Origin of the sequence: Acinetobacter sp. YH12102 (genome assembly GCF_013419125.1) — a bacterium.
In the GTDB taxonomy this organism is placed as follows: Bacteria; Pseudomonadota; Gammaproteobacteria; order Pseudomonadales; family Moraxellaceae; genus Acinetobacter; species Acinetobacter pseudolwoffii.
This window is the reverse complement of record NZ_VPAS01000007.1, coordinates 1-57,671: the sequence shown is the minus strand read 5'-3', so window position 1 is coordinate 57,671 and position 57,671 is coordinate 1. Positions and strand designations below refer to the sequence as shown.

Annotated in this window: 52 protein-coding genes and 1 pseudogene (1 of these 53 running past the window's edge); 39 read left to right on the top strand and 14 right to left on the bottom strand. The window is 42.5% G+C overall.

All coding sequences use genetic code 11. The features are described 5' to 3' along the window. The 3 genes in view from murF to FTU42_RS08370 are tightly spaced (at most 54 nt apart) and all read left to right on the top strand, a layout consistent with a single transcriptional unit that may run on beyond the window. A protein-coding gene (murF, locus tag FTU42_RS08380) for a UDP-N-acetylmuramoyl-tripeptide--D-alanyl-D-alanine ligase (protein ID WP_180083253.1) crosses the window boundary here: on the top strand, positions 1–935 show its 3' portion. The gene continues 469 nt to the left of window position 1, outside the view; 935 of the gene's 1,404 nt are visible here — the last part of the coding sequence; its start codon lies beyond the left edge, outside the window; the stop codon is at positions 933–935. Beyond that, complete coding sequence (gene mraY, locus FTU42_RS08375) at positions 936–2,054, top strand: phospho-N-acetylmuramoyl-pentapeptide-transferase (RefSeq protein WP_180083252.1); 1,119 nt, start codon at positions 936–938, stop codon at positions 2,052–2,054. It abuts the gene before it with no gap. A gap of 54 nt (positions 2,055–2,108) precedes the next feature. Then, positions 2,109–2,912 carry a putative RNA methyltransferase gene (locus tag FTU42_RS08370; RefSeq protein WP_100329404.1) on the top strand — a complete coding sequence of 268 codons (804 nt, stop codon included), beginning with the start codon at positions 2,109–2,111 and terminating at the stop codon, positions 2,910–2,912. A gap of 63 nt (positions 2,913–2,975) precedes the next feature. Here FTU42_RS08370 and ponA read toward each other — a convergent pair whose 3' ends face one another. After that, positions 2,976–5,504 (bottom strand): penicillin-binding protein PBP1a, encoded by a 2,529-nt coding sequence (ponA, locus tag FTU42_RS08365; protein WP_180083251.1) that lies wholly within the window; start codon positions 5,502–5,504, stop codon positions 2,976–2,978. A gap of 165 nt (positions 5,505–5,669) precedes the next feature. On the opposite strand from ponA, the gene FTU42_RS08360 reads away from it, so the two are divergent. From FTU42_RS08360 to FTU42_RS08285, 16 genes are all read left to right on the top strand, one after another. Next, positions 5,670–6,728, top strand: coding sequence for a pilus assembly protein PilM (locus FTU42_RS08360; protein WP_005168888.1), 1,059 nt, complete (start codon positions 5,670–5,672; stop codon positions 6,726–6,728). Further along, entirely contained in the window at positions 6,728–7,366 is a 639-nt protein-coding gene (locus FTU42_RS08355) for a PilN domain-containing protein (RefSeq protein ID WP_005094324.1), read from the top strand. The genes FTU42_RS08360 and FTU42_RS08355 overlap by 1 nt, the downstream gene beginning before the upstream one ends. Further along, complete coding sequence (locus tag FTU42_RS08350; protein WP_180083250.1) at positions 7,363–8,076, top strand: type 4a pilus biogenesis protein PilO; 714 nt, start codon at positions 7,363–7,365, stop codon at positions 8,074–8,076. Before FTU42_RS08355 ends, FTU42_RS08350 begins: the two co-directional genes overlap by 4 nt. Beyond that, a complete protein-coding gene (locus FTU42_RS08345; RefSeq protein ID WP_005094322.1) occupies positions 8,076–8,603 on the top strand; it encodes a pilus assembly protein PilP in 528 nt (175 codons plus the stop codon). The genes FTU42_RS08350 and FTU42_RS08345 overlap by 1 nt, the downstream gene beginning before the upstream one ends. A 61-nt stretch (positions 8,604–8,664) precedes the next feature. Next, a complete protein-coding gene (pilQ, locus tag FTU42_RS08340) occupies positions 8,665–10,800 on the top strand; it encodes a type IV pilus secretin PilQ (protein ID WP_373686735.1) in 2,136 nt (711 codons plus the stop codon). A gap of 36 nt (positions 10,801–10,836) precedes the next feature. Beyond that, positions 10,837–11,373, top strand: a complete 537-nt coding sequence (aroK, locus tag FTU42_RS08335; protein WP_005094320.1) for a shikimate kinase AroK — start codon at positions 10,837–10,839, stop codon at positions 11,371–11,373. 28 nt (positions 11,374–11,401) lie between these two features. Continuing rightward, entirely contained in the window at positions 11,402–12,481 is a 1,080-nt protein-coding gene (gene aroB, locus FTU42_RS08330) for a 3-dehydroquinate synthase (RefSeq protein ID WP_005168879.1), read from the top strand. 12 nt (positions 12,482–12,493) lie between these two features. Beyond that, complete coding sequence (locus FTU42_RS08325) at positions 12,494–13,366, top strand: hypothetical protein (RefSeq protein WP_180041094.1); 873 nt, start codon at positions 12,494–12,496, stop codon at positions 13,364–13,366. 450 nt (positions 13,367–13,816) lie between these two features. Beyond that, positions 13,817–18,292, top strand: coding sequence for a glutamate synthase large subunit (gene gltB, locus FTU42_RS08320; RefSeq protein ID WP_180083249.1), 4,476 nt, complete (start codon positions 13,817–13,819; stop codon positions 18,290–18,292). A 73-nt stretch (positions 18,293–18,365) separates the two neighbouring features. Further along, on the top strand, positions 18,366–19,787 hold the full coding sequence (locus FTU42_RS08315) for an FAD-dependent oxidoreductase (RefSeq protein ID WP_180083248.1): 1,422 nt from the start codon (positions 18,366–18,368) through the stop codon (positions 19,785–19,787). Between the two features lie 185 nt (positions 19,788–19,972). Continuing rightward, positions 19,973–20,563 carry a LemA family protein gene (locus FTU42_RS08310; RefSeq protein ID WP_180083247.1) on the top strand — a complete coding sequence of 197 codons (591 nt, stop codon included), beginning with the start codon at positions 19,973–19,975 and terminating at the stop codon, positions 20,561–20,563. A 32-nt stretch (positions 20,564–20,595) separates the two neighbouring features. Beyond that, positions 20,596–21,645, top strand: coding sequence for a YgcG family protein (locus tag FTU42_RS08305; RefSeq protein WP_180083246.1), 1,050 nt, complete (start codon positions 20,596–20,598; stop codon positions 21,643–21,645). Further along, positions 21,639–22,199 (top strand): TPM domain-containing protein, encoded by a 561-nt coding sequence (locus FTU42_RS08300; protein WP_180083245.1) that lies wholly within the window; start codon positions 21,639–21,641, stop codon positions 22,197–22,199. The genes FTU42_RS08305 and FTU42_RS08300 overlap by 7 nt, the downstream gene beginning before the upstream one ends. Before the next feature lie 208 nt (positions 22,200–22,407). Next, the gene (locus tag FTU42_RS14975; RefSeq protein WP_373686736.1) at positions 22,408–22,773 is read left to right on the top strand and encodes a prepilin-type N-terminal cleavage/methylation domain-containing protein; all 366 of its coding nucleotides are present in this window, start codon (positions 22,408–22,410) and stop codon (positions 22,771–22,773) included. Positions 22,774–23,141: 368 nt separating this feature from the next. Beyond that, positions 23,142–24,152, top strand: coding sequence for an O-antigen ligase (locus FTU42_RS08290; protein ID WP_180083243.1), 1,011 nt, complete (start codon positions 23,142–23,144; stop codon positions 24,150–24,152). Between the two features lie 61 nt (positions 24,153–24,213). Further along, on the top strand, positions 24,214–25,845 hold the full coding sequence (locus FTU42_RS08285; RefSeq protein ID WP_180083242.1) for an O-antigen ligase family protein: 1,632 nt from the start codon (positions 24,214–24,216) through the stop codon (positions 25,843–25,845). A gap of 50 nt (positions 25,846–25,895) precedes the next feature. On the opposite strand, the gene bfr is transcribed toward FTU42_RS08285, so the two are convergent. The 6 genes from bfr to gmk all read right to left on the bottom strand — a co-directional run bounded on the left by bfr (position 25,896) and on the right by gmk (position 30,762). Continuing rightward, complete coding sequence (bfr, locus tag FTU42_RS08280; protein ID WP_004896252.1) at positions 25,896–26,360, bottom strand: bacterioferritin; 465 nt, start codon at positions 26,358–26,360, stop codon at positions 25,896–25,898. 224 nt (positions 26,361–26,584) lie between these two features. Continuing rightward, positions 26,585–26,779 (bottom strand): bacterioferritin-associated ferredoxin, encoded by a 195-nt coding sequence (locus FTU42_RS08275; RefSeq protein ID WP_100355163.1) that lies wholly within the window; start codon positions 26,777–26,779, stop codon positions 26,585–26,587. A 218-nt stretch (positions 26,780–26,997) separates the two neighbouring features. After that, entirely contained in the window at positions 26,998–27,381 is a 384-nt protein-coding gene (locus tag FTU42_RS08270; protein ID WP_005263848.1) for a RidA family protein, read from the bottom strand. A 75-nt stretch (positions 27,382–27,456) separates the two neighbouring features. Then, a complete protein-coding gene (locus FTU42_RS08265) occupies positions 27,457–29,562 on the bottom strand; it encodes a bifunctional (p)ppGpp synthetase/guanosine-3',5'-bis(diphosphate) 3'-pyrophosphohydrolase (protein ID WP_100355161.1) in 2,106 nt (701 codons plus the stop codon). A gap of 218 nt (positions 29,563–29,780) precedes the next feature. Beyond that, positions 29,781–30,062 carry a DNA-directed RNA polymerase subunit omega gene (rpoZ, locus tag FTU42_RS08260; protein WP_004650579.1) on the bottom strand — a complete coding sequence of 94 codons (282 nt, stop codon included), beginning with the start codon at positions 30,060–30,062 and terminating at the stop codon, positions 29,781–29,783. A gap of 76 nt (positions 30,063–30,138) precedes the next feature. Continuing rightward, a complete protein-coding gene (gene gmk / locus FTU42_RS08255; protein WP_005094292.1) occupies positions 30,139–30,762 on the bottom strand; it encodes a guanylate kinase in 624 nt (207 codons plus the stop codon). Between the two features lie 134 nt (positions 30,763–30,896). On the opposite strand from gmk, the gene ispH reads away from it, so the two are divergent. The 12 genes from ispH (at position 30,897) to rplS (ending at position 41,659) form a co-directional block, all read left to right on the top strand. Continuing rightward, complete coding sequence (gene ispH, locus FTU42_RS08250; RefSeq protein WP_180083241.1) at positions 30,897–31,847, top strand: 4-hydroxy-3-methylbut-2-enyl diphosphate reductase; 951 nt, start codon at positions 30,897–30,899, stop codon at positions 31,845–31,847. A 162-nt stretch (positions 31,848–32,009) separates the two neighbouring features. Further along, a complete protein-coding gene (locus tag FTU42_RS08245; RefSeq protein WP_180083240.1) occupies positions 32,010–32,495 on the top strand; it encodes a prepilin-type N-terminal cleavage/methylation domain-containing protein in 486 nt (161 codons plus the stop codon). Then, positions 32,492–33,037 carry a type IV pilus modification protein PilV gene (gene pilV, locus FTU42_RS08240; RefSeq protein WP_180083239.1) on the top strand — a complete coding sequence of 182 codons (546 nt, stop codon included), beginning with the start codon at positions 32,492–32,494 and terminating at the stop codon, positions 33,035–33,037. The genes FTU42_RS08245 and pilV overlap by 4 nt, the downstream gene beginning before the upstream one ends. Beyond that, positions 33,037–33,996, top strand: a complete 960-nt coding sequence (locus FTU42_RS08235) for a PilW family protein (RefSeq protein ID WP_180083238.1) — start codon at positions 33,037–33,039, stop codon at positions 33,994–33,996. Before pilV ends, FTU42_RS08235 begins: the two co-directional genes overlap by 1 nt. After that, positions 33,993–34,778, top strand: a complete 786-nt coding sequence (locus FTU42_RS08230) for a pilus assembly protein (RefSeq protein ID WP_180083237.1) — start codon at positions 33,993–33,995, stop codon at positions 34,776–34,778. The genes FTU42_RS08235 and FTU42_RS08230 overlap by 4 nt, the downstream gene beginning before the upstream one ends. 13 nt (positions 34,779–34,791) lie before the next feature. After that, complete coding sequence (locus tag FTU42_RS08225) at positions 34,792–38,454, top strand: PilC/PilY family type IV pilus protein (protein ID WP_180083236.1); 3,663 nt, start codon at positions 34,792–34,794, stop codon at positions 38,452–38,454. Between the two features lie 9 nt (positions 38,455–38,463). Beyond that, the gene (locus FTU42_RS08220; protein ID WP_180083235.1) at positions 38,464–38,892 is read left to right on the top strand and encodes a type IV pilin protein; all 429 of its coding nucleotides are present in this window, start codon (positions 38,464–38,466) and stop codon (positions 38,890–38,892) included. Then, a complete protein-coding gene (locus tag FTU42_RS08215; RefSeq protein WP_180083234.1) occupies positions 38,886–39,335 on the top strand; it encodes a type IV pilin protein in 450 nt (149 codons plus the stop codon). The genes FTU42_RS08220 and FTU42_RS08215 overlap by 7 nt, the downstream gene beginning before the upstream one ends. Positions 39,336–39,495: 160 nt before the next feature. Then, a complete protein-coding gene (gene rpsP, locus FTU42_RS08210; protein WP_004281198.1) occupies positions 39,496–39,753 on the top strand; it encodes a 30S ribosomal protein S16 in 258 nt (85 codons plus the stop codon). A 30-nt stretch (positions 39,754–39,783) separates the two neighbouring features. Continuing rightward, positions 39,784–40,332, top strand: coding sequence for a ribosome maturation factor RimM (rimM, locus tag FTU42_RS08205; protein WP_180083233.1), 549 nt, complete (start codon positions 39,784–39,786; stop codon positions 40,330–40,332). A gap of 28 nt (positions 40,333–40,360) precedes the next feature. Beyond that, positions 40,361–41,095 carry a tRNA (guanosine(37)-N1)-methyltransferase TrmD gene (gene trmD, locus FTU42_RS08200; protein WP_005094272.1) on the top strand — a complete coding sequence of 245 codons (735 nt, stop codon included), beginning with the start codon at positions 40,361–40,363 and terminating at the stop codon, positions 41,093–41,095. 186 nt (positions 41,096–41,281) lie between these two features. Continuing rightward, positions 41,282–41,659, top strand: a complete 378-nt coding sequence (rplS, locus tag FTU42_RS08195) for a 50S ribosomal protein L19 (RefSeq protein ID WP_005094271.1) — start codon at positions 41,282–41,284, stop codon at positions 41,657–41,659. An 83-nt stretch (positions 41,660–41,742) separates the two neighbouring features. On the opposite strand, the gene FTU42_RS08190 is transcribed toward rplS, so the two are convergent. The 4 genes from FTU42_RS08190 to FTU42_RS08175 form a co-directional block, all read right to left on the bottom strand. Then, positions 41,743–42,711, bottom strand: coding sequence for a triacylglycerol lipase (locus FTU42_RS08190; protein ID WP_180083232.1), 969 nt, complete (start codon positions 42,709–42,711; stop codon positions 41,743–41,745). 134 nt (positions 42,712–42,845) lie between these two features. Continuing rightward, on the bottom strand, positions 42,846–43,817 hold the full coding sequence (locus FTU42_RS08185) for a triacylglycerol lipase (protein WP_180083231.1): 972 nt from the start codon (positions 43,815–43,817) through the stop codon (positions 42,846–42,848). Between the two features lie 81 nt (positions 43,818–43,898). Next, positions 43,899–44,909 carry a triacylglycerol lipase gene (locus FTU42_RS08180; protein ID WP_180083230.1) on the bottom strand — a complete coding sequence of 337 codons (1,011 nt, stop codon included), beginning with the start codon at positions 44,907–44,909 and terminating at the stop codon, positions 43,899–43,901. Between the two features lie 387 nt (positions 44,910–45,296). After that, a complete protein-coding gene (locus FTU42_RS08175; RefSeq protein WP_180083229.1) occupies positions 45,297–46,325 on the bottom strand; it encodes a lipase secretion chaperone in 1,029 nt (342 codons plus the stop codon). A 152-nt stretch (positions 46,326–46,477) separates the two neighbouring features. On the opposite strand from FTU42_RS08175, the gene truB reads away from it, so the two are divergent. The 3 genes from truB (at position 46,478) to FTU42_RS08160 (ending at position 48,759) form a co-directional block, all read left to right on the top strand. Further along, complete coding sequence (gene truB, locus FTU42_RS08170; protein ID WP_180083228.1) at positions 46,478–47,383, top strand: tRNA pseudouridine(55) synthase TruB; 906 nt, start codon at positions 46,478–46,480, stop codon at positions 47,381–47,383. Positions 47,384–47,397: 14 nt separating this feature from the next. Then, on the top strand, positions 47,398–48,165 hold the full coding sequence (locus FTU42_RS08165; RefSeq protein WP_074383607.1) for a TSUP family transporter: 768 nt from the start codon (positions 47,398–47,400) through the stop codon (positions 48,163–48,165). 126 nt (positions 48,166–48,291) lie between these two features. Continuing rightward, positions 48,292–48,759: a hemerythrin domain-containing protein gene (locus FTU42_RS08160; RefSeq protein ID WP_180083227.1), complete on the top strand. Its 468-nt coding sequence runs from the start codon at positions 48,292–48,294 to the stop codon at positions 48,757–48,759. Positions 48,760–48,908: 149 nt separating this feature from the next. Here FTU42_RS08160 and FTU42_RS08155 read toward each other — a convergent pair whose 3' ends face one another. Then, a complete protein-coding gene (locus FTU42_RS08155) occupies positions 48,909–49,787 on the bottom strand; it encodes a DMT family transporter (protein ID WP_074383605.1) in 879 nt (292 codons plus the stop codon). A 310-nt stretch (positions 49,788–50,097) separates the two neighbouring features. Here FTU42_RS08155 and FTU42_RS08150 point away from each other — a divergent pair, with 310 nt between their 5' ends. Continuing rightward, positions 50,098–51,246 carry a hypothetical protein gene (locus tag FTU42_RS08150; RefSeq protein ID WP_180083226.1) on the top strand — a complete coding sequence of 383 codons (1,149 nt, stop codon included), beginning with the start codon at positions 50,098–50,100 and terminating at the stop codon, positions 51,244–51,246. A 55-nt stretch (positions 51,247–51,301) separates the two neighbouring features. Here the strand turns inward: FTU42_RS08150 and FTU42_RS08145 are convergent, their stop codons facing one another. Then, positions 51,302–52,168, bottom strand: a complete 867-nt coding sequence (locus FTU42_RS08145; protein WP_074383603.1) for an EamA family transporter — start codon at positions 52,166–52,168, stop codon at positions 51,302–51,304. A 115-nt stretch (positions 52,169–52,283) separates the two neighbouring features. Further along, a complete protein-coding gene (serA, locus tag FTU42_RS08140; protein ID WP_005094251.1) occupies positions 52,284–53,516 on the bottom strand; it encodes a phosphoglycerate dehydrogenase in 1,233 nt (410 codons plus the stop codon). 354 nt (positions 53,517–53,870) lie between these two features. On the opposite strand from serA, the gene FTU42_RS08135 reads away from it, so the two are divergent. From FTU42_RS08135 to FTU42_RS14885, 4 genes and pseudogenes are all read left to right on the top strand, one after another. Further along, positions 53,871–55,280 carry an FAD-binding oxidoreductase gene (locus FTU42_RS08135; RefSeq protein WP_179999178.1) on the top strand — a complete coding sequence of 470 codons (1,410 nt, stop codon included), beginning with the start codon at positions 53,871–53,873 and terminating at the stop codon, positions 55,278–55,280. 171 nt (positions 55,281–55,451) lie between these two features. Continuing rightward, a pseudogene (locus tag FTU42_RS08130) lies at positions 55,452–56,533 on the top strand (RNA-guided endonuclease InsQ/TnpB family protein). 104 nt (positions 56,534–56,637) lie between these two features. Next, positions 56,638–57,015 carry a hypothetical protein gene (locus tag FTU42_RS08125; protein WP_100358170.1) on the top strand — a complete coding sequence of 126 codons (378 nt, stop codon included), beginning with the start codon at positions 56,638–56,640 and terminating at the stop codon, positions 57,013–57,015. 82 nt (positions 57,016–57,097) lie between these two features. Then, positions 57,098–57,337: a hypothetical protein gene (locus FTU42_RS14885; protein ID WP_005094237.1), complete on the top strand. Its 240-nt coding sequence runs from the start codon at positions 57,098–57,100 to the stop codon at positions 57,335–57,337. Positions 57,338–57,671 lie beyond the last annotated feature (334 nt).

Sequence of the window (57,671 nt, the reverse complement as noted above, 5' to 3'; positions counted from 1 at the left end):
TGATGTTGCTCGAATTACGTCCCGAACATCAGTATGCAGTGATGGAGCTGGGTGCCAGTCATCAGGGCGAAATTGAGTACACCTCAAACATGGTACAGCCCCATGTAGCCGGGATTATTAATATCGGCACTGCGCATTTGGGTGAATTCGGCGGCCGTGATGGCATTTGTACTGCCAAATCTGAAATTTATGCGCATATTACAGAAACCTCGATTATTCCTGCCGCAGATGATTTTACTGAAACCATTCGTCAGGCGGTCAAAACTGAACAAAGCTTAAGTTTTGGTGCCGGCGGTGAAGTGTATGCCAGCGATGTCGTGCTCGATGCGCAATCTTCTACCTTTACCCTGCATACACCACAAGCTTCGAAAACAGTTCAGCTGCCCTTTGCCGGTGAGCATAATGTTGAAAATGCCACAGCAGCGGCTGCCTTTGCTTTGGCAATCGGGATTGGTCTGGATGATATCGTGACCGGTCTGGAGCAGGCTGTGGGTGCCAAAGGCCGTTTGAACTTTATTCAACACAAACAGTATTTGCTGATTGATGATACCTACAATGCCAATCCTGGTTCAATGCGTGCAGCAGCTGAAGTTTTGGCACAGCAGCAGGGCATTCGGGTCATGGTGACCGGTGATATCGGTGAACTCGGTTCATCGGCTGCGATGGAACATTATAAGCTGGGTCGAGATCTGGTCTCGGTCAAAGGCATTAACTTTGTGGTGGCTGTGGGTGAATTTGCACCTGCCGCACAGGAAGGTGCACGTAGTACCCAATATGGCAAGAAAATGCAGGCTTTCCTGAATCAGGAGCAGGCATTGCCATTTTTAATTCATTTGATTGAAACACATCAACCTCAGCCGATGTCATTTCTGTTTAAAGGGTCGCGTTATACCCATATGGAAACATTGATGGCTGCATTGATGGAGAAACTCTAAATGCTGTTATGGCTCTTTGAACATTTGGCGGGCTTTGACAGCACGTTTCAGGTGGTTCGTTATTTAACTTTACGTGCGTTGCTCAGTGTCCTGACGGCATTGACCATTGGTCTGGTGTTGGGTCCTATCATGATTCGCAAGCTTCAGGCACTCAAATATGGTCAGGCGGTCAGCTCGTATGCCCCTGAAAACCATGCCAAGAAAATGGGTACACCGACCATGGGCGGCGTACTAATCCTGCTTTCAATCGGTATTTCGACCCTGCTTTGGGCGGATCTTTCCAATCCTTATGTCTGGATTGTACTGGCGGTGATGGTCATCTTCGGTGCCGTGGGTTGGGCAGATGACTGGATTAAAATCCGTTATAAAGACAATGCCGGTCTGCCTGCGAAGAAAAAATTCTTCTGGACTTCGGTCGGTGCATTGGGAGTCGGTATTGCCCTATATGTGATTGCACAGCAGCAGACCAATCCGGTACATACCGCGAATATGCTGGATCTTTTGATTCCATTCTTTAAAGATTTGACGATTCCGCTGTCGGCTATTCCACTGGGGATTGGCTTCATTATTTTCACTTATTTTGTGATCAATGGTGCATCCAATGCGGTAAACCTCACCGATGGTCTGGATGGTCTGGCGATTATGCCAATTATACTGGTTGCAGCAGGTCTGGGTGTATTTGCCTATCTGGCCGGAGACGTGCGTTTTGCCAATTACCTGCATATTCCCTATGTGAAATATTCCTCTGAACTGGTGGTGATCTGTGCGGCGATGATTGGTGCCGGTCTGGCATTCCTGTGGTATAACGCCCATCCTGCGCAAGTGTTTATGGGTGATGTCGGTGCTTTATCGCTGGGTGCGATGTTGGGGACCATTGCCGTGATGGTACGTCAGGAAATCGTCTTTGCGATTATGGCGGGTGTATTCTTGGTCGAAGCGATTTCAGTATTCTTGCAGATTGGTTCATTAAGAATGCGCAATAAACGCGTGTTCCTGATGGCACCGCTTCATCATCATTATGAAAAGAAAGGCTGGCGTGAAACTCAAGTCGTCATTCGTTTCTGGATTATTACAATTATGCTGGTGGTTTTGGGTCTAATGACCTTAAAATTGCGTTAAGAGATGCATTGAAAAAAGTCGGCGCAGGCCGGCTTTTTTGTTTTGGAGAGAATGATGAATTTACTCATGTGCCCAGTCTGTCGCCAGCAGTTGAGCTTAAATGAAAGAACATGGCGATGTGAGAATCATCATAGCTATGATGTGGCCAAGCAAGGTTATGTGAACCTGCATGTGGTGCAACATAAACACAGTAAAAATCCTGGGGATACGCCTGAGTCCGTCCAGGCACGTCGTGCATTTTTGAGTGCGGGACATTATGCGCCTTTGCAACAGGCCGTGGTAGAGAAGCTCCGAGAGCTGCGTATTGAAAATCTTTTAGATATTGGGTGTGGTGAAGGCTACTATACTGATGCCATGCAGACTGAAGTGCTGCAATGCGTCGGGGTGGATATTGCCAAAAATGCCGTTCAGGTCGCGGCCAAGCTCAATAAAAATATCACCTGGGTCGTAGGAACCGGGGCGACTTTACCGGTGCTGGATGGGTCGATTGATATGTGTACCAGCCTGTTCAGTCCGATCCCAAAACAGGAAATTTTACGGGTTTTAAAAGCTGAAGGTTATTTAATGGTGGTGACACCTGCGCCACAGCATTTATATGCAATGCGTGAGGCACTTTTTGAAGAAGTGAAACCCCACGAACCGCAAAAGTTTGTTGAGCAACTGCAAGATGAATTTGATCTGCTCAGTGAGCAGGTGATTGATGCCCCGATGACTTTGCCACAGACAGATTTAAAAAACCTGATTGCTATGACGCCGTATGCTTACAAGGCCAAACCTGAACGCCGTCTGGCACTTGAACAGCAGGATCAGTTTAAATTGCTGGCGCAATATCAGATCTATCTGTTTCAGAAAAAATAAAAATTCACCGATAAAAAAGCCCTCATTGTTGAGGGCTTTTTTATACTAGTTTGTCGGTTGTGGTTATTGCACTTCTTGAATCAGGTTTTCTAAAGCGTCCACTTTGCTTGGTTGAAGCGGCTGTTCTGGCGGAGCAGTTGTTTCAGCAGTATCTGGCACAGCGATTTCCTGTCCCGGCAGATCTTCGAAATCCGTTTCTGTCCGTTTCGGGACGACCACAGGTGCCGGGCGGTAAAGCGTAGTGGCCATTGGTGGTGAAGACGGATCATTCTGCGCTTCATCACCCTGAACTGCCTTGCTTCGATTCACTGGTGCCTTGGCATTACGGTCTAAACGCACCCATGCTTCTGGCTGACCTTTTAAGGCATTGCCCATAAAGTCGGTCCAGATCGGTAAGGCTGCCACACCACCATATTCACGGCGTCCCAAGGTTTTAGGCTGGTCAAAGCCGACCCAGGTGATAGTAACCAGTTTGCCATTGAACCCTGCGAACCAGGCATCTTTGGCGTCATTGGTGGTTCCGGTTTTGCCCCCAATATCATTTCGCCCGATTCTTAAGGCCGCACGGCCGGTACCGTGCTGAATCACATCACGCAGAATATTGGCCATGTCATAGGCAGAGCTGGATTTTAAAATACGCTGTGCCTGACGATAATTGCTGTCTTCAGCAGAGACTTTGGGTGCAGCCTGTTTCTGTTCTAGACTTGTATTGTTGATTGCAATCGCTTCGTCATCTGCGGTCATGGTGTCGGCAGGTTGAGCAGGTTCTTCTTCGGTATTGATACATGAAATACACGCATATTCAGGCTGAGCCTCAAAAATGGTATGGCCATAGGCATCTTCAATACGGGTAATGAAATGTGGCTGAATCCGGTAACCGCCATTGGCAAAAGTCGCATAACCTGTCGCCATCTGAATTGGCAGAACCTGAGGCGTGCCGAGTGCAATGGTATAGTTACGCGGAATCTGATTGTCCTGTAAACCAAAATCCATAAACAGCTGACGGGTACGTTCAATCCCGACAGCCTGTAATAAACGCACTGAAACGGTATTGCGCGAAAGATAAAGTGCACGGCGTAGCGGGATCATCCCCAGATAACGACCATCTGAATTACGAGGTGTCCATTTGCCAATGGTAATTGGCGCATCATTCACCATGGTATGCGGTGTCATGCCTCGTTCTAAAGCCAGTGCATAAACAAAAGGCTTAATCGTAGAGCCGGGTTGACGCCAGCCCTGGATTGCACGGTTAAATTTCGACTGATAAAAGTTGTATCCGCCCACAATGGCTTCAATTGCACCATTATTTGGATTGATGGCAATCAACTGTCCTTGCACATTTGGAATTTGTACCAGCGACCACGAGGTTTTATTCTGATTCGGTCGTAAACGTATAATATCTTTGACTTTGACAATCTCGGAAGCTTTGCTCGGCGCACCACCTACACTGTTGACATTGCGAAAGGGGCGCGCCCAAGACATACCGGACCACGGTACAGTTACCGTGGTGCCATCCTGCATCAACGCTTCAAAACTGGAATTGCCAACCTTGGTTACTTGAGCAGGGTAGGTGTTGGCATAGGCACGGAAATTTTCCAGCGGTTGATCATGTGCTTCAGCACCACGCCAGCCATGTCGACGGTCATAAGCTTCCAGACCCTCTTGTACCGCCTGTTCTGCATAGGTCTGGCGTTCACTATGGATGGTGGTATAGACCTTGTAGCCAGAATCTACCGCCTGTTCGCCAAAGTTTTGTACCAGTTCAGAACGCACCATCTCACCGACATACGGGAATTTATTGCGGGTACTGCGGTCAGGCATATCCAGATTGATGGGTTCAGCAATCGCTTGTTGATACTGACTCTGGTTCAGATAGCCCAGTTGCAGCATACGTCCTAAAATCCAGTTGCGACGTTCGAGAGCACGTTTGGGGTTGGCCACCGGATTATATCGAGAAGGCGCTTTAGGTAAGCCCGAAATCATGGCCATCTGCGCAATCGAAAGTTCTTCTAAACTCTTGTTATAGTAAATTTTGGCTGCTGCTGCGATCCCGTAGGCATTCTTACCCAAGAAGATTTTATTCACATAGAGTGTCAGAATTTCTTCTTTAGTCAGGCTTTGCTCAATCTTACGGGCCAGAAAAATTTCAGTCAGTTTACGCTTGAGTGTTCGTTCAGGGCTGAGATAATAGTTTTTCGCCACCTGCATGGTGATAGTGGAACCACCGGTCTGCACATCCGAACCGGTGATACTTTCACTGACTGCACGGCCTAAGCTTTTAAAACTGATTCCGCTATGCTCGAAAAAGCTGGAATCTTCAGCGGCGAGGAAAGCATGAATAAACTCGGATGGAATTTGTTCATATTTCACGGGAACAGAAAGCTTGCCACCATACTCAGCAATTAATTCATTATCTGAACTAAAAACTTGTAAAGGCTTTAATAAAGGCGCCTTTTTAAGCGTGGACATTTCAGGCAAAGATGGGGCAATATAGAGATACATGCCATAAAAACCCATCGGAATTGAGATCAGGATAATGATAATGATCAAAAAAAATGGGTGGACAAGGCCTGAACAAGATAGCTTTTTCATAACAAGTAAGTTTTAATAAGAGCTAATGGCGAACTAATTACCGATCAGTATATCCTTTAGATATACATATTGTTAGATGAGTTATTGTATCTATATAAAATTATAGATCGGATCGATTGGTAAGTTAGATTTAATTGGGGATAAAAAAATAATAGGAATTATATTGTGCGCAGGTTATATCGTAAACCAAATAAGGGGTTAATAGGAGTTGATATTAGTTCGACTTCTGTTAAGGTTTTGGAGCTTTCTGTAAAAAGTAGCCGTTACTGGGTAGAGAGCTATGCTTTGGTCCCATTAATGGAAAACAGTGTTGTTGAAAAAAACGTCTTAAACCCGGAAGCAGTCGCGGATGCCCTTGGGCGTGCAATTAATTTGGCCAACACCCAGTCGAATCATGCCGCTTTTGCCATTCCAACCTCTATGGTGATTACCAAAACTATCGAGATGGATGCAGACATGTCGAATGATGAGCGTGAAGTTCAGATTCGTGAGGATGCAGAACAGTATATTCCGTTCCCACTCGATGAAGCCAGTCTGGACTTTGAAGTTCTGCCTGACCGTCTTGCCAATCCAAACCGGGTCAATGTGCTGTTGGTGGCAACCCGCATTGAAAATATTGAAGCACGTTCTGAAGTTTTGGAAATTGCCGGACTGACACCCAAGATCGCGGATGTAGAAAGTTTTGCGCTGGAAAATGCTTTTAAAGTGTTTTCGGATACTTTGCCGATGGGGGTAAATACTGTCGGTATTTTAGACATTGGACATAGTATGACGACTTTATCAGTCATGCAGAACAACAAAATTATTTATACCCGTGAGCAGGTGTTCGGTGGCAAACAGCTGACTCAGGAAATTCAGAACCGTTATGGTCTGTCTTTTGAAGAAGCCGGGCGTGCTAAAAAAACCCGTGCTTTGCCAGATGATTATGATATTGAAGTGCTAGAACCGTTTCTGGATGCTGTGGTGCAACAGGCAGCGCGGTCATTACAATTCTTCTTTTCATCGTCTCAGTTTAATGAGATTGATCATATTTTATTGGCCGGCGGGAATGCCAATATTCCAGGTCTGGCAAAATTATTACAACAAAAACTCGGTTACCGGGTCACGATCGCGAATCCATTTTTGCAAATGGGCTTTTCTCCTCAAATTGATATTAAAAAAATTGAAAATGACGCGTCATCACTCATGGTTGCATGTGGTTTGGCATTGAGGAGTTTTGATTAATGGCAAAGATTAACTTACTTCCTTGGCGTGATGAGCTAAGAATTAAAAGAAATAATGAATTCGTGGCAATCTGTGTGGGGGCGCTTTTCTTAGGACTGGCGGCGGCAGGTTCAACCTGGTTTTATTATGATCACAAGCTTCAGGATCAGGAACAGGCCAATCAGCTGATTCAAAGTACCAACCAGAATCTGGATGTGCAGTTAAAAGCGCTAGAAGGTTTGCAAGAGCAACGTAATGCCATTGTTGAGCGGATGAAGCTGATTCAGGGCTTGCAAACGCAACGTCCGATCGCGGTGCATTTGATTGATGAAATTGTACGGGTGACACCAGCCAATATGTACATCACCAAGTTTCAGCGTACTGGCGATAAATTTAGCATCGAAGGTCGAGCCGAGAGTCCAAATACCGTAGCAGAATTACTGCGTAATCTGGAAGCTTCCTCCTGGTACCGAAACGCCTTTATGAATGCCTTCCTGGTGGCTGAAGAATCTAAAGAAAAGGCACCGAGCTCGATTATTCCACGTGTTGAAGAGTCTTATGGCAGCTTTACCGTGACTGTGGATCTGGATCAGATCGCTGAACCGGTACTGAATGAAGAACAGCAAGCAGCCAATACCACTCCGGGGGCATCATCATGAGTAATGAAAAATTCGATGAGTTCAGCCAGGATGCCATGGCTGTACCTAAAAATAAAATGACAGTTGAGAAATTTTTTCAGCAATTCAATACCCTAGATCCTAATAATTATGGCAGCTGGCCTTTATCGGTCAAGATTAGCTGCTGGATTTTTATTGTTATCTTGGTATTTATGCTGATTTATTTTGCTCTGACCAGAAGTACGATTGAATCGATTTCACAAGCCAGTGCCCAGGAACAAAACCTGCTGAATGAGTTTCGTGAAAAGGAATCAAAATTACGTAATCTACAACAATATCAGATTCAGCTTCAGGAAATGGAAGCACGTTTTAACCAGCAATTAGAACAATTGCCGAAGGAAACTGAAATTCCGGGTCTGGTTGAGGATATTAACCTGAGCGGTGTCAATTCAGGTCTGAAGTTTAAAAATATCCGTCTGGAACCTGAAATTAAGCAAGAATTCTTTATTGAACAGCCCATTGCGATTGAAGCGACTGGGGATTATCACGCTTTTGGCTCTTTTGTCAGCAGTATTGCAGGTTTGTCGCGTATTGTTACCTTGCATGATTTCACCATTACCGGTACTGAGAATAAAGAGAAAAAGTCTGAGATTCCGGTGATTGATTATGTGGTCAAGGCCAAAACCTATCGTTATGTGGGCAATGCCGAGACTTCTTCAGCAGGTACGAGCACTACTCAGGGGGCGCAGTAATGAATAGGATTAAAATTACTTCAGTTTTAGCGCTTGGACTGGTATTGCTGGGATGTGATTCACGTATTGATGCAGTCAATCAGGAAATGGCCAATATTCGTAATCAGCCACCTTTGCCGATTGAACCTGCACCCGATTTTATGCCAGTTGAAACCTTCAACTATGCAGCACACCAGATCAAAAGTCCTTTCCTGCCAAGTTCTCTGGCTGCCGAGCTAAAGATTATGGCAGGGAAACGGGTTTATCCAAATTTGTCACGTCAATTGCAACCACTGGAAAGTTATCCTCTGGAAACCTTGAGCATGAAAGGCAGCATGCGTAATCAGGCCGGACAGATTCTGGCTTTAATCCAGACACCGGATGGCGAGATTGAACGGATACAGCGTGGTAGCTATATGGGGCTTAATCATGGTCGTGTGAGTGGTATTACACCAACGCAGATCGATTTGATTGAGATTATTCCAGATGGCCGTGAAGGATATGTGGAGCGTCCGCGAAGTCTGGTTCTGATTGGGCCGGCACCATAAGTTTTAGGGAATAACAATGAATAAGAGTATTAAAGAATTTATTTTTGGGGATGCTAATACAATGAATCGTGTGTTTCGTCAGTTTTCAATGGGTGCTGTTGCGATTGCGGTGATGCAAGCAGCCAGCGCGCAGGTAGCCGTGACCAATATCGTAGCTATGCAGCTTCCTGGACAAGGAACTGAAATTCGGGTGATGTTCAATGGTTTGCCACCACAGCCACAGGCCTATCAATTAGAATCACCTTCACGTCTAATTTTAGATTTTGACCAGGCCCAACAAAACTTAAAGCAAAGCAATATTCCGGTGGCAACACGTGAAGCCAGTTCGGTCGATGTGACTTCGGATGCACAACGTGCCCGTTTGACTGTTAATCTGGCAGATGCTGGTGCCTTTACCACGCGAGTTGAAGGGAATACCTTTATCCTGAAAATCAACTCAGCCACACCAGTCGCGACAGCTCAACCGGTATTACAGCAGTCAGCTCAGGGAATTAGCAATATCAGTTTCCAGCGTGGGGCTCAAGGTGAAGGTCAGGTGGTGATTGACCTGGCAGGCAATAATACCCCGGTTGATGTACAGCAGCAGGGAACTAAAATCATTGTTCGAACCTTAGGCACGAAGATCCCGACGCATTTGACCCGTCGTCTGAATGTGAATGATTTTGCGACGCCTGTGTCGAGTGTGGATGCAGTGAATCAAAATGGATCAGGCGTGATTACGATCCAGTCCGGGGAAAGCTATGAATATATGGCTTATCAAACGGATAATAAGCTGACCATCAGTTTGAAACGTCCGGAAGCCAAGAGTCCGCTACGTCCGAAGACCGTGGCTTATAGCGGCAAGAAAATTTCACTCGATTTCCAGGATATTGAAGTACGTCGTGTACTACAGCTTTTGGCTGATTTTACCGATATCAATATGGTGGCAGCAGATAGTGTACAAGGCAATATTACCTTGCGCCTAAAAGAAGTGCCTTGGGATCAAGCACTGGATATTGTACTGAAAACCAAAAACCTGGATAAACGCCGTAATGGTAATGTGATCTGGATTGCACCAGTGACAGAACTGATTAAGGCAGAAGAGGAAGAGGCAAAAGCTTTGAAGCAGAGCGTTGCACTTGCCCCTATTCAGACTGAATATATGCAGCTGAGTTATGCTAAAGCTACAGATATTGAAAAGCTGATTACCCAGAATAAATCTGCACAAAATTCAAATAACTCATCAAATAATTCTTCTAATACAACTAATAATGAAGATAAAGAAAGCTTGTTAAGCTCACGTGGTTCTGTATCTATTGATGCCCGTACCAATACCATTATTGTGAATGATACCCAGCCTTTTATTGATAAAATTCGGAATATGGTGGATCTGCTCGATGTACAGGTCAAGCAGGTAATGGTTGAGGCGCGTATTGTACGTGCCACCACTGACTTCACCAAAGAAATGGGGGTGAAGTGGGGGATTCTGTCACAAGGGATTACCAACAATAATAACCTTCTAGTTGGTGGTAGCGATACAACATTATGGGATTTGAGAACACCTGAGTTGGATGATGAGTTAGGTGGATGGAAGTATGAAATCCAAAGACCGGACAACCTGAATGTTGACTTGGGTGTCACCAGTCCGGGCGCCAGTCGTATTGCCTTTGGTTTGATTAGTCTCTCTGATTTTATGCTGGATCTTGAACTGTCTGCATTGCAAGCGGATGGCTATGGTGAAGTCATTTCAACACCAAAGGTACTCACAGCAGACAAGCAAAAAGCAATGGTTGCATCTGGTACACAGATTCCTTATCAGTCATCAGAAGGTGGGGGGGCCAATGCTGTATCCACTACTGAATTTATTGATGCGACTTTGAGTCTGGATGTTACACCGAGTATTACTCCAGACGGTAAAGTGCAGATGGAGCTGAATATTACCAGTGACTCCCCAGGCAACCCAACGCCGACCGGACAATTGACTATTAATAAAAACCAGATCAATACCAATGTGCTGGTGGATAATGGTGAAACAGTGGTCCTGGGTGGGATTTTTGAGCAGGAAACCCGTAATGCACAAACCAAGGTGCCATTCCTGGGGGATATTCCTTATGTAGGGCGTTTATTCCGTAAAGATTTAAAATCGGATAACAAGCGTGAGTTGCTGATTTTCGTTACACCTCGAATTGTTAATGACAGTGTTTCAAGAAATCATTAATATATTTTGAATTTAACAAAACGAATAGGTGACTCCTTGCCAAGCAAAGAGTTTGAAACCCTACCAAATCTTTATTTGGTAGGGCCGATGGGGGCCGGTAAAACAACAGTAGGACGACATCTCGCAGAATTGTTAGGACGCGAATTTCTAGATAGCGATCATGAAATTGAACGTAAAACAGGTGCGACGATTCCCTGGATTTTTGAGAAAGAAGGGGAACAGGGTTTTCGTGACCGTGAAACTGCTGTAATTAATGAACTTACTTCACGCCCCCATTTAGTTTTAGCCACTGGCGGTGGTGCCATTACTCAGGTCTTGAATCGAGACTATCTGAAACAGCGTGGGATCGTCGTTTATCTCTATACGCCGGTTGAAATTCAACTGCAGCGTACCTATCGCGATAAAAACCGTCCACTCCTCCAAGTCGAAAATCCGGAACAAAAGTTACGTGATTTATTGGCAGTTCGTGACCCCTTGTATCGGGAAGTGGCACATCATATCATTGAGACCAATCAGGGTGCGGCACGAGATCTGGCGCAGCGGATTCTCAATCTCATTACTTCCAAGAACTAAGTACATTGAATAAAGTGGTTAATCAAACATGCAAACCTTATATGTAGAACTCGGAGAACGTCGTTACCCTATTTTTATCGGGAGCGATCTTGATCCACAGGCCTTATTGGCTCCCTATATTCATGGCAAGCAAGTGATGATTGTGAGCAATACCACGGTTGCGCCACTTTATTTGCAGCATTATCAAACTGCGATTGCAGCTTTAGACAAGCATGTTGCGACCTGTATTTTGCCCGATGGTGAAAAATATAAGGATAGCCAGCATCTGAATCTGATCTTTGATGCATTGCTTGAAGCTGGTTTTAACCGGGACTGTACGGTGCTTGCGCTCGGTGGTGGTGTGATTGGCGATATGGCCGGTTTTGCTTCGGCATGTTTCCAGCGTGGCGTGTACTTCATTCAGGTACCGACGACTTTACTGTCTCAAGTCGATTCCAGTGTCGGTGGAAAAACCGGGATTAATCATCCACTGGGTAAAAACATGATTGGTGCATTTCAGCAACCGCAAGTGGTGCTGGCCGATATGTCGCAACTTTCTACTTTACCCGATCGTGAACTTGCGGCCGGTTTGGCTGAAGTGATTAAATATGCGCTACTCGGTGATGAATCATTTCTGCTCTGGCTTGAAGAGAACATGGATGCTCTGGTCAGTCGTGATGAGAAACTACTGGCTGAGGCCGTTTATCGTTCCTGTGCGCACAAGGCCCGGATTGTCGCCAATGATGAAAAAGAGCAAGGGGAACGTGCTCTACTGAATCTGGGGCATACTTTTGGACATGCGATTGAATCTTATCTGGGGTATGGTGTCTGGCTACATGGTGAGGCTGTTGCAACAGGTATGGTCATGGCGGCAGATTTATCACAGCGTATGGGCTGGATTTCTCAGAGTGATCTGGAGCGTACAAAAAAAATCATTTCTCGTGCCAAACTTCCGATCGTTTGTCCTAAAATCCCTCTTGATGATTTCCTGGCATATATGGCCCATGACAAAAAAGTCTTGAATGGACAATTGCGTCTGGTGTTGTTGCAACAATTAGGCAAAGCTGTGATTACTCGGGATTTTGATCTTGAGCGAATGCAACAGGCAATTTTAGCGAATCAGGCATAGGTTTTAGTTTTTATGACAGCATTACACACTCCTTGGCAAAAGGTTCAGCACTATTTCTGGCTGGTCTGTGGTGTATGCTGTCTATTTGCAGCCTTGATCTTTTGGGCCATTACTGATTCAGATGCGGTAATTGAAGTGGAAAAAAAGCCAGAAACTAAAGTTCAATTACAAATTCAGCCGGAAAAAGTAGCGACAATGACCCATCTTGGTGCGCTTTTTGACGAGGTCAAACCCCTCGATTTGAATACGCGCACCATTGTAAATGCCACTCATGAGCCAGAATTTCGCGGCACCAAATTTGTTAATGAGGCGAAAAAACAGCATGCGATTGAATTATTTCGCGTCAGTAATGAAGCCATTCTAAAAAGCTTTCTTAAAAAACAGCCAGATCGTAAGTATTTTATTTATCTAAGAATATCCGGTGAAAATCAGCCAGAACAATATGTGCTGCTGTATGGTCAGTATAAGACCGCCGCAGAAGCCAATCAGGCCTTATCTACATTGAATTTAAATTTGCCTGCTTCAGTGAAGCCTGAAGTGGTGCCAATACAGCAGTATGTCAGTCTGGTCAATAATCTGGGTTCAGAGGAATTGGCAAGTAATCAAAAGCTGTATGAGATTCGCTTGAAAAACGTACCTTTACCGAAGGTAGATGAATCTGTACGACTCAGACAGCAAACTCAGGCTGAGGTTAAACCGCGTAGTTCGGATGCGACCACCAGTACCACAATTGTGCGTCGTGATGCCGCTGGAAATGTGCTCGATGTACAGAAATCCGAGAGCGCTGTAGAAGGTGCTCCGCAACCACAAAACAATAATAATCGACCGAACCAAGGGGGGAATTCTCGTCCTCAAAACAATGAGATTAGTGATCCTTTTAACTAACCCGTTCTAAAATAGCGCACCAAAAAAATGACCTAATTAAAAATGTGCGCTTTTGGTGCAAAAAATACACATTAAAAATAACCAGTATCCCTGTAATCCTTGTTAAAGCTCTGTCATCTGTATGGTTTTAATTTATGTGCTATTTATTGGCATGTAATTTGCTTTATTGGTGCATGGATTGAATTAATCTCCCTGTTTTAGCGCGAAAAATGATTCGATGACAACCTATGAATGTCATATTTATTCCTGATTTTTATGTTATTCATCAGCAAAATAAACTTTATTTTTTTATGCATTCAGTCTGAAAAAGGACTAGTCTGAAGAAATAAAGATGAAAAGATTTTGCTCTAGCAAGACGGTCTTCGAAAGTCCATTACACGCAGCGCAGAGAAGAATTTAGATTGTTTAACAGCCTGTAAGGCTTCGTGAAAAGAAGGGTACGCTATGCACATGCCATCGCCTAATAATGTAGCTCCCGCTCAAGGTTTATACCAACCGGATGAGTTTAAAGATAACTGTGGTTTTGGTTTAATTGCCCATATGCAGGGCGATGCAAGCCATGATCTTGTCAAGACCGCGATTCATAGCCTAAGTTGTATGACCCATCGTGGTGGTATTGCCGCCGATGGCAAGACTGGGGATGGCTGTGGTCTGCTTTTGGCGATGCCGAAAAAGTTCTTCCGTGAAGAAGCAAAACGCTTAAGTGATACGACTTTAAGTGAAGTCTTTGCTGTGGGTTCGGTGTTCCTAAATCTTGATCCTGCGCTTGCTGCACATGCCAAACAGGTTTTAAACAAAGAAATTGAAGCTGAAGGTCTCATTGTTCTGGCTTGGCGTGTGATTCCAACCCATGTCGATGCACTGGGTGAAATTGCCTTGCAATCGATGCCGGCATTTGAACAGATTATTGTCAATTGCCCGATGGGCGTGACCGAGGTTGAATTTAACCGTAAGTTATTCCTGGCGCGTCGTCGTGCAGAACAATTGCTGCTGAATGACACCTCATTCTATGTCACCACCTTATGTTCAACGGTCATCAGCTATAAAGGCTTGATGATGCCGGAAGCGATTGCAGACTTTTATACCGATCTGGCTGATGAACGTCTAGAATCACATATCGTGGTGTTCCATCAGCGTTTCTCGACCAATACTTTGCCACGCTGGCCGTTGGCACAGCCGTTCCGTTATCTGGCGCACAATGGTGAAATCAACACCATTACGGCCAACCGTAACTGGGCCATGGCGCGTGTGCCAAAATTTGAAAATCCCTTATTGCCGGGTTTAACTGAACTAAAACCGATTGTGAATCGTACCGGTTCGGATTCTTCAAGCCTGGACAATATGCTGGAGATTCTGGTTGGTGGTGGTATGGATCTGTTCCGTGCCTTACGTATGCTGGTTCCGCCTGCGTGGCAGAACGTGGAAACGCTTGATGCGGACTTGCGTGCTTTCTATGAATTTAACTCAAAACATATGGAAGCCTGGGATGGCCCGGCAGGTCTGGTAATTCAGGATGGTCGTCATGCCATCTGTATGCTGGATCGTAACGGTCTGCGTCCGGCACGTTGGGTGATTACCAAAAATGGCTACATCACATTGGCATCGGAAATTGGGGTCTGGGGTTATCAACCTGAAGATGTGATTTCTAAAGGACGTGTCGGCCCCGGCCAAATGCTGGTGATCGATACGCAAACCGGCAAGGTACTGGATACGCAAGATGTGAATCATCATCTAAAACGTATGCGTCCATACCGTGAATGGTTACGTGAAAATTCTGTGCGTTTGCAAGGTAGCCCCGAGCTGGAAGAATATTTATGTGATCAAGGCTTAAAAGGCGATGGCCTGAAAGCGGCACAAAAAATGTTCATGGTAACCTTTGAAGAGCGTGACCAGTTATTGCGTCCAATCGCGGAAAGTGGTCAGGAAGCTGTGGGATCGATGGGCGATGATACCCCAATGGCAGTATTGTCACGTCAGGTTCGCCATGTGTCGGATTATTTCCGTCAGCAGTTTGCGCAGGTGACCAACCCGCCAATTGATCCACTGCGTGAATCGATCGTGATGTCACTGGAGACCTGTTTAGGCCGTGAACAGAACGTGTTTGAACAGGGGCCTGAACATGCTGACCGTCTGATTATTTCCAGTCCGGTTCTTTCAAACTCGAAAATGCATCAAATTCGTACCTTGGGGCGTAAAGGTTACGAAATTGCTGACATTGACCTGAACTATACTGAAACTGAAGGTTTACAAGCCGCAATTCTGCGTATTTGCATCGAGGCTGCACAAGCGATTCGTGATGGCAAAACTTTACTGGTGCTTTCAGACAAGAAAATCCGTGAAGGCCACTTGCCGGCCAATGCCTTTATGGTGACTGGTGCGGTGCATCATTACTTGATTAATACAGGTTTGCGTACCGATGCTAATCTGATTGTTGAAACCGGTTTTGCCCGTGATCCACATCAGTTCGCAGTGCTTCTCGGCTTTGGCGCAACCGCGATCTATCCGTATCTGGCTTATGACGTGATCAATGATCTGGTCGCCAAAGGCGAGCTCTTGGGTGATCCAATCTATGCACAAAACAATTTCCGTAAGGGGATTGAAAAAGGTCTACTGAAAGTTCTATCGAAAATGGGAATTTCGACGGTAGCCTCTTATCGTGGTGGTCAGTTATTTGAAGCAGTCGGTCTGTCGAATGAAGTGGTTGATACATGTTTCATTGGTGTGCCGAGTCGTATTCAGGGTGCAACCTTTGTTGATCTTGAAAATGATCAAAAACAGCTGGCCGATCTTGCCTGGAAAAACCGTAAACCCATTGATCAGGGTGGTTTGCTGAAATTCGTATTCGGCAAGGAATATCATGCCTTTAATCCGGATGTAATCAACTCGCTGCATAAAGCAGTGCGTTCGGGTAATTATTCCGACTTTAAAGAATATGCAGAACTAGTGAATAATCGTCCGATTGCCACCATTCGTGACCTGTTTAAACTGAAAACTGATAATTCGATTCCAGTGGATCAAGTGGAATCGGTGGAAGAAATCCTGCCACGTTTCGACTCTGCGGGTATGTCGCTGGGTGCATTGTCACCAGAAGCACATGAAGCCATTGCAATTGCGATGAACACCATTGGTGGGCGTTCAAACTCAGGTGAGGGCGGTGAAGATCCTGCGCGTTACGGCACGATTCGTAATTCGAAAATTAAACAAATTGCATCAGGTCGTTTCGGTGTAACACCAGCGTACTTAACCTCTGCTGAAGTGTTGCAGATTAAAGTTGCGCAAGGTGCAAAGCCAGGTGAAGGTGGTCAGTTGCCAGGCGGTAAAGTGAATGGCTTAATTGCACGTTTGCGTTACTCAGTGCCGGGCGTAACCTTAATTTCACCACCACCGCATCATGATATTTATTCAATTGAAGATTTATCACAGTTGATCTTTGATTTAAAACAGGTTAACCCACAGGCGATGGTGTCCGTTAAGCTGGTTTCTGAACCCGGTGTCGGGACGATTGCGGCAGGTGTAGCGAAAGCCTATGCCGATTTCATTACCATTTCTGGTTATGACGGCGGTACAGCGGCTTCGCCACTTTCCTCTATTCACCATGCAGGTTCGCCATGGGAACTGGGTCTTTCTGAGGCGCACCAAGCCCTTCGCGTGAATGACCTGCGTGGCAAAGTCCGCGTACAGACAGATGGTGGTCTGAAAACTGGTCTGGACGTGGTCAAAGCAGCCATTCTAGGCGCAGAAAGCTTTGGCTTTGGTTCAACACCAATGATCGCATTAGGTTGTAAATACCTGCGTATCTGTCACCTGAACAACTGTGCAACCGGTGTGGCAACCCAGCAAGACCATTTGCGTCAAGAGCATTATATTGGCGAGCCACAAATGCTGATCAACTTCTTCACCTTTATTGCTGAAGAAACCCGTGAATGGTTGGCAGCACTGGGGGTATCGAGTCTAAAAGACCTGATTGGCCGGACAGATTTATTAGAAGTCTTACCGGGTGAGACCGCCAAGCATGCCCATCTGGATTTGAGTAAATTACTGGAATCCCATCCTGCTGCGGAAGGTAAAGCACAGTATTGTCAGGTTCAAGGCAATGCGCCATTTGATAAAGGTATTCTGGCAGAGAAAATGGTGGCGGAAATCCTGCCTGCGATTGAAGCCGGAACAGGCGGTGAGTATCACTTCTCGATTGGTAACTGTGACCGTTCGATTGGTGCGCGTTTATCCGGTGAAATTGCCCGCCGTTATGGCAACCTGAGCATGGAAAATCATCCGGTGAAAGTACACCTGAACGGTACTGCAGGTCAGTCGCTCGGTGTTTGGAACGCCGGTGGTCTGCACATCAGCCTTGAAGGCGATGCCAATGACTATGTCGGTAAAGGCATGGCCGGTGGTCGCATCTCGATCTTCCCACCAAAAGGTTCGCCTTTCCAGACCCAAAATACCGCGATTATTGGTAACACCTGTTTGTACGGTGCGACTGGCGGTAAGTTATATGCAGCGGGTACAGCGGGCGAGCGTTTCGCGGTGCGTAACTCGGGTGCATTTGCCGTGATTGAAGGTGCAGGCGATCACTGCTGTGAATATATGACCGGCGGTATTGTTACGGTGCTGGGTAAAGTCGGGCATAACTTCGGTGCGGGTATGACCGGTGGTTTTGCTTATGTACTTGATCTGGATAATGACTTCGTTGATCATTATAACCACGAACTGATTGAGCTGAATCGTATTTCCACCGAAGCGATGGAGGAGCATAAAGCCTTCCTGGGTCGCATTTTGGATGAACATATTAAAGAAACCGGTAGTGCTTGGGCGTACAAGATCCGCCATGAGTTTGATTTCTATAGCCGTAAGTTCTGGTTGGTAAAACCAAAAGCAGCCAACTTGCAAACGCTGTTAAAAACAACTCAAGCTGATCCACAATAATTCCACGACCAACAGATATATAGGCAGAAGTAAGGCAACTGTGAAGTCCTTACCTCTAGCCACGGAGAGAGACATGGCTGAACGCCTACATAATGACTTTCAATTTCTGGATGTCGCACGCCAAGATCCAGAGAAAAAAGAGCTTGATGTCCGCAAAGCAGAATTTGTAGAAATTTATAAACCGTTTACTGCGGAAATTGCTGCGAACCAGACCCATCGTTGTTTAGGTTGTGGTAACCCCTATTGTGAATGGAAATGTCCGGTACATAACTATATTCCCAACTGGTTGAAACTGGTGGCTGAAGGGCGTTTGTTTCAGGCGGCTGAACTGTGTCACCAGACCAATACCTTGCCGGAAGTCTGTGGTCGTGTTTGTCCGCAAGACCGTTTATGTGAAGGAGCTTGTACCCTGAACGACGGTTTCGGTGCAGTCACCATTGGCAATGCTGAAAAATATATCAATGACACCGCCTTTGCTTTGGGCTGGCGTCCGGATATGTCTAATGTGAAGTGGACCAATAAAAAAGTCGCGATTATTGGTGCAGGTCCTGCGGGTCTTGGCTGTGCGGATATTTTAGTTCGTGCAGGGATAAAACCCGTCGTGTTTGACAAGCGTCCGGAAATTGGTGGTTTGCTGACTTTTGGTATTCCAGAATTCAAAATGGAAAAAGACGTAATGAAGCGCCGCCGTGAAATCTTTACAGGTATGGGGGTTGAATTCCGTCTCAATACTGAAATTGGCACAGATATTACCATTGATCAGTTACTTGCCGATTATGATGCGGTCTTTATGGGCATGGGCACCTATACCTATATGAAAGGTGGTTTTGCCGGCGAAGATCTGGAGGGGGTTTATGACGCGCTGGATTTCCTGATTGCCAATGTCAACCGTACCCAAGGCTGGGAAAAAGAGCCATCTGAATACATCAGTGTACAAGGCAAAAAAGTCATCGTTTTAGGCGGTGGCGATACTGCGATGGACTGTAACCGGACCTCGATTCGTCAAGGTGCTGAGACAGTCACTTGTGCTTACCGTCGTGATGAAGAAAACATGCCGGGTTCACGTCGTGAAGTGCAAAATGCGCGTGAAGAAGGGGTGGAATTTCAATTCAACCGTCAGCCGATCGAAATCGTCGGTGAACATGGCAAGGTCACAGGGGTGAAAGTGATTAGCACACAGTTGGGGGAGCCGGATATTCGTGGTCGCCGTAGCCCGGAACCAATTCCGGGTTCAGAAGAAATTCTGCCCGCCGATGCCGTTTTGCTGGCTTTTGGTTTCCGTAGCAGTCCTGCTGACTGGTTCGCCGATGTCGAGATTAATCTGGATGGTTCGGGGCGTGTTATTGCTGCTGAACAGCAGCAATATAAGTTCCAGACTTCAAATCCAAAAATCTTTGCCGGTGGTGACATGGTGCGCGGTTCTGACCTGGTGGTTACTGCGATCTGGGAAGGCCGTCAGGCCGCAGAAGGAATTCTGGATTATCTGGATGTTTAACCGTTAAGAATAAACTCAAATCATTCAAGAACACCCGCTACGGCGGGTTTTTTTATCTTCGATAATTTTTAATTTTAAAGTGTGAAGCATTAAAAAGATTATAAAAAGTAACAAAACTTTAGAAAATACTGTTTAAAATCAAATTTATTAAATAAATATCAATAAAATAATTGAGGATAAACATCATGCGTCTATTAAAACAATCTTTAATAACCCTGATGCTGGCCAGTACCTTGACTCTCACAGGATGTGGCTATAACACTTTGCAGGTGAAAGATGAAGCGGTCACTGCTTCATGGTCTGAAGTGCAAAACCAGTATCAGCGCCGTGCCGACTTGGTACCGAATCTGGTCAACGTGGTCAAAGGCTATGCTGCGCATGAAGAACAGGTATTAACCGAAGTTACTCAAGCACGTGCCAATGTCGCCGGTTTAAAAGTGGATCGAGAAGTGCTGGAAGATCCTGAATTATTCCAGCGTTATCAGGAAGCGCAGTCGCAAATGACCAGTGCCTTATCGCGTCTTTTGGCGGTGACTGAAAATTATCCAGACCTGAAAGCCAATCAGCAGTTCCGTGATTTGCAAGTACAGCTGGAAGGCACTGAAAATAGAATTGCCGTAGCACGTAACCGTTATATCACTACGGTTCAGGACTTTAACTCTTATGCACGTCAATTCCCGCAAGTGATGACCGCCAAAGTAATTGGTATGGATACCAAACCAAACTTTAGTGCCGAGCAAAGTGCACAAAATGCTCCAACGGTTTCATTTGATTAAGATCAAATTTTGCAAAAGAGAGAGTGGCTGCAATGAGGCATAATCTGACGGCAAAATTCTGTGCCGGTTTGTTGATCAGTTTAAGTGTAAGTCTGAGCAATCTGGCCTGGAGTGAGACCGCGACAGCAACGGATACCGAAGAAGTTATTGTTGCACGTGAAATATTGCAAAATCCGGCTGCGACTAATTCTCAAACAGCTCAAACGGCTACTGAAATAGCCTCAGCCCAGCAGCCACAAATTGCCAATGATATGGTCGAAGGCCAGATTCAGCGCGATTTACCCAGTCTGAATGAACCGGTGATTGATCAGGCCAATATACTCAGTCCTGCTGAAAAGCAGACCATTAGTCAACGTATTTTAAACTTGCATAATGCCGGTAAAGGCCAGATTGGTGTCGTGATTGTTCCCACCACGGGACAGGAAGACATTTTTGATTATTCCATGCGGGTGGCCGACGCCTGGCAGCTCGGTTCGGCCAAACGGGATAATGGCTTATTGATGACCATTGCCATCAATGATCGCCGTATTCAGATCCTGACCGGTTATGGTCTGGAAGGGGTGCTGCCCGATATCGTGGCAGGTCGGATTATTCATGACAAGATCACGCCGTATTTTAAACAGGCTCAATATGCGCAGGGAATCGACTCAGGACTGGCTGAAATAGAACGGATTTTAAATCTTGATCCTGAAATTGCCGCACAGGCAGCAGATGAACTGAAAGAGCGTCAAGAACAGGCTTATCAGGCACAAAAAGCCAGTAAGGCAACGTTCAGTAGCGTACTGTTTATTATTGTTGCTGGTGTCGTCGGCTCCATGATTTTTGGCAGAAAACTCAGCGCTGCAACTGCCGCAGTTGCAGGCACAGCTGCCGGTCTGGTCAATGGCATGGGTTTAATTGCCAGTTTAATGATTGGTGCCGGGGTATTCTTTTTACTGGTCACCTCGCTTGCGCAGCTGATTTTACATGCCTTTATGGCAGGTGGTGGCCGCGGCGGTAGTGGTCGTGGTGGTTTTGGTGGCGGCGGCTTCGGTGGTGGCGGTGGCGGATTTGGTGGGGGAGGAGCATCAGGCTCATGGTAACAACGACAGATACGACAGAAATTGTCACGCGGCCGAAGCTGGAAGAACATGCGCAGCCGAGCTTTAAGCGCTGGCTCAAGCATTTCTTTTATATGCCGGCCACCAAGCGTTTTTTCTCCAAGCAGGATCAGCATGCGATTGCAGTGGCGGTGGAAGAAGCTGAGCATGGACATGTCGGGGAGATTCAGGTGGTGATTGAGGGCTGTCTGCCTTCACGATCTGCTTATTATCAAGATACGCTTTGTCGTGCCCGACAACTCTTTGCCGAGCTTGGCGTCTGGGATACTGAATATAATAGTGGTGTACTACTTTATTTGAACCTCTGCGAGCATAAGGTTGAAATTGTGATTGATCGGGGAATTAAGAATGCGACGACGCAGCAAGTCTGGGATGAAATCTGTCAAAGCATCATTCAAAATCTGGCTCAGCAGAGGTTTAAAGAGGGCGTCATTGAGGGTGTAAAGCAGATTGGAGAAGTGTTAGATCAGTACTATGATCGGAAAATAGATGATTTGGAAGATGAATTAGGGAATAAACCGATTATTCTGGGGTGATTTTAGTCAACTAACTGACGATTTTTGTCAGTTAGTTACACAAAATAAAACACAGTAGTTACAAAAATAAAAATATTTTTTTAAAGTGCTGTTTTTTCTCTCAATTTTATTATAATAAAACTTGGCACACTTGCTGCTATCTATAAATTAGCTTTCTTTTTAAGCTTAATAACTAAACAAAACATTTGTGGAGAATGTTATGAAAACTATGCAAAAGGGTTTTACCCTTATTGAATTAATGATTGTTGTAGCAATTATCGGTATTTTGGCTGCGATTGCGATTCCTGCTTATCAAACCTATACACAAAAGGCAAATGATTCCTCTTGTTTATCTGAAATGAAATCATATTCTTCATTAATCGTAGCTGAAAAAATTTCTGAAAATCCAACCTTAAGCAATATTCCAGCTACAACGACACTTAAGCATTGTAATAATGTTACAACGATGCCAACAACTGTTGCTAATCTTTTAACATTAGGGTCTATTACTGCAAAAGGTAAAAATGGAACCGATAAAACAATTACTTGTGATCTTGCTGGTACTGCAGCGTGTACAATTGCTACTGGTAGCTAATGTAAAATAAAGGGTTATGCAAAGCTCAAATAAATATATTTGAGCTTTGTGATTAGATAATGAATAAAATTATATATATATTAATTATTTTTTTTTATATTAGCTTTCTATATGTTTTTATACCTCCTGTATATGTATTGCAATATGATCAGTCTCGAATTTTTGGGTTTTTAATTTATATTATAATAATTATATTTTCTTTAAAAAAAATTAATTTTATAATTTTAAATAAAAAAATAATTTTATTTATTTTTTTTATAATATTTTATTTATTATTTTCAATCTTATTTCATAAATATATATTATTTTCCTTAATAGAATTTTCTATGCTTTATTTACTTGCATGCTCTACATATATGTATTCAAATATGAAGCATGATAAAAAAATAATTAATTTACTTCTTCTTATATTATGTTTATTACCTGTTTATAATGTTGTAGAATTTTATATTTCTATATTGATAAGTCTTAAAACAGGTAAATTAATTGGTTGGCATGGATGGGCAGATAATTATCGTTTTTTTGATTCTATGTTGCTATTGCCTATATGTTTAAGCTTATATTTTTCTGATAAAAAAAATATATTTTCTAAGTATTTTATTTTTTTATATTTTTTTTATATTTTAATGTTGTTTTTTGACGGTGCACGTTCCGTATTATTATCAATTTTAATTTCTAAAGTTTTGGTATTTTATATTTATCCTGATAAAAGAAAACTTCTTACCATTAATGTAGTATTATTATTTTTGGCTTTTATGGTGCATAAATTATATTTAAATTTTAATTTAATAACTATAAATTCAGTATTTAGGGAGAGTACAAGTGGACGCTATGAACTTTGGGTTTATGGTTTAAATCGATTTTTTGAAAAGCCTTTTTGGGGGCAGGGTGGGGCTAATTTTTCTTTAGATACACCGTTATATTTAACCTCTCCTCATAATTTTATAATTCAGTTTATTTCTGAATGGGGCATAGGGGGTATATTAATGATTTCTTTGTTATTTTTTCTCTATTTTTATTTATTTAAAAATAGAGAAAAAATAAATCCATTTATATTTATTTGTGCGATCTCTATATTAATAGATGGTTTATTCAGTGGTATTTTTATTTCACCTATAACACAAATGAATTTTTTGCTAGTAATTGGTTTTTTATTATCTCAGATTCATCAGTATAATGATAAAAAAGAATTTTTAGTATTTTTCAATAAATTTAATTATAAATATATTTTTTATATTATTGCATTTTTTTGTTTTGGATATTTTTTATTATTCCATTGGAGAGATATAACTTGTTTAAATTGTATGGGGATGGAAGGAGTTAATACTCCAAGATTTTGGCGTGGTGGGAAATCTTTACATCTACAAGAAATAAATTAACTTACCAATTATATAAGAATAAGATATAAAACTAATAAATTGATTGATGTTCAGAGTTGATGTGAAGTTTTTAATTATTATTGTTGCTATTCTTATTTCTCTTTCATGGTTGATGCCCATTCATTATCGCCCGTGGGTCACCTATACGGGCGAACTGTATGCCTTCTTTGCATTATTTGCGCTCGCTGCAATTTGCCTAAAAGAAAAACTAAAATTGCCTGTAGTAAGCTTGCCTTTACTGTTGCTTGCTTGTGTACCGCTAATCCATTTTCTGGCAGGGCAGGTATTTTTCTTTAGCATCGCCATGATGGGCTTCATTTTTGTCTTTAGCTTTTGGCTGGCAAGTGTATTGGGTTATAACTTTTCAACAGGAAACTATAGCCGGGAAGAAACCTTTATTAATCTGAGCTATGTGTTTCTGGCTTCAGGTACCGCCACAGGCATGATTGCTATTTGCCAATGGACAAATCTGGATGCAATATTGCCCGGCATGGTCAATATTAGTGGCAACCAGCGACCTTATGCCAACTTTGCCCAGCCGAATAATATGGCGACTTTTTTAGTCATGGCTTTGATGAGCTGTCTGTACCTCTACGAAAAGAAAAAAATCAAGACCAAGTGGCTATTTGCATGTGCAGCAGTAATTGTCATGGGAGTGGCTTTAAGCCAATCACGTACTGCATGGGTGGCTGCGATTGCGATCATACTGTATCTGGCGTTCTATCAATATAAAGGAATTATCCGCCTGAAATGGTACTACAGCACAGCTTGGTTGATCTTTTTTATTACCTGTATCGTGGCTTTTCCATTACTCAGTCAGTTCGCTGCCCAAGCGATGGATGCAGATGTCGTGCAAAGTCGGGATGTGGTAGCGCGTGCCACCGGTGATATGTCACGCCTCGCGATCTGGGAGCAGATGCTGGCTGCCATTCAGGCACAGCCATGGTTTGGCTATGGCTGGTATCAGACCAGTGTGGCTTTTGTCTCGATCAGCGATACGGTGCAAGGCCCAGTCTGGATTCGTAGCGCGCATAATTTTATTCTGGACTTTTTACTCTGGAATGGACTGATTGTCGGTCTGCCATTTCTGGCCTATTTCGGTTATTTGGGCTATCAGTTGCAAAGATGGGTTAACACACCAGAATCTGTCATCGGGATCTTGATGATCGGGGTATTTGTCACCCATGCCATGTTTGAGTTTCCGCAGCATTATGCCTATTTCCTGTTGCCAGTCGGTTTTATTCTGGGCACGGTCTTGGCGCAAAATCCGAAAATTAAAACTATTACTTTGCCTTCGATATGGCTGAAACTGACTTTCAGTCTTGGATTGCTATTATTGGTCGTAATTTATCGAGATTATGATGTTGCTGTACCAAAACTCGGACATAGTATTCGCTATGAAATGCAGCCTGAAAACATCACCAATGAAAAGCCGATCTATCTGCTGACCGAGTTTAATCACCGGATTGACTGGATCCGGGTCAATCCTTATCGCAAGATGAGCGAAGATGAAATTCATCAATATGAAAAGTTGGTGGTGAGCTATCCAACCAAATACAACTTTTTAAAATATATTCGTTTATTGGCGTATAACGGCTATGTCGATGAAGCACAGCATCAACTGCAGCGTTTAAATACGATTCAGAAAACTGAACTGAGTTATGCAGAGGTGACTCGGGATATGCCGCGCTAATAAGTACAAAAAAGCCAGCATCTGCTGGCTTTTTGATTTTAAATCGAAGCTTAGAGCTGACTTTGAATATAGTTTTCGATACCCACACTTTCAATCAGATCAATTTGTGTCGTAGTCCAGTCCAGATAGTTTTCTTCTTTTTCCAGAATTTCCTGTACCAGATCACGGGTCACATAATCCATTTCAGTTTCAGCCAGTGCAACAGCTTTCTGAATGGTCTCAATGTTTTCTTTAACTTTACGTACATCACAATGCAGCACTTCTTGAGTATGCTGGCCGATATACAGTTTGCCCAGATGTTGCAGATTTGGCAGACCTTCTAAAAATAAAATCCGTTCAATAATTTTATCGGCATGCTTCATCTGCACGATCGATTCTTTATATTCTGCCGAGCCCAGTTTCTCAATACCCCAGTCATTAAACATGCGCGAATGCAGGAAATACTGGTTAATTGCAGTTAGGTGGTGATACAACACCTGATTGAGCTGATTAATCACATCACGATTGCCTTTCATCACATAACTCCATTTGAACCTGTTTTATCTTTCTAAGAAAGCACTCTAACTCATGATAGTAAAGCAAGTCAGGGGGCAATGGCGAGTAATTTATAGAACAGCAAATGAAAATCGCAATCAAATCGATCCAGGCTTAGATCAACGGCAATAAAAACCCGCCAGAGTCAGAGGCGGGGGAGGAGGAATGATCTGAGATCATTGATTTATGATTATCTTTATTCGGTTTAGGCGGCCACAGCCAAACGGGCCGCAATTTGTGAAACTTCATCACTGATGATCATACGGGCTTCTGGTGCACAGCGGCCACAGCAGGTTCCCAAGTCCAGTGTATCGCGCACATCACGATACGTTTCAGCGCCATTTGCAATAGCATCTTTAATGTCTTGATCTGTAATGCCACGGCATAAACAAACGTACATAGGACACAACCACAGTGTTTAAATAAGATAAGTAATATTATTGATAATTGTTATCGTTTGTCAATAAAAATCATTTGAAATAGCTTTTATTGTGATTGGTGATTTAGATAAAAAAATATCACTCAAGCAAAAATCCGATTATTGCTCGGGTTTTTGCTTGAGTGATTCATGATTGCAAACTCAATATAGAAGTTTAGGTATTAAATAAATTTTAAAAATTATTGCTGAATGATAACAACGCCATCCATCTCGACCAGAGCATCTTTTGGCAGGCTGGCAACACCGAGTGCTGCACGTGCTGGATAAGGCTGGGCAAAATATTCACCCATAATCTGGTTCACCAGCTGGAAGTGCGATAAATCAGTCAGATAAATATTCAGTTTGGCGATGTCTGCCAGAGAGCCACCGGCCGCTTCGCAGACGGCTTTTAAATTATCGAATACACGGCGAATCTGTGCTTCAATGCCTTCAACCAATTCCATACTATAAGGATCTAAGCCAATTTGACCAGATAGATATAAGGTATCACCGACTAAAATGGCTTGCGAATAGGTGCCAATCGCAGCAGGGGCATTTTCAGTATGGATCACTTGGCGGGACATTAATTTCTCCTTTTATCATCAACATACATCATATTCGATCAATCCAGCCGACAACAGCATTATCGTTTTAAATGATTAACTCGCTTTAGATGCTTCGCTCAGAATGACGGGCCGGGTCAGACGGGTAATTCTTGGAAAACCGAAATACATACGCAGGTCCCGGATGATCTGGGCAATCTGTTTGCGGTTATGCACCACGATATTGACATAGGTCTGCTCATCCTGGGTGCGTACCATCTCTACCCCTGAATGTGCTTTACGACATTGATAAATCAGGTCGGAAATCTGCTCATCATCCATGGCCAGATCAATGCTGAGATAGGCGCTAAAGCTGATATCGTCCAGATCGTCGGCAGTCCACTGCAAGGGCATGATATTTTCAGGGTGCTGATGCTGTTCATGCAGCAGGTTATGACAGCGTGAACGGTGCACAATCAGGCCACGACGAGTCAAATGACCCTGAATCGGATCGCCCAGCACCGGATTACAGCAATGTGCATATTTGACATCCACACCTTCAGTGCCCTGAATCAGGCGCCCTGAGCTAGCAATATTCTGATGCTGGTCTTGGGCGAATAAATGATTGGCCACCAGTTGCGGTAATAAATCACCGACTGCAATCTGCTCAAAGAGTTGTTCTTTGGTCGCAACATGACGCCATTCCAGCAGGTTTTTCCAGTCTGCTTCGGTCAGATCTCGAATTGAGCGATGAAACAGTTTTAGTGCACGATTTAGTGCCTGTTGACCCACCAGACGTTGTTCGTCCAGATCCTGATCGCGCAAGATATTTTGAATGGCACGGCGGGCTTTCTGGGTGTTGATAAAGCTGAGCCAGTCCGGGTTGGGGGTTGCCAGGACATCGGTAATGATTTCGACCACCTGGCCGCTGACTAGCGGGGTAGAGAGCGGTTTGGTCTCATTGTTAATTTTCGCCCCGATGGCATGGTTACCCAGGAACAGGCTGGCCGCATAAGCAAAATCAACCGCTGTGGCACCTTGTGGCAATTCGTGTAAATGCCCATGCGGGGTATATACCCAAATTTTTTCCTGATGCAGATAATCCAGTAATTCACTAAAGGTGGTTTTGGCGCATTCACCATCGACCAACACGTTCAGATTTTGCATCGAGGCCTGAATTGCAGAACGACAGGCTTGCGGGGCATTTTCACCCAGTACTACACCAAAACGTGCGGCTTTACGCATCAGTTCGGTTTGAATGGTGAGCGACAATGTCGTCTTTTCGCCTTTTAAACGCATCATCAAGGACTGGTTGCCACCGGGTAATGGACGGCGAATATGATCTTCATAGCTTTGAATTTTAAAGCTTTGAGTTAGAATCTCTGCCAGACGGTCACAATCGGCAATGCTTTGTAAAATAATTTCAAAGGCATGACTATGGGTCAGCTCTTGCAGGTCAATATCATTTTTAACAAAGTGGCGTAACAGCTCAATATTGTTATTTTTCTTTTTGATTCGACCTTCAATTTTATAGTCTTCTAAGAGATCATTCAGCTTTTGTTCCCAGATCGCCTGATATTCACAACGTTTTGGCTTGGTTTCTAATAGCGCTGCCTGAACGTTGTTGTACATGTCCAGATCAAGATTCTGATAACACAGATGTTCCAGATTGTCTGCCATTTCATTCATGCCGACAATACGTGCCATCGGCACAAAAATTTCAAAGGTTTCGCGGGCAATACGCGCGCGTTTGTCCGGGCGCAGCGCCTCTAAAGTGGTCATGTTGTGATAGCGGTCTGCCAGTTTCACAATAATGACACGTGGATCCTGTAAGGTGGCTTGCAGGATTTTTCGGAATGACGCGGCTTTATTATATTCTTTATCGCTGGAATGGCTGAGTTTGGTCACGCCATCGACCAGCTCGGCCACGGTAAAACCAAAAGTCTCGCTAATATCATCTTTGTTAAAGTCAGTATCTTCAATAACATCATGCAGCAGGGCGGCCATCAGGGTTTCAGTATCCAGCCGCATATGAGCCAAAATACAGCTTACCGCAATCGGGTGCAGAATATAGGGTTCGCCGCTTTTACGGGTAATACCTTCATGGGCCAGATCTGCATAATCACAAGCCGCAAGCACACGCTCGACTTCGCTTTCATTTAAATACGCGTCGATAATGATATGTAATTGTTGCTTGGCTTGACTGACCTGTGGCCCTGGCATAAAACACCTTTTAAACTGGATTTTCTTACAAACAAAAAACTGAAAGCTCTAATGAAATCGAAATCATAAAGCTTGTCAATTTTTTTCATGCTTAAAAGCAGAAAACCGGGACAAACTCGGGAGCTAACTGTTAAGTTATAACCGTTCTAGCATAAATATAAAAGCCAGAAAACAAAAAAAGCCTAGTTTTAAACTAGGCTTTTTTTCAGGAGGAGGGCTTATTGGAAAGAAAAGCCATCCAGATTAAGGTTGTTTGCAGAAAGTGCAAGGTCCAGACTCGATGTTTGATAGTCCTGATCACGTTGTTTCAAAATATCTTTGGATACATGACCTGCAGCGATTTCACGTAAAGCAACAACAGTCGGTTTGTCATTGTCCCATTCTACAGTTGGTTCAATACCTTGACGTGCCAATTGACGCGCGCGCTTGCTTGCCACTAGTACAAGCTCAAAGCGGTTGTCTACATGGTCTAAACAATCTTCAACGGTGACGCGTGCCATAAGAATTCTCGTTTGAATAATAAATTTTAACAGACTGCACAGTATAAAAGGCTTTGTCTATAGACTCAAGTTTTAATCACTGTTCAGTGGGTGTGATCAGTTGCTGAATCAGTTTTTCATGACGGTTGGCTTGCTGCGACAAGGTTAAACGGTTGGCGATAATGACCGCTTCGAGATCATGCAGTGCCTTGTTAAAGTCATCATTGATAATAATATAGTCAAAGTTGCTATATTGCTGCATATCTTCCACTGCACAGCTCAGACGATGTTCAATCACATCAACTGTGTCGGTACCCCGGTTAGACAGACGTTCACGCAGGTCAAACTGACTTGGTGGCAAGATAAAAATTTGTTGAGATTCAGGAAAAAGTCGACGGACTTGTTGTGCACCTTGCCAGTCAATCTCCAGCAGCACATCATGGCCTTTGGCCAATTGTTCTTTAACAGTCGCCTGCGCGGTACCATAGTAATTACCGAATACTTCTGCGTATTCAATAAAACCACCTTCATTGACCAGATTTAAAAAATCGTCTTTCTGGGAGAAATGATAGTGCACGCCATCGAGTTCACCAGGTCGTTGACCGCGTGTGGTATGGGACACAGAAACGTGAAGGTTATTGACACGCTCAAGTAGGGCTTTAACAAGGGATGTTTTGCCTGTTCCAGACGCTGCAGAAACGACAAACAAGAGACCCGACATGATATTTTTCCTGATATGATAAAATATCTTCTCTATTTTAGAGTAGACCGGCTTTAAACTAAATAGTTACCAGTCGATTGTTTGACATTTATTTCAATTGAACCGCTAAAAATGGTGTGAGTATTGAGGATTCTATGGAAATTGTTTTAGCCAACCCACGTGGTTTTTGTGCTGGTGTAGATCGTGCCATTGCGATCGTGAACCGTGCCTTAGAATGCTTTAACCCACCGATTTATGTGCGACATGAAGTGGTGCATAACAAATTTGTCGTCGATGATCTACATCAGCGTGGTGCAATTTTTGTCGATGAACTCGACGAAGTTCCTGACGATAATATCGTGATTTTTAGCGCGCATGGTGTTTCGAAAGCGGTACAACAAGAAGCCGAACGTCGTGGTCTGAAGGTTTTTGATGCGACTTGTCCCTTAGTGACTAAGGTGCACATTGAAGTGACCAAATATGCCCGTGAAGGTGTAGAAGCGATCCTGATTGGTCATGAGGGCCATCCCGAAGTTGAAGGCACCATGGGGCAATATGACAAAAAAAATGGTGGTGAGATTTATCTGGTTGAAGATGAAGAAGACGTCGCTGCTTTAACGGTACGCAATCCTGAAAAAGTTGCTTTTGTTACTCAAACGACCTTATCAATTGATGATACAGCGAAAGTGATTGATGCCTTGCGCCAGAAATTTCCGCTGATTCAAGGGCCGCGTAAAGACGATATCTGCTATGCGACACAAAACCGTCAGGATGCTGTACGTGACTTGGCTGAACGTTGTGATGTCGTACTTGTGGTCGGTTCACCAAACTCGTCTAATTCAAATCGTTTGCGTGAGCTGGCGGAACGTATGGGTAAAGCAGCTTACCTGGTCGATAATGCAGATGAACTCAAACAGGAATGGTTTGCAGAAAATGCCCAGATTGGGGTAACAGCAGGCGCATCTGCACCGGAAATTCTGATTAAACAAGTCATTCAGCGTTTACAGGAATGGGGTGCACAAGCGCCTAAAGAGCTGGATGGACGTGAAGAGAATATCACCTTTAGTTTGCCGAAAGAGTTACGTATTTCGGTAACTCAAGTCTGAAGTGTTAAGCATTTAACATTCTGAATTTTTTAAAAATTGACAGATAATTGGATTTTGGCAATTATCTGTTTTTTTATACCTTTTGTCTGTTGTGTGTAGTTTTTGTAATTCTAATAAGTAATAGTTTAAATGGGTCAGGCTTAGACCTAGGGGAGGGAGAGTATGCGTAAAATTCAGGGGTTCACCTTAATTGAGTTAGTTATAGTATTGGTTATTATGAGTATTATTGCTTCAATTGCTGCTCCCAAACTTTCTACAATACAAGAAAATAGACAAGTACAGAAAACGGTTAGAGACTTAGCAAGTGTCTTGACTATAGCTCGTTCGAACTCTGCAATCTATAGAAAGCCGATTACTGTTCATTTGAAAAAAGATGGTCAATCTGATAGTCAGAACATTTACTGGAATAGTGATAATGAAAAAACCGAAATTAAATTTTATACAGCAGAGTGTAAAGACAAAGTATTAAAAGAAAAAAAAGAAAGTTTAGAAACTATAGAATTTAATATTCAAGGGAATGTTAAAGACCTTCAAGGGCATATTTTAATATCAGTAAAAAATAATAAGGCTGAACAGTTTTTGCGATTGACTGCATTTGGTCGCGTAGAGATCTTGCCTGACTCGGGCTTAGGAGGTAAATGCGCATGATCATTAACCAAAAGGGTATGGGCTTGGTAGAAGTTTTAGTTGCTTTAGTTATTCTGGCAATTGCAGTACTTGGTTATTCTATATTGCAAGTAAGAGCGCTAGAAGCCTCTATTGAAGCAACTAAGCGCATACAGGGAATTAATCTTGCAAGGGATTTAGCAGAGAAAATTCGTGCTAATCAACAAGGTTTGTCTAAAGATATTGAAGTAGAGAGAGCGGATAAGCAAGGCAAAGAAAAATTAAACTCTTATGAGGATGCATTTCGGAGTAGCTTAGGCAAGCCATATGATAATTGTTTTAAAGAAAAAAAATGTGATTACCAAAAATTAGCAATAGAAGATGTTAGGCAAATAAAAGCAAAAGCTTCAGAAACTGGTATGAAGATTGCTTTTGAGCCTTGCGATGGTTTAATGCGCGAGCGTTATTGTATCTATGTTGCTTGGGATGAAACACAACCAAAGAATGGTAGTGGTAAAAATGATTGTACTAATAATGGTACTTACCATTCTAATTCTAAATGTATAGTAATGGAGGCCTACTAATGAAAAAAAGTATTCAAGGTATGTCTCTTGTTGAGGTGCTCGTTACTTTGTTAATTGGAACACTTGTTGCCGCTGCTGCTTTGCAAGTTTTATTGACAAGCACCTTAAATTATAACATGCAAAAGTCTATGTCAGAGTTGCAAGACAATGGTAATTTTGGATTAAACTATATTATTCGTGATATTAAATTGGCAAATTTAGATGCTAATCAAGCAATTATTAATGATCGGAATGATTATGGCGGCATTGTTTTAACAAGTCGTAGTAGCTATAGCGATTTAACAGAGGATGAGCTTGCTGCTCAATCTATGAATTTTCCCTCTCATTTGAAAACTAATAGTGGTTTGGATTTAGTATCTAGGACGGGTATTCATACTTCAACTGCAGGCGAAAGTGATCAATTAGTTATTCAATATCGTGCATATGAACCAAACACTTTTGATTGTGAAGGTAATGAGATTAAACAGAATGAAATTGATCGTGGAACGTTTATTGTTCAACGGTATTTTTTGCGAACAGATGGGGATGGATATGGATATGCATTAGCTTGTGATGCAGGGCGTTATCAAACGTTACTTGCAACTCCTCCTCAAGCGATTACCGGTTTAGGGGATAATGGGCAAATTGTTATCAGACGTGTAGATCATTTTAAATTTCTTCTTGGTATTAAAGAAAATGATAGTGATGAATATCGCTATGTATCAGTAAAAGATTATTTTGATGGAGACAATAAGCTCGTAAAGGATACAGTTGCAAGACCAAGAATTATGTCTATACAACTTGGGATATTGTCCAGAGGTTATGATCCGGTTGGTACTAATGAAACTGTACGAACTAAATTTAATGTGCTAGATGAAGAGGTTGAGGTAAAAGATACTAAAAATAATAAATACCTTCGAGAAGTAATCACACAAACCATAGCACTCCGTAATGGTTATGGTCTTATGGAGGAGCTATGATAAATAATAGATATCAGCAGGGTGCAGCATTCATTGTTGTCATGTTTGTTTTATTGTTGGTCACTATAATTGGGGCTTTAGCAATCAAGCAAAGTTTAACTGGTTTAAATATTGCGACTAATAGTCAAATACAAGCATTATTACAGCAAAATAGTGATGCCGCTTTTTTTGCAATAGAGAGAGATAATAGGGACAGTACTTTACTTCAAAAAAATTTGAGTTCTTTGGGGATGCTGGGTTTAGTAAAATCGGATCAATTTTTAAATAAGGAAGTTGTATTCTGCTATAGACCGAAGACAGCCTCAACCATGTTCTCTTTGTCAAGAACAAGTATTATTTATTGGGAAGAGAAAGAAGAAGGTGGTAAAAAAGAAATCGTTATTAAAAATAGAGAACTCGGCTCAGAAGGGTTTTGTAAGCACAGTTCTAACTTTTTTACCTCATCGAGAGATACAGTAATTACTCAAATTGCAGTAAAAAAAGCTAGTCTTGATACTGATGTGCCATTTAAATTTTTCCCTCTGGGTACTGATACAACTACGGTTCAGTTGGATCAGGTGCAGCCTGTTCGAATCATTATAACTTCAGTACTGCCGGGGGCTGCAACAAAATCTTGGACTAAAGATAAAGTTAATGAATGCTTTGAAAATAATATGAATGAAAAAATTCCAGGATATTCAGATGAAAATACTGTGGCAAAGTGTTTGGGTGATTTAGGTATGCCGTATAGCCAACAGGTTATGGACTATGCAGTAATTAGTTATGCGAAACAAGGCAGTTAAGGGGATTTTTGCTATGAATACTAAATTCAAAAAAATAGTTGTAGCAAGCCAAGCGAGTGCAATGACTGTCTTGGTATGTAGTGCTGCATATGGTAGTGATATTGAATTATATAAAGCTCCACAAACATCACAAACGACATTAATGTTTATGATTGATGTGTCAGGGAGTATGAATCCAGACAGCAATAAATTCGGAGAGAATCGATTACAAAGTGTAAAAGATGGGATGAATATATTACTGAGTGGAGGAACAGTTAATGGTAAAGTTCTATCTCCAATTGAGGATAAACTTGCTGTAGGGTTATCTACATTTAACCATCAAACTGGACGAATTAAGTTAGAAGCAAGGAAACTGAATGATTTGGTAGATAATAAAAAAATATTTAAAGAGAGAGAAATAGAATATAGTGCTTCTAAAAAAGTTTATATAGAAAGACAAAACTGTATTAATTACTGTGATAGGAATTATGCAACTTTTGGTAATAGTCAAAATCAAGAACCTTCAGTTAATCAAGTACAAACTATTAAAAGTGATACAGTACAGGAGTGTACAGAATGGGATTCATTAGACTTAAATTGTACTAATTGGAAGACCTCTACTCAGCCTATTAGAGTTGATGAAGAAGCCGAAACAATAATTAAAAATTCAAATATACAGAGTAATGATTGGGTTTATTATACTAATAGTGCTCGTACAAAATATACTTACCGAGAACGTACAGTAACTGAAATTGGAGCAGAAATTAAAAAAAACCAAAAACAATATGTAACTTTTCAGGAAGAGCACCGTATTCGTTTGTTAAGAGCCGTTAAGAGTCTTTCTGCAATTAATGGTACTCCTACGGCAGCAGCGTATGCTGAAGTTGCTTCTTATATGTTAGGAACGTCAACAAAAAGTAAGTCTGGTTCAGGATTTTTAGAATCTAGTTCAGATAATTCAATTATTCGTAATAATAATAATTATATAAAGCCTGCAACAATCGACTCAACAAAACAATGTAATACCCAAGGAATTTATTTTCTAACAGATGGTGTTCCTGAATATCCGAGTGATTATAGTGCTTTAGATATTACAAAAGCTGCTTTAAACTCAGTATCATTTGCTTGTGATTCAACTGTACTTGGAACAAGAACAACAAAAGTAGGAAAAAGTACTGTTAACTATTATGATGGTAACACCGCTCGGGATAACTGGAAATGTATAGGAAGTCTAGCGAAAAAACTTGTAGATGCTGATAATCCTCAAAAAGTGTCTATTCTGACTGCTGTTGTGGGATTTGGTACCGACATGTCTGGAACTTTTCATAGTGATGTTGGTGAAAGTGAGCGTGCAAAACGTAAAAATGATATCGCAGATGCTAAGGCGTGGGGAGAGCTGGGGGAAGGTGGTTTTTATACAGGAACTAACTCTGAAGCAGTAGTTTCTAGTGTAAATAAGTTCTTAAAAATTTTGGATAAATATATTCCTGCAGTTACTACAGGTTCAGTAACAATCCCTGTGGACAATTTAGATACACAGAATATTCAGCCATGGGGCTATTTCCCTCAATTTGATCCGCAGCCTAGCAGTACAGCAGTAACGTGGGTAGGGAATGTAAAAAAATATAAAAATGAAGCAGGTACATTGCAGGATCGTGATGGTAAAGCTATTATGACGGATGAGGGGATATCTGTAGATGATCCTTATGATTATTGGGCAACAAATCTTAAAAAAGAAATTATTAAACGTGTAGATGGAGAAGATAAAAGAGTATCCGTTAGAATTGGTGGTGTTTTAAGCAATATTAAAGTGGAACGTACAGCTACAGAGTTTGTTGAAAGAAAAGTATTTACAGATCGCCAAAAAATAACTGTAAAGGATAACCAATCACTTGCTTCGACTATTAAAAAAGGAGATCTGATACAGCTGAAATCCGAGGATTTATCCAAACTAAATACTGCTAATAATTTCGCACAGGACCTAAAGCGTGGATATTTAGCAGCACTATTTGGATATGATGTCGATAGTGATATTGCTGCATCTTTAACAACAAATACATCGGCTGCAAGTCATACGACTTTCAAAACATTTTTAACTGATAATACTAATGCTAAATTAAGACAAATGGGCGCAGTCATGCATTCAAAGCCTATTTTATTAACTCAAAGCGGAAAAACGGCATACGATGAAAAAACAGATACTTTAACCTATACTGACCGAGATGATTTAATTGTATTTGGTTCAACTGCTGGTCTTTTACATGTAGTCAAAGCTGGAGATGCTAAAAATGGCTATGGTGGTGGTGAAGAGGTATTTGCTTTTGCTCCAAGTGAATTAATTGATAAACAAGCTGAAGGCTTTTTAAACAATCAACAACAATCCGGTGAACTTCATTACGGCATAGATGCTCCTTGGACGGCCTATACAGAATACGTGACTAAAGGAACAGGAACGAACCCTGAAGTTACCGTAAAAGGAGGTAAACAATGGATCTATGGTGGTCTACGTATGGGAGGGCGAAGTTATTATGCCTTAGATTTATCTGATGTTACGTCCACCTCAGGTACACCGAAAATTAAATTTAAAATTGATCCCGCAGCAGTCGATGCCCCCGCAGCACTCACACATATGGGCGAAAGTTGGTCTAAACCTACAATTACTTGGGTGAATTGGCAAGGTAAGCGTAAGCTCGTAATGGTTGTTGGTGGTGGATATGACCGAGTGTATGAAAATCCAAATAATTCTTTAACTCCGACTAAAGGCGCAGGCATTTATATGTTTGATGCTGATAATGGAGATTTATTATGGTGGTCAAGTAAAAATGCTACGAATACTGTAAAATCTAATAAAGTTGATGATTTAAAATATAGCGTGGTAAGTCAAATTAAAGCAGTAGACCGTAACAACGATGGTTTAGCAGATCATTTTTATTTTGGGGATTTAGGTGGTCAACTATGGCGTGTAGATTGGAGTAATAAATCTACGACAGGGACCTCTGGTGAAGCGGCACGTGTGACACGTATTTTAATTGCAAACAATGGCAAAGACTCTCCTCGTTTTTACACGACACCTACATTTACTATTCATAATACTGCAAATGGATATATGGCTGTGGTGACAGTGGGTTCTGGAGACTTAAGCTCTCCTATGTCTGCTGGTGCGAATGAAAATGATGCAATGTTTGTACTCTTTGATAAAGATGTAACTAAACGAAATTTATCTGTTTTGACATCTAGTCAATTAAAAACAAAAGATATTCTTGTGAGTAATCTTGTTCTCAATAAAGAGGGTACTGACTCAATTTCTACACACATAGCTGGATGGTATTATCCAATGCCAGCTAAGTACCGTATATTAAATGATCATGTAGCTATCGATAATGACTTATATGTCAGTATCTTTAATGCAAATATTGAACCAGATGATGTTGATTGTACTGGTGGAGTGAGAGGGGAAAGTAAAGTAAAGTTATTTTGTTTACCGTATGGTGGAAAAAAATGTTTTACAAGTAAAAATTCCACCGGAGATGAAGTTAAATATGATAATGAATTCGAATTAGGAAAGGGGAATATTGGTATTAGTTTTGGTGGTATGAATCGTGACCGTTCAATGGTGCTTAATATTCCAAATACGAATAAGTTAAAGAATTATAAAGGCAAAACCCAATTTATTTCTCAACGTTGGTATGAAAGATAAGGGGGGGGTATGCAGAACATAAGAGGCTTTACCTTAATAGAGTTGATGATTGTTGTGGTGATTATTTCTATTTTAGCAATGATCGTCGTTCCTAGTTATCAGGCTTATATTAGAAAAAGTCAGGAAGCAAAAGTAGAATCCCAGATTCTACTTCTTTCTGAACAGTTAGAACGGCATAAAGCACGAAATTTTAACTATAAAAACTTTAATATGTCTGCTAATTTACCGAGTGGATTTACCTTGAAAATAGTTGATTTAGATGATACAGCCCAGACATTAAATGGGGATAGTGTTTTGGGAAGAGGATGGATGATTCAAGTTCTTGCATCTGATAATAAGGTACATAATTATTTAATGTCGAGTGATGGGCTTAAATGTAAATCCTTACTTCCTTCCGAAGTAAAGTTTAAATGTAATGGAGATGCTAAAACATGGTAAAAGAAGCATCAGGATTTACCTTGATAGAAATCTTAATTGTTGTTGTCATTTTAGGAATTTTAGCTGCTATATCTATCCCTAGTTATAATCAATATATTATCAAAGCAAATCGAGTTGATGCTCAAACCACTTTAGTTGACATTGCTTCTAAGATTCAGCGCTATAAAGTTTCTCAAGGAAGTTTATCAAACGGAAGTTCTGTGATTAAACTGACAGATTTAGGGTATCCAGCATTGTTGGAAATTCCACAGAATAGTAAACCCTTATACAAGGTTGAATTATCATCTGTGACAGTAGAGGGAGCATGGGAGTTAATAGCTGAACCAAAAATTTCGACAAAACAGGAAGGTGATGGATGGCTTTGTTTAAATCATAAAGGTGAACAATTCTGGTCTAAAGGAGTTGATGCGTGTAACTTCTCATCAAATTCATCATGGAACTGATAACTAATACCAGATTCAGTAAATCCAAAATTCTACCTAAACACTTTTTAATCTTTCATTCAGGGCAAAGTTCAAGTAAAATACTGCCCTCTATGAAAGGGGTTTGAGCTGTATCGATGGTCGGTACAAGGATAATCCGTAAAAACTATAAGGTTCTATCATGGTTGTTATTCGTCTTGCACGCGGTGGTGCTAAAAAACGTCCGTTCTATCAAATCATTGTGACTGATAGCCGTAATGCACGTGACGGTCGTTTCATCGAACGTATCGGTTTCTTCAACCCTACAGCTCAAGGTAAAGCAGAAAAACTTCGTTTAGATGCTGACCGTTTTGCTCACTGGGTTTCTCAAGGTGCTCAACCTTCTGATCGTGTTGCTTCTTTAGCTGCTCAAGCTAAAAAAGCTGCAGTTGCTGCATAATTTTTATATAAATTAGGTAGTAGCTTGCCCATGACACCAACACAGAATGTTCCCGAAGATCGTATTCAGATTGGACAGTTGCGTTCAGCATATGGATTAAATGGGTGGCTCTGGGTCTATTCCAATACAGAACCCATGAGCAACATATTTGACTATCTGCCTTGGTACATTGAGACCAAAGCAGGTTGGCAAATTGTCGATGTAAAACGTTGGAAGCCACATGGTAAAGGCCTGGTTGTTTCGCTGAAAGGTGTGAGTGATCGCACTGGCGCAGACGAACTGGTTGGCTCCAATGTCTGGATCTCTAAATCGCAACTGCCTCAAGCAGGCGTAGATGAGTACTATTGGTCGGATTTAAAAGGTCTAACTGTGTTAGGTCTGGACGATCAGGAACAAGAAGTCAATCTCGGTCAAATTTTTGAGCTGTTTGAAACAGGTGCTAACGATGTGATGGTGGTTCGCGCAACTGCCGTCAGCATCGACGGCGAAGAGCGAATGATCCCATGGCATAAAGATGTGGTGCAACGCGTTGATCTTGAAGCTGGTCGTATCTACGTCAATTGGGGCGTAGACTACTAAGAATTTTTCGGAAATACGGGAGTCTGCGATGTTTTTTGCAGTCATTACGCTTTTTCCTGAAATGTTTGAAGCGATTACAGCCTACGGTATTAGCGGGCGCGCAGCAAAACGTGATTTGATGCAAATTCATTGCATCAATCCTCGCGATTTTGCGACGGGCAACTATAAACGGGTGGATGAACGTCCATTCGGTGGTGGTCCGGGTATGGTGATGATGGCGGAGCCTTTGGCACAAGCAATCCACCGTGCCAAAGAGCTTGCAAATGAAGCAGGCGCAGTTCATGTTCCTGTGGTGTATATGTCACCGCAAGGAAAAACCTTAAACGAAACTGCAGTACAAGACTTCGTTCAATATGACGGATTGATTGTACTGTGTGGGCGTTATGAGGGGGTCGATGAACGTTTGATCCAGCAATATGTTGATCAGGAATGGTCAATTGGTGATTATGTTTTGTCGGGTGGTGAACTGCCAGCGATGGTTTTATTGGACAGTATTATCCGGAGGCTTCCGGGGGCGATGTCTGATGAGCAATCCCATGTGCAAGACTCCTTTGTGGATGGTCTGTTAGACTGCCCACAATATACCAAGCCTGACCAGTTTGAAGGTTTGGATGTGCCTGAGGTACTTAAATCAGGTCATCATGCAAACATTGAAAAATGGCGGTTTTTGCAGCGTTATCAACGGACACTTGAACGTCGACCTGAACTGGTCGAACAAGTAGAATTGACCAAGCAGCAAAAAAAATGGCTGAAAGATTTGTAAGACATTGCTGAGAAATTGGTGCTGTCTTCGAAAACGGTACTTAAATTGAGTTTAAGTATTCTTTAATAGGCTCTTTAAAGTTGAGATGGTCAACTTTAAAGGGAAAGATAATCGGGTCTATGCGCTTTAGCCTCTAGCCCCCGCGATGATCAGACCTCTTCTGACTCGCATTATTGGAGATACCCCATGAGCGGTAAGCATCCTTTAGTTCAAGTAATTGAAAATGCACAATTGAAACAAGACATCCCTGCTTTCGCACCAGGTGATACAGTGATTGTTTCTGTAAAAGTTAAAGAGGGCGACCGTGAGCGTCTTCAGGCTTTTGAAGGTGTGGTAATTGCGAAGAAAAACCGTGGCTTGAACTCTGCGTTCACAGTACGTAAAATTTCTAGCGGTGTTGGTGTTGAGCGTGTATTCCAAACTCACTCTCCAATCGTAGCTAAAGTTGAAGTGAAACGTCGTGGTGATGTTCGTCGCGCTAAACTTTACTACCTACGCGAATTGTCTGGTAAAGCTGCACGTATCCGTGAAAAATTACCAGCTCGTAAAGTTAAAGCTTCTTAAGTTTAGGCTCAAGTTAAGTTTTATCTCGAGTTAAAAAATGCGCCTTTGGGCGCATTTTTTATATTCTAATATTGATATAAGAACTATAAGCCTTGCAGCTTCAACCGGTTGGCATGTTGGCGATACACATCGACCGGGTCAGGGGCAAAGATGCTTTTCAGGCCCAAGACCATATTGACTTCATCTAAGTGATTCCAGTTGTAGTTATCACGAATGGTTTTACCAAATTTGGCACTACAGCGAGAGACCAGACCATCATTGTCCTTGCCACCATCAATCAGCAGGCTGGTGACTTTCAAAGCAGAGTCAGGATCGAGAATATTGGTGACTGTGCCGGTGCCGGTAAATGAATAGTTATAAATATTATTCTGTTTATAGGCACCTTCGCCACAGGTCGTGCTTGACATTCCCAGCGGATATTTCTGATTAAATTGTGCCGATCCTGCCAGTGTCAGACTGCGACCACCTGCAAGAGAATCATGCGGGAAGCTGTTTGGATCCAGTCCTTGGGCCCAGGTGATGGCTTTAGATACTAGATTAATCCCACCGACCAAAGGGCCTTGTAGTGGCGTATCTTCTGCCTGAAGAATCAGATCTGCAACTGGTGAGCCTTTATGCGGCGCACCGACCGCAGTCAGAGAGGCGACCAGTTGAGACGCTACACCAGCGACATAACGAATCGTGGGACCACCATGAGAATGACCAATCAGATTGACTTTAGATGCGCCTGTAATCGCCCGAATTTCCTTCACTTGTTCTAAGAGTTGTTCACCGCGAATTTCTGATGAGTTAAACGGCGATACTCGGGTCGCCCAGACATTGCCACCATTGCGGGCCAGATCTGGTAAAATCTGATACCAGTAATCCAGACCAAATTGATCTGTTCCGACCCGGATAAAGCCTGCCATCCCGTGTGCAAACACGATGGGATATTGGGTCTTGGCATAGTGTGAGCTGGCTTTCGCTGTGACCTGACTGGCTTGAGTGGATGCCTGAGCCGTGACACATGTGCCAGCCAGCAGCAGACTGGTGATGAATAAGCCGTATTTCATATATTTTCCTCATTTTTGTTGTTTTGACAGGATGATTCTTATCCTGCTTTGCCAAATGACCCATCCGAAACGGGCGAGTTAGGTTTTAAGTTGCTGTATTTAAAAATTATGATTGATGGATAGCAGTGAATGATTTATAAGCCTTGCAGTTTGAGCCGGTTGGCATGTTGGCGATAGAGTGCAATCGGGTCTTGGGCAAAAGGCCCTAAAATGCCGAAGAACTGGTTCACTTCATCGAAATGATTGTGGTCATAGTCCTGACGAATGATCTGACCATAACGTCCACTACATAAAGGTAGAGCGCCATCATTGGCTTCACCTTTCAAGAAAGTCCCGCCTAAACTGACAATAGTCGATTCAATGATATCCAGAGGATTGGTGGTTTGCCGGTTGCCCATCCAGAAGTAATGATGAATGCCATTGGCTGTGATCTTCATGCCTTGGGTCTGACAGTCTTCAGGAATCGCAGCAGAACCGTATTTTATATTGAAGGCTCGAATGTCTTCAGGATGCATGGCACTTAAGGCCGCTGTGATATTTACCGGATATTGATTTGCTGTCACCAGATTCATGCTGTAGCCCAGAATTGTTCCAATGGCATGAATCAGCGGTTCTAGTAAAGGTGTCTGGCTGGCATTGACAAAAACAGGTGTGCCTTTCATCGCACCTGCAATTGCGGTCAGTGAAGCCACTTTGGCAGGTGCAACAGCTTCAATATATTGAATGGTTGGTCCACCTTGACTATGTCCAATCAGATTGACTTTAGCTTTACCCGTCAGTGCAAGAACTTCGTCAATTTGTAGTAACAGCTGTTCACCACGTAGTTCATTGGATGCAACCGCAGATAATTCCGCGGAAAATACACGCGCACCATGACGGGCTAAATCTTGCGGGATCTGATACCAATAATCTAAACCGATGTTATCGGTTCCAATGCGGTTAAAGCCCAGACCGAAGCCATGGACAAAGATGAGCGGATAATGGGTTTTGGCGTAGCTGGATATAGCGAATTTGGGTGTATATTCAATCAATGGACTCTGCTTGGCATAAGCCAAGGAACAACTGAATCCAATAAATAGACTGAATACCAGGCTTATTATTCTCATTATTCTATCTCTGCTTCATCCGGGAAAATGATGACCGCTTATATAGCAAAGCCTTTATCAATCCTGATAAAGGCGAGCAGCTTACAAACCTTGCAGCTTTAAGCGGTTGGCATGCTGACGGTATAACGTCACTGGATCTGGGGCGAATAGACCTTTCAAGCCAAACATCATGTTGGCAAGATCGGTATGGTTGAGTTTGTAATTGTCATTAATCACTTTGCCCATATAAGCACTACAGCGTGCGACCATACCATCATTGTTTTTATTGCCATAAGACAGTGGGCCCAGTTGCATTAAAATCGTATCGATGTCTAAGGCATTGGTGGCTTGTGCCACACCTGTCCATGAATAGTAATAAATACCTTTAGAATCTTTAGGTTTGAGGTTTTTATTACAGTTCTCAGTTGCTGCTAAAACGCCGTCTTTGACTGCTTCTTTTGCAACAGTTGCATTAAAGTTTTTTGATTCTGTTTGGGTTAATGATTTCATGGATGCATCAAAATCGATTTCTAATTCAGGTTTAAGCTGAGCGAGTGCAATTAAAGGTCCCACAATATAGTCACCTAAAATATTAAACGCGGTGCGGCTTAAACTATTGCTTTGAATATCGTCAGCAACTTTAGAACCATGATAGGTACCAGCAACGCCTGTAATCGATGCCAGATATTCTGGTTTAGTGGCAGCGACATAGAGCACGGTTGGCCCGCCATGAGAGTGACCAATCAGGTTGACTTTGTGTTTGCCGGTGATTGCTATCACATCTTCAACCTGGCTGATCAGCTGTTCACCGCGATGTGCTGTCTTATTTGCCGGAGACAGCTGTGCAGCAAAGACGGTAGAACCATTGCGTGCCATATCCGGTAGAATCTGATACCAGTAATCCAGCCCGATGCTGTCGGTGCCAATACGTGACCAGCCTAGCCAGCCATGTACCATCAGAATAGGATATTTGGTTTTGGCATAATCAGATCTTGCCTTTTCAGTGACCTGTGTCGCACTTGCCGTGGCATGGGCCTGTGCAGAAAAGCTTAATCCCAGAGTTGTTGCTAAAGTCACAGTCAGTAACTGTGCTGTCTTGCTGAAAGTACGCATAAGCATCCCTTTTTAATTTTATCGTTATTAAAGCAATCATTGCTTTTCTAGAGTGTTGTAAGCCACAAAATCAGACTTTGGACCATACAGTTTTGGCCTTCTATGGCTGAGCAATTTTTCTTTTGAGTAGCGGTATTTTTTCACTTCAACGCGCTAAAACCATGTCATTTTAGGACACGACAGAGAGAAGAGATTTACATTGTAAGAATATGTTTTATTTACGGCTGTATTTAAATTTTAAGTTGTTGAAATACAAAACACTCATTGAGGTTATTTTGTGTAAACAAGAAATATTTAGAAACAAAGTTAGGGCGGGAGATATGAAGGCATAAAGCTTTCGATATGAGGATCATAAAAAAAGCCATCAACAGGTGATGGCTTTTAGGCTTAATTCGCAAAGGGCAACTTGCCGCCTTGATCATGAATCTGTTCAAAGGTTTCGACCCGCAGCTGGTCATTCGGCTGTTGAAAACGTTGCTGGCGCAGCTTCTCGACGGCTTGCTGTTTGGCGCTGTCACTCATGCCACTTTGCATGATGCTATCCCGTTCATTGAGATACGTCGTGACACTGGATTTCCAGCTAGCACGTTCGCCATCCAGTTGCTCCAGACGTTGCGTGGCTTCAGGGCCGACCAGGTTTAATCGCATTTGACGAATCTCTACATTTGAGCCACCACGCGCTTTAATGTCTGCGCTGAGTTTGCGTAAATCTTCGAGTTTATTCAGTTGTTCCAGATTTTCCTGCCAGTCTTGTGGTAATTGTTCAAACAGATTTTTGAGCTTCTGGGCTTTTTCAGACTCGCTTAAGCTGTTGTCTGCCAGCACGGCCATACGGTCAAGCGTATATTCATGATAGGTGTCTTCGGTACCAAATAAACCTTCAATTTCATAATTAGAAAAATATTGTTTACGCAAATTCTGGGTGCTGCTATAGATGCTGCAGTAATAGGCCGGATCTTCCTGATCGAGGCCTGTCGGTGCAGTCAGTTGGCCTAAACCTTGACGATACTGAATATAGCGATCCCATAAATCCAGAATTTGTGAGAGAGCGGGTTCTTTATGATTCTGGCGAATGTAAGTTTTAAAATCCTGTTGAATCTGCGCCAGATTTTTTTCACCAAACTGGGTAATAAAATATTCAAAACAGTTTCGAGTCTGTTCATTGACAGTCAGACGGTTACTCGCATCCAGCTGCATCTGGCAATTGATTTCGGTATCTTTCTGGCTGGCACTGGAAAACGCTGCATTGGCAGGGCTGGTCATACTTAATGCGGCAGGTTCGCCGCGGCGTTCACTAAGAGGTGATTGGCCAATAGTCTCTGTCTGTGATTCATTCTGAGGAGATAGCCAGAGCATCAGGGTGATAAAGCACAGCACCACCAGAGCCAGAATGATCCATATCTTGTATTTCTGCATATCCTATGCACCTGTTTTTTCGGTTTCATTATTTTTAGAGTTTTGATTCAGCTGAATATGCCATAAAAATCATCAGATACCATAGAAAAGTTGTAAATCATCGCACAGGGTTTTACCATGGCGCCAATTTATAAAATGTCTGATTTTTTGCCATGAAAGCATCATCTCCTAAAATTCAGCGTCGTCATCTTAGTGGTGTCTTCCTTTTGAATAAACCCTTGGGCATTAGTTCTAATGCTGCATTGCAAAAAGTTCGCTGGTTGTATCGTGCGCAAAAAGCAGGCCATACTGGGGCACTGGATCCTCTGGCCTCGGGTTTATTGCCGATATGTTTAGGTGAGGCGACCAAGTTTTCGCATTATTTATTAGATTCAGTCAAGCGTTATCAAACGACGGTCTTTCTTGGACATAGCACCACCACCGGCGATGTCGAAGGCGAAGTCTTATTAGAAAAAGCGGTTCCTGAACTTTCGGAAGCGTTGATTCAAGAAACCTTGACACAGTTTATCGGTGATATCCAGCAAGTGCCACCGATGTATTCGGCGCTGAAAAAAGAAGGCCGTCCTTTATACGAACTGGCACGTAAGGGCATCGAGATTGAACGTGAAGCGCGCCCGATTAGCATTCTGGCCATTGAGCTTTTATCCTTTACTGAAAATAGCATCACGCTGGATATTACCTGCTCTAAAGGGACTTATATCCGGGTACTCGGTGAAGATATTGCCAAAGCCTTGGGTACTTACGGTCATCTGACCTATTTACACCGCATTAAAACCGGTCATTTTGATTTGATCCCGAGTTATACCATTGAATATCTGGAAAGCTTGAATGAAGACGAGCGTGATAGGTTGTTGTTGCCGGCTTATGCGCCGGTGCAACATTTCCCGCAAATCCAAGTGCCAGAAGGGCGGGTAGAATATTTTAGCCGTGGTATGGAAAGTAATATCGAGCATGAAGCAGCTGAACAGGTCTTGGTTTTTGATGGTGAAAAATGTTTAGGCTTGGCAGAAATTAGTGATAAAAAACGCCTGGTGCCAAAACGCGTCTTAAACCTCTAAGCAAGGTCTGAAATATGGATATTGAGATCATCATCAGTCTGATTGTCTTTGCATTTTTTGCAGGGGCAATTGATGCTGCCGTAGGCGGTGGTGGTCTGATCCAGATTCCGGCAATTATGGGCAGTCTGCCGCATTTACAGCCGGCTACCGTATTTGGTACCAACAAACTGGCCTCGATTTTTGGTACTGGCTCTGCGGCATTTTCCTATTTGCGTCAGGTAAAACTGCCGTGGTTGCTCTTGGGCGTGATTGCAGCTTGCAGTTTCATCAGCTCGTTTATGGGTGCGGCCAGTGTCACCTTGATTCCGGTCGAAATCCTCAAACCTTTTGTATTGATCATGCTGATTGTCATCGCGATTTATACCGTGATGAAAAAGCAGTTTGGTCAGGTGCATGTTCAGCAAAAGCTCACCAAGAAAATGTTGGCATTGGCAGTTTTGGGCAGTCTGGCCATCGGATTTTATGACGGAATTTTCGGGCCGGGTACGGGCAGTTTCTTTATTTTCTTTTTCATTCGTTATTTAAGTGTCGATTTTTTACATGCTTCAGCTTTATCTAAAATTGCCAATTTCACCACCAATCTGGCAGCGTTAACTTTCTTTATTCCCAGCGGCAATGTGCTATTTATGGTCGGGGCGATGATGGCGGTGGCCAATATCTGTGGTTCCTTGCTGGGTGTCAAATTAGCCTTTAAATATGGCAGTGGCTTTATCCGGATTTTATTCCTGATTCTGGTCAGTTTACTGATTTGCCGGATGGCCTATCAGATGTTTTTTATATAAGAATAGATGTAAACCATTCTCAATATTAAAGTTTTTTATACAATTTGTACTTATAAAACCTCCTGAACCCATGCCATTTTCTTTCTATGATGTAAAAAGGCAGGGCGAAAACAGGAGAAAAATTAGATGACCACCATTTTTGAAGCATTAAGAGAAAGTCATGAAATTCAGCGTGATCTTGCAGGAAAATTACTACAAACTTCAGGGGATACAGCAGAACGTCGTGAGCTGTTCAAACAACTCAAGAATGAATTATTTGCCCATGAAGCGGCTGAAGACCGCTATTTTTATATTCCCCTGATGATGACCGATTCGGGCTTGAATATCACCCGGCATGCCTTGGCGGAACATCATGAAATGGACGAGATGATTGAAGAGCTGACTGCAACAGAATTGAGTAATCCGGGCTGGATTGCAATTGCCAAAAAGCTTTCCGAAAAAGTGCATCACCACTTAAAAGAAGAGGAACATGGTTTCTTCCAGCAGGCGGGTAAAATTCTCGGTGAAGAGCAAAAGACCGCTTTAGCAGTGCAGTACAAGACTGAATATCAACGTTATAAAGACATGAAAAAAGATATGCTGGTACAAAGCTAAATTTTAACTTCAAATCGAATAAATGAAAAAGATGGCGATACAGCCGTCTTTTTTATCCGGATTCATTTCTCCGAGGTATTTCTCCTAAAGGGAGAAAGCACAAAAATGAATGAAAATATTGAGTCAGTTGCCCAGATCCCAATCAGGCTTTATGCATTCCGTTCTGCCGCTCCTTGACGCGCGGCACGTACTGTCACACCGACAGAGGCCAGCATAATACACACCAGAGCGACCGCTTGCAGTACCGTGATTTTCTCACCCAATAACAGAAAACCGGTCAAAGCTGCTAAAGCCGGAGAGAGGCTGGACAGGGTGCCATAGCTCATTTTGTTTAAATGCTGTAAGGCTTTTAAATCGAGGGCATAAGGAATCGCGGTGGCCAGAATTGCAATCACAATGGCCTTGCCCCAATGTTGTGTATCAATCAATGCGGGCGCGTTGTTGTAGAGCCCGATCGGCAGCAGACACAATGCTGAAATACTGATGGCAATGGTCAGTGCATGCATGCCGATATTCTGCTGAACTACACGTTGGCCAAAGAAAATATACAGCGCCCAGCAGAAACCTGCCCCCAAGGCACAAGCTGCGCCCAACAGGTCAAAATTACTGCTATTGGCCTGTCCCCATGGCACCATCAGCGCGATGCCCAAAATGGCCATCAATACCCAGATATAATCACTACGGTGTTTAATCGACAGTAGAGCCAGGCCCAAAGGGCCAATAAACTCCAGACCTACCGCAATGCCCTGCGGTAAACGACCAAGTGACAGATAGAATAAAATATTCATGACCCCTAAAGCCGCGCTATAGCAGAGTAAATCCCGCCATTTTAAAAAAGGCAAACGTGAAATTATTTTCCAAGAGCGGAACATGACGCAGACAATGATTGCAGCAAAACAGAGTCTTAAAATGGTGACAGTAATCGGATCCAGTACACTAAACAGCTGTTTGGCAAAAGATGCACTGATCTGGTACGAAGTCATGGACAAGACCATGAAGAATACGGCAAGAAGTTGGGCGTTTGGCATGAAAGCAGCTTCTACCCAGAGCGGGTGAAAATGAGAAATAGAAAGAAATGAAATTATAGCAAACTGGTTGATTTTTGCTGAGTAGGCCAGAGCAATATTTTGTGAATGCAACTTAAGTTTGGAGATAATCAATTTACATTTTAGCTCAATCAAATATGTGAAGTTTTAAATTCAAAATTAAACTTACCTCAGGTGTGGTTACAAATTAATCAATTTTTAATTTGATCTTATTTTTATATTTATTAAAATATCTTAGATCCCAATTCGGGGCAGCATTAAAATAACAATGAAAATAATAAGGTAGATAATAATGAAATTACGAATACTTTCTTGCGCCATTTTGGGCTGTATGCTTGCAGCATGTGGTAGCTCTGATAATTCGGATAATAATACACCAGTCCCTAGCCAACCGGCTCCAAGCAATCCTGGTAATCCGACCAATCCTGGAACCCCGGGTGATGGAGCATCAGACATAGTGTCGGAATTCTACAACTATCAGTTCAACTTGCCGAATGCTGATACAGCAGACATGGAGTCGAAAAAACTTCTATTGGCCAGTCATAAAAATAAAATTACTGATGGCATATTATATGCGGATGATAACAGTGTCGTGGATACTGAATATAATATTGAGGAGAACATGGTGTTCCCGACTTATGTCACCGCTAAAGGGGTATTTCCTGCAGATCGGACCCGTACAGCATTCGGCTATAAGCTGGAAAAAGTACTGGAAAATACGACCACTCAATTTAAGAGTCGTCCTGTGACCCTACCGGAGAACAACATCAGTAATCATTGGCATATAGAGTGGTACGACCTGTCAGGAAAAGCATTAACTGAACGTACCAATATTGCTGTGGTAAAAATGTATGAGGATGCTGCAACCAGAGTGTTATTTAATAGTGATAATACGACAGCCGCTGACCGTAAATATTATAATGAGTTTGCAGCCAATTTTATTGATTTGCAGAAGGCGCGCACATTTCCGAATGGATCTAAATGTTTCCGTCTTCAGGCAGAACATCCGGAAGAAGAATATATTGAATTTGATCCGGAAACAAAAACTGACTATCGCACGCTGGCTGATTGGCAGGCACAAACGTCTGTCCAGGAGCTGGCAAAAATTATTCTAGATGAGACCATGGCTGGCTTGAAATATAAAAAGGCAGAATATAAAGATGCTGCTATGCAATATTACAAATATTTTGGTGCGATCGAATATCAAGGAGGAATTTATAACAGTGCGTTCTCGGAACATGGAGAACATATTGATCACAACGATTATGTTGCCCAATCACGAAAAGTGGCTTTAGACAAATTAAAGGAAAATGATGCCAGTCCTTTAATGATCAAATGGACAGAATACACTTATGATCAGCTTGCTTTTGCATGTGATGGCTATAATGTGACAGCAGCCACTGTATTAAATACGGCGATTAAAGACGCAACACCACGTTAAAATGATTCTAATAAAGCTATTTTAAATAAAGGCGCTATAGCGCCTTTATTTTTATTCAATGTTTTCGTCTTTGACTGGTCACCGTACAGCCAATTGAAGCACTAATAATCGTGGCCAGTGCCAGCCATTGTGTCCACAATAAAGTTTCACCCAAGAAGATAAAACCAGAGAGTGCTGCGATTGCAGGTTCCAGACTCATCAATGTACCAAAACTCAAGGCGGTTAAATTTCGCAGGGCAATCATTTCCAGAGTAAAAGGCAGGGCGCTGGCCAGCACAGCCAGAGCCATGAAATATAACAGGCTGATGGGTTCAAAGGTATGCGCAGGAATGCCAGCAAAAAGCGCAATTGGCATCAGCACCAGCATCCCGACCAACATGCCCAAGCACACGGTATGGTTGCCGGAAACCCCGGAAGGCTTTTGCCCAGCGACGATGTATAGCGCCCAACAGGCACCCGCACTTAGGGCAAATAGAATCCCGACCGGATCAAGTGGCTGTGCAGCCTGATCAAAGGGAAACAGCAGAATCAGGCCTAAAATCGCCAATCCGACCCAGACAAAATCAAATTTTTGCCGCGCATAAAACAGCGCCACACTTAAAGGGCCAATGAATTCAAAAGCAACCGCAATGCCCAGCGGCAAGCGATCAATCGACAGATAAAACAATAAGTTCATGCCAGCCAGAGCTAAGCCATAGCTCATAATTGCTAACCATTTCACCTGTTTGAAATGAATTTGCCAAATTTTAAAAATCAATGCCAAAATTACAGCACCCAAAAGCAGACGCATGGCTGAAACGGTCAGAATGGGAAACTGACCGAACAGATATTTGGCAAAGGAGCCACTGCTTTGCATACTGATCATCGCGATCAGGAGAATCAGTGGCGCTTGTACAATAGGTGCAATTTTAAAATTCAGCATAACTTAATAGGTTTCGATTTCTCGAAGAGCGGAAGAACAGTAAAGGCTGAAAAATAAAAACCTTAAAAAACAAAAAACCACAGCCCGAAAGCTGTGGTTTTTTCATATTGTTAAATTAGAACAGTACGCGTACGCGGATTGTTCCTTCAACTTCATGTAGGGTATCGAGTGCTTCTTTAGATGCAGTCGCGTCTACGTCCATCACCAGGTAACCGACATCACCTTTGGTCATTAAAGACTGGCCAGAGATGTTAATGCCATGTTCAGCAAACAGGTTGTTGATCTTAGAAAGAACGCCCGGCATGTTTTTATGAATGTGCAGTAAACGGTGTTTACCTTCAGTCAATGGCAGCGCAATTTCCGGGAAGTTCACTGCAGATAAAGTCATACCTTTATCTGAATAGGCAACGAATTTCTCAGCAACTTCCAGACCGATGTTGGCTTGTGCCTCCATGGTCGAACCACCCACGTGCGGAGTCAGGATCACGTTTGGAAGGTTACGCAGTGGAGAAACGAATTCTTCACCATTGGCTTTCGGCTCTTTCGGGAATACGTCTACTGCAGCACCAGCAATGTGACCAGACTTGATCGCATCTGCCAGATCTTCAATCACAACACATGTACCACGTGCTGCGTTCAGGAAGATTGCACCTTCTTTCATTTGCGCAAACTGTTCTTTGCCAAAGAAATTACGGGTAGATGGCAGATCCGGAACATGTAGAGTAACCACATCTGCATTGGCCAGTAATTCGCCCATAGAACCGACTTGACGTGCATTTCCTAAAGGTAGTTTTGTCACTGCATCATAATAGGTCACTTTCATGCCCAGGCTTTCAGCCAGTACAGAAAGTTGTGAACCGATTGAACCGTAACCAACGATACCTAAAGTTTTACCACGTGTTTCGAATGAACCGACAGCCGATTTGTTCCAGCCACCTGCATGTGTATCTGTTGATTTTTCAGGTACACGGCGCAGAAGCAGAATCGTTTCTGCCAATACCAGTTCAGCAACTGAACGGGTATTTGAATACGGTGCATTAAATACCGGAATACCGCGACGCATTGCAGCATCGAGGTTAACCTGATTGGTACCGATACAGAAACAACCCACAGCAATCAGTTTGTTCGCAGCTTCAAATACTTCTTCAGTCAGTTGAGTACGGGAACGAATACCGACGAAGTGAGCATCTTTAATCGCTTCTTTCAACGCTTCGCCTTCGAGCGCTGTTTTACGATAGTCGATGTTGGTGTATCCAGCTGCATTCAATGTATCGATTGCGTTCTGGTGAACGCCTTCTAACAATAGAAAACGGATTTTATCTTTAGGTAGAGATAGATGTTGGCTCATTACGGCTCCGCTACAAAGGCCAAATTTAGTCGCGGTATAATAGCACAGGAAAAGGGCGGTTATACATTTCCTTGATGACGGCAATATCAGCTATTTTTGCAAGTGATAGTAGTGAAAATGATAAATCTGGTTGATTTAAATATTCATTTTCAAAGGTATATTATCAAAATTGTCATTTTTTAAAGGAATCTCCTAAAAATAGCTTATAATATTGCGCCATGCTGTTTAAGCTGCCATTTTTGGTGCTTTAATCATCATGTTTCGCCTGATTTGTATACAGGCTTTTATGCCTAAAAAATATGTAAATAAACCAGCGAAGTCTCTCTTGTTTAAATCATGCTAGGTCTGCAAACGATGAATGCTCCAGTCGCTTTAACCCCTGAGTTATTGACCCAATTGACGGCAATTTTGGGTGAAAACCGTATTAAAACCGATACGGACAGCCTCCAGAATTGGGGTCGTGATCATACGAAACACTTTGATCCAAACCCATCGGTCATCGTTTTTCCTTCGACGACTGAACAGGTTCAAGACATCGTAAAATTGGCAAACCAGTTTAATGTTGCAGTCACCCCATCAGGCGGTCGTACGGGTCTGTCTGCAGGTGCAGTTGCAGCCAATGGCGAGATTGTGGTGAGCATGGACAAGATGAACCAGATTCTGGAATTCTTCCCGGCAGACCGGATGGTTCGCGTGCAGGCAGGCGTGGTGACTGAACAGTTGCAAAACTATGCTTCCGATCAGGGTATGTATTATCCTGTTGACTTTGCTTCTGCGGGCTCAAGCCAGATTGGCGGGAACATCGGCACCAATGCCGGTGGTATTAAAGTCATTAAATACGGCATGACCCGTAACTGGATACTTGGCCTGACGGTGGTGACCGGTAAAGGTGATGTATTGCGTCTGAACAAAGGCATGATCAAGAATGCCACCGGTTATGCACTTCAACACTTGTTCATCGGTGGTGAGGGTACGCTGGGTCTGGTGACTGAAGCAGAAATCAAGCTTGAACGTCAACCGCAAGACCTGCAAGTGATGGTACTGGGTGTACCTGATTTTGATGCAATCATGCCGTTATTGCATGCTTTCCAGGCGAAAATTGATTTAACCGCATTCGAGTTTTTCGGTGAACTGGCAATGCAAAAAGTATTGGCCAATGGTCATGTACAACGTCCATTTGAAACTGAATGTCCATTTTATGTTTTGCTTGAGTTTGAAGCGCCGTTTGAGCCGATTATGGACAAGGCGATGGAAATTTTTGAGCATTGTATGGAACAAGGTTGGGTTCTGGATGGCGTTCTGAGCCAAAGTCTGGACCAAGTCGAAAGCTTATGGCGTTTACGCGAAGACATCTCTGAGTCAATCGCACCGTTTATTCCATACAAAAATGATATTTCAGTATTGATCACGCACGTTCCTGCATTTATTAAAGAAATTGATGCAATTGTTGCAGAGAACTATCCAGACTTTGAAATTTGCTGGTTCGGTCATATCGGTGACGGTAACTTGCATTTGAACATCTTAAAACCAGCGGATTTAAGCAAGGATGAATTCTTCGCTAAATGTCAGGTAGTAAACAAGTATGTCTTTGACACCGTGAAAAAATATGATGGTTCAATTTCAGCCGAACATGGCGTAGGGATGACCAAGAAGCCATACCTTGAATATTCACGTTCTGCGGAAGAAATCGAATATATGAAAGCCCTGAAACAAGTGTTCGATCCAAATGGTATTATGAACCCGGGTAAATTATTTGATCTTTAATCTGATCGGATTTTAAAAGTTTACAAAAGCGCATCGCAAGTTGCGCTTTTTTTATCAAATGAAGCGTAAAACTCTGTCCTTCAGAGCAGAGATATAAGCGACACGACATAAAATGTCGTTTTAAGAATTGCCCAACATAGGGTATAGAGAAAAAATTGTTAATATAACCACATGAAAACACTTAAATTACGCATAAAAGACAAACATTGCAAGGTGCTAGATCAATTAGCATCTGAGATGAACTTTGTTTGGAATTATGTCAATGATTTAGGGTTTAAGCATCTAAAAAGAAAAGGTGAATTTCTATCAGCCTATGATGTTGCCAAATACACCAAAGGCGCATCGAAAGAATGCAATCTACATAGCCAAACCATTCAGGCTGTTACAGAAGAGTTAATCACTCGAAGAAAACAGTTCAAGAAAGCAAAGCTGAAATGGCGTGTGAGCAATAAGAAGTCAGCGAGAAGATCACTTGGTTGGATTCCTTTCAAGAAAGTAGCCATCAAATACGCTGATGGATATGTTCAGTACGGCAAGCATCAATTTAAGTTATGGGATAGTTACGGATTAAGTAAATACAGCGTGAGAACAGGCCCATTCGTTGAGGATAGTCGTGGACGGTGGTATGTATGCCTTGTAGTGGATTCATCTAAGCAAAATAAACCTACTGCAACTAAAGCGATTGGTATTGATCTCGGTTTAAAAGACGTTGCCACCTGTTCTGATGGTACTGTAATTTCAAATCCTAAGTTCTATCGGAAATATGAACAGAAATTAGGTATTGCTCAACGAGCCAAGAATAAAAAACGTGTACGTGCATTACACGCTAAAATTGCTAATTGTCGTAAAGATCATTTGCATAAGGCAAGCACCATGCTTGTGAGAGAAAATGCACTGATTGTTATTGGCGATCTGAGTGCGGGTAAACTTGTAAAAACTAAAATGGCAAAATCTGTTTTAGATACAGGTTTTTCAGCATTCAAAACAATGCTCAAGTATAAATGCGAGAACGCAGGGGCAATGCTTGAAGAAGTAAGTGAGAGATTCACAACCTGAGAAACATTGTTTCGCAAGGTTCGTGCTGTGGTGAGATCACTTCTAGCAGTCCGAAAGGTAGAACAGATTTGCGAATAAGAGTATGGGAATGTGAATGCGGAAGTTCCAATAACAGGGACGAAAATGCAGCGAAGAACATACTTGCGCTTGGGCATAAGCGTCTAGCAGTAGGAATCACCTCCGTTTCAGGGAGGTGAGGATGTCAATGCTGTGTAAATGGGGTTACATAGTCTAAATAGCGTTAAGCTGAAAAGCGCGGCATGATGAATTTGTATAATAAGGATAATCTGGGTTAAACAATATGTTACGGTTATTGGCGGTTACAGCTTTAGGTCTGGGTATGATGATGTCGGGTTGTACCACTACCCAGCAGGTGATTGCAAAAGTGCAGTCTTCTTCGGATACACCTTTGGATCAGGTGCTTAAAATGAGGCCTGATTTACGTAATGAACTGGCAACAGTCGAGATTCGTCAGTTTTTTAATAATGTGGAGTCACCGACCGTTGGGCAGGTGAAAGTGACTGAAACAGGTTTGTTGGATGATTCGGTCAAATCAGTACAGACCATTTATCATTTCAAAAAAGAACAGAAGAGCTGGAAAATGCACAATGCTGAAAAGTTATATCAGTGTGCACGTGGTTCAAATACCAGAAACTTCCAGAAAGCAGCCTGCCCATAATAGTGTTTGATCTTTAGTCAGAATTTAGTTAAAAGCGTATCTTAGTGATGCGCTTTTTGCTTTTGGGAAGAGGGGGGAGTTGATGGACTCAAATATATTAGCCGCTACAATTGGCGTGATTGGAGGATTTTTAGCTTCACTCTTATTATTCTATCTAAATAGGTTTTATACCAATTACGATAAAAGAAAATCAGAAAAAATCCTACGAGAAAAATTATTGTATCGTGAGAAAGATAGTGAATTAGAGGCAGATCAAAATTTTATTTTTTCTTTACCTGACTTGAAAAGAGGTGTATTTAAACTGTCATATCAATTGGGATAGCGAAATTGCTCTTAATATGATGAAAGGTAATGAAGACTTAATCTGGTTTTTAAGATTCTGTTGGCTGAGCTTAGTAAAATTTTTTCCTCAAGACCATTTTTCAACAGAAGGACATGTTAATTATATTGATAAATTTATCATGGATAGGGCTAACTATCATTACTCTAGATTAGACTGTAGTGACCAATTAAAAAGTGGAAGTATTTCGTAAGCGTCCGCTGAACCCCACTTTTTCTAACTCATTAATACCGCGATAGTGTCCACTTAAATTTAAGTGGACACCTATTTATGGATTTAAAGACAGTTATAGACAGTGCACCAACGCTAAAAAAGC

Coding starts and splice junctions, on each gene's coding strand:
- mraY (WP_180083252.1), top strand. CDS start 936: ATGCTGTTATGGCTCTTTGAACATTTGGCGGGCTTTGACAGCACGTTT.
- FTU42_RS08370 (WP_100329404.1), top strand. CDS start 2,109: ATGAATTTACTCATGTGCCCAGTCTGTCGCCAGCAGTTGAGCTTAAAT.
- ponA (WP_180083251.1), bottom strand. CDS start 5,504: ATGAAAAAGCTATCTTGTTCAGGCCTTGTCCACCCATTTTTTTTGATC.
- FTU42_RS08355 (WP_005094324.1), top strand. CDS start 6,728: ATGGCAAAGATTAACTTACTTCCTTGGCGTGATGAGCTAAGAATTAAA.
- FTU42_RS08350 (WP_180083250.1), top strand. CDS start 7,363: ATGAGTAATGAAAAATTCGATGAGTTCAGCCAGGATGCCATGGCTGTA.
- FTU42_RS08345 (WP_005094322.1), top strand. CDS start 8,076: ATGAATAGGATTAAAATTACTTCAGTTTTAGCGCTTGGACTGGTATTG.
- pilQ (WP_373686735.1), top strand. CDS start 8,665: ATGAATCGTGTGTTTCGTCAGTTTTCAATGGGTGCTGTTGCGATTGCG.
- aroB (WP_005168879.1), top strand. CDS start 11,402: ATGCAAACCTTATATGTAGAACTCGGAGAACGTCGTTACCCTATTTTT.
- FTU42_RS08325 (WP_180041094.1), top strand. CDS start 12,494: ATGACAGCATTACACACTCCTTGGCAAAAGGTTCAGCACTATTTCTGG.
- gltB (WP_180083249.1), top strand. CDS start 13,817: ATGCCATCGCCTAATAATGTAGCTCCCGCTCAAGGTTTATACCAACCG.
- FTU42_RS08315 (WP_180083248.1), top strand. CDS start 18,366: ATGGCTGAACGCCTACATAATGACTTTCAATTTCTGGATGTCGCACGC.
- FTU42_RS08310 (WP_180083247.1), top strand. CDS start 19,973: ATGCGTCTATTAAAACAATCTTTAATAACCCTGATGCTGGCCAGTACC.
- FTU42_RS08305 (WP_180083246.1), top strand. CDS start 20,596: ATGAGGCATAATCTGACGGCAAAATTCTGTGCCGGTTTGTTGATCAGT.
- FTU42_RS08300 (WP_180083245.1), top strand. CDS start 21,639: ATGGTAACAACGACAGATACGACAGAAATTGTCACGCGGCCGAAGCTG.
- FTU42_RS14975 (WP_373686736.1), top strand. CDS start 22,408: ATGCAAAAGGGTTTTACCCTTATTGAATTAATGATTGTTGTAGCAATT.
- FTU42_RS08290 (WP_180083243.1), top strand. CDS start 23,142: ATGAAGCATGATAAAAAAATAATTAATTTACTTCTTCTTATATTATGT.
- bfr (WP_004896252.1), bottom strand. CDS start 26,360: ATGAAAGGCAATCGTGATGTGATTAATCAGCTCAATCAGGTGTTGTAT.
- FTU42_RS08275 (WP_100355163.1), bottom strand. CDS start 26,779: ATGTACGTTTGTTTATGCCGTGGCATTACAGATCAAGACATTAAAGAT.
- FTU42_RS08270 (WP_005263848.1), bottom strand. CDS start 27,381: ATGTCCCGCCAAGTGATCCATACTGAAAATGCCCCTGCTGCGATTGGC.
- FTU42_RS08265 (WP_100355161.1), bottom strand. CDS start 29,562: ATGCCAGGGCCACAGGTCAGTCAAGCCAAGCAACAATTACATATCATT.
- rpoZ (WP_004650579.1), bottom strand. CDS start 30,062: ATGGCACGCGTCACCGTTGAAGATTGTTTAGACCATGTAGACAACCGC.
- gmk (WP_005094292.1), bottom strand. CDS start 30,762: ATGTCGGGTCTCTTGTTTGTCGTTTCTGCAGCGTCTGGAACAGGCAAA.
- ispH (WP_180083241.1), top strand. CDS start 30,897: ATGGAAATTGTTTTAGCCAACCCACGTGGTTTTTGTGCTGGTGTAGAT.
- FTU42_RS08245 (WP_180083240.1), top strand. CDS start 32,010: ATGCGTAAAATTCAGGGGTTCACCTTAATTGAGTTAGTTATAGTATTG.
- pilV (WP_180083239.1), top strand. CDS start 32,492: ATGATCATTAACCAAAAGGGTATGGGCTTGGTAGAAGTTTTAGTTGCT.
- FTU42_RS08235 (WP_180083238.1), top strand. CDS start 33,037: ATGAAAAAAAGTATTCAAGGTATGTCTCTTGTTGAGGTGCTCGTTACT.
- FTU42_RS08230 (WP_180083237.1), top strand. CDS start 33,993: ATGATAAATAATAGATATCAGCAGGGTGCAGCATTCATTGTTGTCATG.
- FTU42_RS08225 (WP_180083236.1), top strand. CDS start 34,792: ATGAATACTAAATTCAAAAAAATAGTTGTAGCAAGCCAAGCGAGTGCA.
- FTU42_RS08220 (WP_180083235.1), top strand. CDS start 38,464: ATGCAGAACATAAGAGGCTTTACCTTAATAGAGTTGATGATTGTTGTG.
- FTU42_RS08215 (WP_180083234.1), top strand. CDS start 38,886: ATGGTAAAAGAAGCATCAGGATTTACCTTGATAGAAATCTTAATTGTT.
- rpsP (WP_004281198.1), top strand. CDS start 39,496: ATGGTTGTTATTCGTCTTGCACGCGGTGGTGCTAAAAAACGTCCGTTC.
- rimM (WP_180083233.1), top strand. CDS start 39,784: ATGACACCAACACAGAATGTTCCCGAAGATCGTATTCAGATTGGACAG.
- trmD (WP_005094272.1), top strand. CDS start 40,361: ATGTTTTTTGCAGTCATTACGCTTTTTCCTGAAATGTTTGAAGCGATT.
- rplS (WP_005094271.1), top strand. CDS start 41,282: ATGAGCGGTAAGCATCCTTTAGTTCAAGTAATTGAAAATGCACAATTG.
- FTU42_RS08190 (WP_180083232.1), bottom strand. CDS start 42,711: ATGAAATACGGCTTATTCATCACCAGTCTGCTGCTGGCTGGCACATGT.
- FTU42_RS08185 (WP_180083231.1), bottom strand. CDS start 43,817: ATGAGAATAATAAGCCTGGTATTCAGTCTATTTATTGGATTCAGTTGT.
- FTU42_RS08180 (WP_180083230.1), bottom strand. CDS start 44,909: ATGCGTACTTTCAGCAAGACAGCACAGTTACTGACTGTGACTTTAGCA.
- FTU42_RS08175 (WP_180083229.1), bottom strand. CDS start 46,325: ATGCAGAAATACAAGATATGGATCATTCTGGCTCTGGTGGTGCTGTGC.
- truB (WP_180083228.1), top strand. CDS start 46,478: ATGAAAGCATCATCTCCTAAAATTCAGCGTCGTCATCTTAGTGGTGTC.
- FTU42_RS08165 (WP_074383607.1), top strand. CDS start 47,398: ATGGATATTGAGATCATCATCAGTCTGATTGTCTTTGCATTTTTTGCA.
- FTU42_RS08160 (WP_180083227.1), top strand. CDS start 48,292: ATGACCACCATTTTTGAAGCATTAAGAGAAAGTCATGAAATTCAGCGT.
- FTU42_RS08155 (WP_074383605.1), bottom strand. CDS start 49,787: ATGCCAAACGCCCAACTTCTTGCCGTATTCTTCATGGTCTTGTCCATG.
- FTU42_RS08150 (WP_180083226.1), top strand. CDS start 50,098: ATGAAATTACGAATACTTTCTTGCGCCATTTTGGGCTGTATGCTTGCA.
- FTU42_RS08145 (WP_074383603.1), bottom strand. CDS start 52,168: ATGCTGAATTTTAAAATTGCACCTATTGTACAAGCGCCACTGATTCTC.
- serA (WP_005094251.1), bottom strand. CDS start 53,516: ATGAGCCAACATCTATCTCTACCTAAAGATAAAATCCGTTTTCTATTG.
- FTU42_RS08135 (WP_179999178.1), top strand. CDS start 53,871: ATGAATGCTCCAGTCGCTTTAACCCCTGAGTTATTGACCCAATTGACG.
- FTU42_RS08125 (WP_100358170.1), top strand. CDS start 56,638: ATGTTACGGTTATTGGCGGTTACAGCTTTAGGTCTGGGTATGATGATG.
- FTU42_RS14885 (WP_005094237.1), top strand. CDS start 57,098: ATGGACTCAAATATATTAGCCGCTACAATTGGCGTGATTGGAGGATTT.